The following is a 57,671-nucleotide window of genomic DNA, read 5'->3' as shown; positions in this document are numbered from 1 at the left end:
ATGCCATATAGAAAAATTGATGAGGAATACAAGGATGGTTATGAATTTCTTACCATTGACGACACAAGAGTAATTAGAGGCTCTTTAGAAAAAGGAAGAAGACCGTACATTAGATTTATGGGTGTAGATTATAGAAACGATGCTCTGTCAGAAGGATTCGATCTTATTGGAACAAAACTTACCCTAATTGTAAATATTGAAGATCTGCGATATATAAAAGCATATTTACACAATGGTGCAGAGTTAGGGCTATTAAAAGCCGCAGGAAAATGGTCTGTTAGAAAACATAGTATTAAGATTCGTAAAGTAATTAATAAATTAGTTAGTACTGGACAACTGAAAATTTCACTGGAAGAAGACCCAATTGATGCGTATCATATCTATTTAAAAGAAAAGGCAAAGAATAATAAAAGTGCTCGAAATCAACTGGCAGCGATAGATAAGGTTTTAAATAGAGACAGGGAACATGTTGAAAAAAACTACTCCCAGGATGATACTGACTTCAATAACAATGGTAATAACATCCATAACATTCATTCTAAAAGTTCTAATAAAGCAAAGAAAATTTATAAAAGTAGCTATAAAAAAAGAGAAAGGTTCTTTTTCAATTCTTAACAAAGGAGTGTAAACGAATGCAAAATTCTTCTGAAAAAAAACTTCACACGGTAAGACCGAATATACCTGTGGGTGGACACCCAATAGAACAAGGTGATTATCTTATTGATACTATTGCAATTAATGAAATTGCTGACTCAATCCTTAAATGGATTAGTTTTCGAAATCCTGGTGCCATTATATATGGTGCACCTAGGTTGGGAAAATCATATGCTATTAAATATCTCAAAAGAGTTTTTGATATTAAATATGAAAATCAATGGATTACTTTTGTTGTGAGAACTCGAAAGATGAAAACACCAAATGAAAGTCGTTTTTTTGAATTCTTGCTCAAAGATGTGGGGCACGAGCTGTTCGATAAGGGGAAGGCGGATGCAAAAAGAGAAAGACTTGTTAATTTTTTTCTAGAAAAAGGTGATGGTTCAGTTAGAAACCAAGTAGTATTATTTGTTGATGATGCCCAACGATTATCGTCAATAGAATTTGAGTGGTTAATGGATATTTTTAACGAATTGGATAGTTACGGAATTACCCTAACGACCATTTTAGTAGGTCAAAAAGAACTTAGTCATAAAAGAAATATTTATCTGACTACAGATAAGCAAATTGTAGGTAGATTTATGATTCAAGAGAACAAGTTTTATGGATTGCGGGAAAAAGAGGAATTAGCCTATTTATTAGCCTCTTATGATCAGATTTCAGAATACCCAGTTAACAGTGGTTGGTCGTATACACGCTACTTCTTTCCGATTGGATATGAACAAGGATATCGCTTAGAAAATGAAACGGATGAAATATGGCAATCCTTCCAAATGGTAAGGTCAGAAGCTGGCATTAAAAGATCTGCAGAAATACCAATGCATTATATGATTGCCATTATTAATTACGTGTTAAAGAAATATGGAGCAAATGAAGAGAATGTGGAATGGCCGACTACTAGCATGTGGAGAGAGGCTATGATTGAGTCTGGCTATGTAAATGCAGAGGTGATTCAATCATCAAGCGAATAAAGATGTTATTCCAAAATAGACAAACTCAATATTACACTTATACTTGGAACAAAGAATGGATAACAGAATATGAGTCGCCATGGAGCATATTAAAAAAGTTTCAATACGCCAATTGTTTAAGCACTAACAATATATATGATATCTTGGGGAGAAAAAACGGAAAAATTTATCGTGATCTATATACATTGTCAGGGTTTGACGACCATTTATTAGAAAAGGCGTTACAGTTTCCTTTAAAAAAAGAAAACAATGCATTTCTAATTGATATTCTAGAACCATTGATGGATAGTAAAGAATTAGAACAGGGATATTTACGTCTTTATTTTATGCGTGATTTTTTTACTTTTTGTCCTGTATGTATATCTAATACATATCATTCTTTGTTACATCAATTCATATTCATTCATAAATGTCCATTTCATCCTGTACCACTCAAAGATACATGTCCAAATTGTAATCAAAAAATACCTTATGAATTGGATGATCAATACTTTAAATCCCCATTTACTTGTATTTGTGGATTTAAATTTGCTCAATTGGATCGCCGTATTACTACATTCAAGACCCCTGTTATAAAAGATAGTAATGTACATAGGTGGCTCAATTTATGTATGAACTCGACTAATCACCGCTTAGATCATCTATTCTTTTTAGAAGCACTAAGAAAAGACCCTAGATACATGGATCAAGACTTCACTTACGAATTAGCTGATTTATTTTCAGTTATTAATAAAAAAGGGAACATAATATCAACAAAGAGTAATATCGAGCAAATCAAATCCAAAGGTCAAATAACGAAAAATCTTACGAAGAAGGGATTGAAGTGCCAACTTTTAAATAACCAAGAATTAAGTGTTGTGAACCTTAAGGATGAATCGGTCAAGATTTGTAATCAATTATTCAACTCGATTGCAAGACAATTGAGAAAAACAGTCCTTAGAAAACATATTGGGTGCATTAAACATTTTACCAGGTACCACGATGATATAACTAAGAAGGAGCTTTGTCCGTTTGCTGTTGCCTATGTTGTTTGGCGAATGAGACTGCAACATTATAGAGGAATGGGTGAAGTAGATAATTTTGCTAAGCCACCCTTATCAAAGCTTCATATTACTAGCTACGGTTATCCTGTAAACCATGGTTATGAACTAATTAGTGACTTTCTTAATCAGTTAAAGCTTGCAGAAAAATATGGAACGCATGCAATATATCATTGGAAAATGAATCGATTTGTTGGAGAACATATTTTAAGCGACTTTAAAAGGTGCTTGGTTGCAGCCGAAGGCTTTATTGATGGAAAGGATTTTAATTGGAACTACATCGACAGTTTTAAACATTTAACAAGAGCTATCATTGAACCACCTACAGGACCTAATAAAAAATATTATTTGTACGTAAATAGTATAAATACTATTGAGGAATTCACTAAGCGATTAAATTGCCCAAACGATAGAGTCAAAAAAAGAATGGGACCAAAGGAGAAATATAAATATATAACTGAGCTTGAAAAGATTTTTAATAATTCATAATAAACATTGTAAAACATTGTATAAGCAAAACGCATAACATTTTAGTTAGGCGTTTTGCTTATTTTGTAGTCTATTTTAACGAACGGGGGAGATACTAGTAAAAATTATACAAAGGCTGGGTGAAAATTGATAAATAATACGAAGGAAGTGACGTGGAACAGGGAGTGGATAAATGAGTTTGAATCACCATGGGGTATCTTCGAAAAATTTAAATATGCTAATGCTGCTAGTGTAAAAGATATATTTTGCCTCTTTGGTACGAAAGAAGTAAGACAATTACAAAGCAGCCCCGGTAAACTTCATAGAAATTTGACTACTTTAGATGGAATTGAAGAACAATTAATTAGTAAATCCTTAGCATATCCTGTTAAAAAAACACATTACCAAAACATTGCAAGTTTATTTGGCGTTTTATCACATGATAAATCAGATATAAACAAATACTTTTATAATCATCTTGTCTTCTGTAAACATTGTATTTCTATCGGGTACCATAGCTTGTTTCATCAATTTTTGTTAATATCGAAATGTCCCTATCATAACACTCCTTTGATTAAAGAGTGTCCTACCTGCGGCAGAGAAATCCCTTATATTTTATCAGATGAATATACCGATCCTCCATTCACATGTAAATGTGGATACTCTCTTATTGAGAAGCATACAAGGAAGATGAATTTTTCGATTTGGAAAGAAGCAAAGAAACTTAGCGTAAAAGATTCTTCAATTAAAAAATGGCTTTCCTTAGATAAAAGTGCTGATAATCTTTGCAAAATCTATTTCTTTCAAAGTCAAAATTTAAAAACTGATCATATAATTAAACATTTAATATGGGTCTTAAATTCAGGACCAATAGACAGAAAAAATGGTCATCATATGGTACATGTCAATTCCTATAGAAAGGGGGCAAGTCAAGCTCAACGAGTGGAATTTTATACCTTTTCATTTAAAATCTATAAATCCATTGCTCGTCACCTAAAGAAAACATTATTAAAAAATCATATCACTTGTATAGCCCGACTAAAGAGAAAAGCTCCAGATAAAGAAATGTGTCCATATGCTTATGCATTTGTTAACTGGAGAAAGAATCTTGAAGGGTTAAACCACTACTCAGATTCTGAAAACGGTTTAAAATATAAAAGACACAGTGAACCCATGCTGGAATTTACATTAAAACAAAATAATATAACTTTGAAAGATTTGATTGAGGATATTAAAGTTACTTTCCCAAAAACAGCCAGAAATCATCAATTAATATGGGTAATAAATAAAATAATCCCTATTTTAATTCTTAACCATTTTTATAATTGGTTGGCTATATCAAAAGAATTTGCTAGCAATAATCTAATTACTCACTATACACCATTTGGATATGAATGTATGCCATATTTTGTTATGGAATTTAGCAAAAAAGAAGGGGAGGGGATAAAATTAAGCTATAAGGATCCTATATATATAAATTTAGGTCAAAAGCTTGCTAATTTAATCTGTCCATTTTCCTCCATGACTTAAAATTCCTTGAGATGAACTTAACTATCACGAAGTTTTAAAGGTTGAAACGATAAGTTATATATCTTTGTTTCAGTGATTTTCACTTCTATTGGGTAACAGCCCAATTTTCTGGGGTATTGGGTGAAAATTTAGGTTTAATTATCGTTCTTAGCTTTATAGACATAATGACAAAGTTAATTGGTGCATCACTTGAGGCAAAATTTTTTGGATTATAATTGGAATAGATCATTGGGAATTGGGGCTGCAATGGATCGTGGGGAGAAGTGACATTGATAATTGTAACATTAGGTCTTGAAACTCATTTGCTACCTCAAGATATATTTGCTGTCAATATCGTTATATGTCTGGTTATAACTATTGTTACTCCACCAATGATGAAGTGGTTTTTAATTAGTAATGAACTACCAATCAGAATCTGTCGAAGATATGTAGAACACACTAAAGATATATTTAGTCCATATTCGAAACGATGTTAAGGAGTGAAATTTATGATTCAAATGATTCGGTCATATGCAGGGTAAGTTTATATATGACTTTTCCTGATTCCGTTATTTCATCTTTGCTGGAATTGAGTATTTTGGATTCAAATTCCTTTTTATTACTTGCATTATTATCATAACTTTTTGACAGTAAAGTATTGTAATTTACCTTTATTAATCCACATGGTATGACTATAGTTACTATAATCTTCATAGTACACTGAAACCCATTCAACTGTGTCAACTGATAATTCGGTAAGAAAATGTTCTAATTCGCTATCACTTAATTGAACAAATCCATGTGTGTCTATGAAAAATAAATTTACATCGTTCAATGCTCACACGTCCTTTATTCAAATATATTTTGATAATTATATATAAATCTAATCGAGTAGAAGAAGGTAGCTAACCTCCGGTTAGTTTCTTAAATTCTTTCCACAGTATTATTCATAACCTTCTTCGAACCCTGCTATCTTAATTTTTGCCGCTGACTTCATTCAGATTCTAGGTCATCCTAATCACCCTTGTCTTAGGGTAATCACTAAATCACTACTAGTGCCTTCACAATTCGGAACTTGAACCCTAATGAATGTACACATGCCTGACATACATATAATATTTACTATAGAATGGTAAATCTGTAAAAATATTATTCGTGAAATCATATAAATATCGCTATTGAAAATTTAAACTAATAATTCTAATGATATAGCAACAACCCACTGAATGTTGGGATTGTATATACATATTATTTGGTTTTGATCTTTTTACATTAAAAAAATTAAATTGGGGGGTAAACCGAATTAATAGTAGTTTAATAGAAGATTACTTTCAATAATCCTATACTTAAAAATATAAGCGCATCCAAAAATCAAGATTTCTTGGAGCAATTGTAGCATATGATGAAAATTAAAAATTGTTACTTTTAAAAGGAGAGTAAATAAAATCGCTTATACTTTTCAACATATGGATAATATGGATGTAAGGCAGCCTTTTTTATTAGCTAAATATTTAATTACTCCAATCTAAAGTGCTTTTCCAGACCTGAAGTAGTTAACATCACAGTGATACTTCAAAAATAGGCACGATATAGGAGATATCGGTCTTATTTATGTTGAATTTTGGGCAGCATATTTTTTCACGTTTAAAGCTCTTGCCAATTGATCTTAGGTATTTACTTAGTTAAAAATTTGTTGATGGTGGACGTAAACAAACACTAAAAAAAGTGAAATTGATAAAGAAGAATATTTAAGGAGCCCGGATATTTAATCCACCCGCAATTGCTGGGTGAATTTTCTTTGTTTACATGACTATATATGGTTAAACCTATCCACCAGGGTAAATGGGATATAATATACCGTCCAATTCAAACAATGTTCTTGTAGTTTCCTCAGATACGACCAAAACTAACACATCTGACCGTTCGAAGAGTCTAATAGCCGCTCGACCCATTCAATTAAATCGAAACTATTGATAGAAAATGCGGCTTTTATATAATTTCAATACAATAGACTTCAATTATCATATTAAATAGAAGCAATAGAATGATATTTGGGTTTGCTTGGATTGACTTACAAGACCAAACCTAAAATCCCAAAATTGACCTACTTATAAAATTGAAAGGAACGCAATTTATATGAAAGATTATTTATTTCAGTTCCTTATATTACAGATAAAGCAAACCAAAGTTATAACCGTAAAATAAGAAGTTACTGCCTTCTCTAATGGCAAAGAGAGAGCGAAGCACATCTTCAAAAAAATTGATAAATGGATAATAGAAGGTAGAGGAAAGAGAGAAAGGGTTAATTACATACCTTGGTTAACAATTCAAGATGTACCTTCTGAGGGTGTCGCTCCAGGACATAAAGGATGGAAAACAAATAGAATCCATCATGTTTTTCTATTGTTTTTCCCAAAGGACGCAAAGGATACTGCTCTCTAATATCTGTAACAACGTCTGACCATTCCAATTCATAAAGATAATGTAATTCAAGTTTTGACATCTTCAGCGCTTGAATGTGATAATTGGCTTGGTTTTAAAGAGGTACGTGCCTGTTAAACCCAAAAAAGTTACTATAGAACTGCCTTTCGATGCAAATGGTAAGGATCGTGATTGCAATGACATTTCCTCACAGAAGAAGCTCAAGCTTTTTTTGAAGCTGCTGGAGTACCAGAAAAAGACCTTCACAGACTTGACCGTGAAGGTGACGGTCAAGTCTGTGAAGGAACCTAAATTTGATCTGTTAATCGAGTAGTTAAATCAATTATTTCGTTAAATATTGCCTCTCTAGTTTTTTTAGATAAATCTGGATTTTGAAATAGGGAGATCAGGCCATGGATTTCCTTAATCAACATTTCATCAGATCCTTCAGGAAATTCATCGTTATTCGGAAAATGTACTATATTATTACACATCTGCTTTCCTCCATGCTGAGAATTAATCTTCTGCGGAAATCTGGACGGACTGCTATATCATTCCACCTATTCCTTTTCTGTAAATCATCATTTTTTGATGCCGTACAAGCCAGCATGTTCGATTTGGTTCTCTGTTATCACATTAATTTTTGCTATTCCTAACAAAACCGCTTATTAAATTTGGTACCCTACCATCATCTACATGTACCAAAACTATTCTCTGGTACAATAGATTTTGTCATAGAAATCAAATCTCCTTTGGTTTTAGTTTCAGGAAACCGAAGAGGTGGGTCCCAAGAAAGTATTAATAGTGAATTCATTATATCTTGGTTATAAGTTCGGTAAAGATCGACCAGTTATAAATTAGGGATACGTCTCTTCCTTCAAACCAAGTCTTATTGTTCGATCCCCAGCCTTTTGGCACTTTGTTCAACCATCAATGGGATCACCTTTCGAATATCTACAAATTCGTATCTAAACGAATTTGCTTTTGAATTCGATAGTTTCCAAGTATAAGGAAACATGGCATAGGGAGACAATTTTGCATCGTCATGACCGGATTGACCTACATGAAACCGGGGAGAAACACCTAATAATTTTCCAATTTCACGACTAAGTTCCTGGATACTAAGGTATCCGCTATTTCCAGCATTAATCGGACCTTGATAATCAGACTTCACACCCATCATTCTGAGGAAGTCCGCAATATCCCATGCTGTCACATAGGTAATAGGGTGTTCTGTCTCAAAAACCCCAATGGATTTTCCATTTGCCACATGTCTAACATAGAAATCAAATCGGCCTGTAAAGTCATCGTTCCCCGATACCACCATCGCTGCACGAACAGCTACCACTGGAAATACAGCATGCTGAAAAAAATAAGCCTCCGCCTGGCGTTTTCCTTCATCATAGGCATAATCGTCAGCATCCAGATTAACTTTGTAGTTTTCCGGGATAAAATCGCTTTCCACTATTTCAGTTTCTTTATGACCGTACACTGCCATACTCGACGTAAAGACATATCGTTTTATACGGTTGCCGAATGTTTCAACTGCGATTTTGGCTTCTCTTGGATTAAAACAAATTTGATCATAGACTACGTCAAAGTACTGGTTTTCAAAGGCACGATTCATTGAACCCTGATCCGTACGATCAATTATAATTCTTTTTACCTTTTCCCCGAAGTCATCTGAAGTTTGACCACGAGTAGCAATGGTTACATCATGTCCATCTTGAAGTAATAACTCAACTAAGCGTCGACCAAAAAACCTTGTACCGCCCATAACAAGAATTTCCATAAAAGCCCTTCTTTCATTTTTCAAATTTGGATAAAATGAATACTGCCTTTTTATAAGTCGTTGATGGGACATATTCATGCCCTTTTTAAGCAAATCCTAAATGTTAAGCTTTAAGGTTCTTTTTGATATGTTGAACAATTTTTCGTAGCTCTGTTGTCGTTGGTCTGCCAAATGGGCTTGTTTGCTTTTGTTGATAAAGCAAACTGCCCTCCGCATTTGTTAGGAAGTATGCAGGTTCGCCGTGAGAACCGTGGTCCTCATAGGGATCATTTTCATTATGGTAAAAGACATCATAAGCTTTTAATACGTTTAAATCCTGATCAGACAGAACTGGGAATGTAAAATTATGTTTTTCAACCATTTGGTTCAAATTATCAAGGTTGTCTGTAGAAACTACTGTAAAATACACTTCTTTATTTTCAAAGTAACTTTTGTTTTTTTCTAGTTCTTTAAGATCTTCGACACATACAGGGCACCAAGAACCTCTAAAATAGATGACTAGATGCCAGCCTTTATTATCATTACGAAAAGACTCGAAATCATATTGGTAACCGGACGTAGAGGGGAGTTCAAAGTTAGGAACTTTATCTCCTAGATTAAATCTATTCACAAATAGACCTCCTAAAGTAATATTTGAAATTAAGTTATTTTTAGTATAAAGATATTAATTAAACTACTATGGGCGAATCCCTATAATGCATTTTTTCAAAGCTTCTTCAATTGATAAATGATTTCCTCCGGTTCCATTCGATCCTAAGCAAAGGTATATATATGCCCTGCGGACAGATCCAGCGATCTGTTTTGTTGAACTCTTTGATAGCAAACCCTAGATTATTTTTAAAGGTATCCTAAAGATAAGTGGCAGTTCAAACAGAATTTTGTAGTTTCCGACAACACTACCATTCGAATCGCACAGTACCCGAAAGGTTATTTCCTCCCTCTCCTACTGGAACACAGAATTATCAGGACTTTGAGGAGTGGTAGCAATCAATTGAGCACCAAGCCTCTGAAACAGTGGTAAAAATTGTTGATAAGTCCGGTGCTTTCAATTGCAGAATGGACAACCAACTGCCTCGGTAGAAGGTCAAGACAACCGGACCATTCTCAAGCTCTTTATACAGAGACACTTTTAAACAAAGCGGCTTCGTCAATGTAAAATTCGGAGCTTCTTCCCCTACCTTAATATGTCCCAAAATTTGCATTTGTACATCCTTAGGTACGTTGGTAGCAAACGTTTCCCATTCTTAAATCAATTACCCTTTTCATAACATCGTTTCACCCCTTTATGTTTTTTGGAGTGTTAACTCCATTTTAATAGACCGATCATAACAATGTTTTTTTGGAGTGTCAACTCCAATTTATGAAGAAGATAATCTATCGTGGCTAAGTGTAAACTCCCGGTTCACCAAGTTCATGCGCTACTCGCATCACGAAGATACCTCTGCACAAATTCTACCTTCCTGAATTTCGGATATCTGTAGTCTTGTACTCCACGATTTACAATGTGGCTCACAAGAACTTTTTTATCTACTGAAGAAGGGGATAAAAGTATAGACAAAGGAAATGACGTTGAACTTGTAAAGTGGAATATCATTTCCAGTTATTAAAAATATAAAAAAACCAAAAATAAAGTGAAAATAAAAAACTGACCCAAAACAGTCATTATTTAACGAGCTTTTGGGTCAGCCTCTATATTTATGGGTGTATATTTTCTTCTTTACTACTCTTGAAATCCCTAATAAAAAAAGGATTTCAATTAATTGTATCACCTTCGACATATAGGATTTTATTTTGGCTAGCGAAATCCAATAATACCTAATCTTCGTTCCTCATAATCAGAGTTTGCCACTTACTTTCTATAGATCCAGCGTCATTTGGATTCTCTCGCATTACGTTTACTTATACTTCTGTCCTCGCAGTTCGGGACTTTCACCATTGAGACTCATCCAAAATTACCTCACACAAATTAATTTAAAAAGAAGTCCGTGCGTCGATTACATGATCCCCTGTTAGGAATTTTCATCTTAAAATCACTTAAAGAACCGATTAATAATTTCTCGGCTATTCCCTTTTTAAGAGTATCCCATTCATTGTTTTCAATACCATTCAATAAATTTTTTTTTGGATGTAAAACCTATTTTTTTGTTATACTTATAATATGGAAAAACTAAATGAACTTAGGATACCAAAACATCGGCTGACGAAAAAGGGTGAAGAGACTCGCTCTCGAATCGTTTCTGCTGCAGCCAAATTGATGTTTGAGAAAGGTGTTTCAGGTACAAGCGTAGGGGATGTGCAAAAAGAGGCTCAAGTTAGCTCGTCCCAGCTATACCATTATTTCAAGGAGAAACGAGAGCTGGTTAAAGCCGTAATTATTTATCAGACTGAGAAAGTGCTAAGCACCCAAGAGTCTTCGGTAATCCAACTTGACAGTATAGAAGCCCTAAAAACTTGGCGCGATGCAATTGTTCAACTTCAAAATGAGAGGCAATGCCGGGGTGGGTGTCCAATCGGCTCGCTTGCCAGTGAGTTGTCAGACATAGAGCCAGATGCGCGTTCCGAGCTCGAAGTCGGTTTTATGCAGTGGGAGAATTTTATTCGAATAGGGCTACGCACGATGCAGGAGCGTGGCGAACTGAGCACCAATGCCAATCCAGACGAACTCGCTCTTGCGTTGCTGACCACACTTCAAGGAGGACTTCTTCTTACGCAGGTTCGCAAAGAAACACTACCCCTTGAAGTAGGATTGGACAGTATGCTAGCACATATCAGCTCATTCATCATTTGATATGGCAGAATGATAAAACTTTTTTCATTTGCGCAAGATAGCATTCTAATTTATTAGAAGGGCAAAGCAGAAAATATCATGGAAAAAGCACTCTAATTCGCAACTGTTCTGCCCCGTAAATGTTGACACCAAACAACTTCTACGGGGTATTTTTTATGGACAAATTAAAACTGAAGAAAAGTTAAAGATTGTTTTAAGGTATTTAAAATGGAACGAAAGTGATTTTGATCCTTCTACTGTTGACCCACATTGTTTCCCTATTCGAACCTGAAATAAGATGTTGAAAGTAGCCTCGAAAATTGTTCAACGGATATTGGAAAATATGGTGATCTTCAGAGAGGATTTAAACTTCGCGCAGCACTAGCAAATTACTTATTTAATGCGGGAGGCGTTCACTATACTCCTGAACAAATCATAATTGGTAGTGGAATTGCAGATCTTAATCATATCTATAAATCTCATCCATCTCTGATCTAATCGACTCTTCTTTCTCCCTGATAGAATGGATTTTTTGTTGTATTCCTACTTGTGTTTCATTTGATCTAACTCAGTTTAGTAACGTTTGGGGTAATTTTTTTTATCACCAAATGTCTCTTTAAGGGCAGACACATAGACTGGCAATTGTTCAACGATACTCATTATCTCCCAGCAGAAGGACGGTCGTTTTGATGGTTTCCCACATAAGAATAACGAATAGTGTGCTGGTCATCTATTTAGGTAGGAAACTGGTATAGCTATGCGAAATGAATCCCATTTAATAAAAAAACCTCGTATTGTTTAATTACTTTCCGTGTTTCATCAGATAAGATAGGAATTTTAATATCGTTGGCTTCCGTGTACTGTTTAATTCCCTCTATTTTTTGTCCAGCAATTCCAATAGGCTGTATTCCTTTACTTAAAAATTCATCATAATTGTCTTTGAGCATTTCTAATTGCTTTCTATAGATCGGACACCAAGTACCACGTAAAAAAATCAGATATAGAGGATTTCCTATAAACCGCTAATGGTGTTTCCCGTTTTTTGTATGTGTATCGGTCGCCTGACGGATTGATATATCGCGTTGTTTTACAAGCGATGAGGATTTGATGTCGTTTTTTTACGTATTCTTTGTAAAAAAGTGAAAAAGGGAAGAAAAGGGGGGATTTATGAGATCCCGTGGGAAGGGATGTTTTAGTTTGTGCCATAGGGCTTAGCGGTTGGTCATAAAGCAGCAGATTTCAAGTTAGAATCAAGTCAAGGTGGATTAGTATCCTTAAAAGGATTCGTTTACGCCGTAATGAAAAATAAATAGGTAAGGGAGGAAACAACAAGCAATTACCAAATGAATTAAAATCAAAATTTAAAGAATTGAAAGTGCTTAAACATTTAAAAAATAAAGGAATAACAAAGAATATCGTCTTTTCTTGTGCTTATCTGTTTCAATTAATGTACGACTTTTATCCAATTCTATTTTCTGCATCAATGTACTTTACCCTCCTTAAATCATTACTAGAAATAGGCGGTGACAACAAAGAAGAAGAACATTTCATGAATTATTATAAATTTATTTAAAAAATCTATAGACATTTTGATTGATAATGATTATCATTATTAGCATAATATTATGCACGCGTTTTCATCAATACACCTTGGAGGTTTGAATAATGAAGAAAAAGTGGTATTCATTTTTATTAATAGTGGTATTTATAATGGTTGGGCTTGTTGGCTGTGGTACGGTCGGTGGCGATGATGAATCAGTCAACAAAGAGAAGGGGTCTGCAAGTGGGGATACAGTTACTATTGCCCACGAAATGGGCGAAACGAAAGTACCCGCAAATCCTAAGAAAATTGTTGCGTTAGAGTTTTCCTATGTTGATGCTTTAGCAGCGTTAGGTATTTCACCAATTGGAATAGCTGATGATGATGACGAAAGTCGAATTATCGCGCCAATTCAAGATAAAATCGGTGAATATACGTCTGTTGGTACAAGAAAACAACCTAGTATGGAGATTATAAGTTCCCTTCAACCGGACTTAATTATTGCGGATTTGCAGCGTCATAAGGACGTATATGAGCAACTTTCTGACATTGCACCTACAATTGTTTTGAATTCGTTAGCAGCTGATTATGAACAAATTCTTGACGATTTCCAAAAAATTTCAATTGCCGTTGGAGAAGAAGAGAAAGGTCAAGAAGTATTAGAGGCACATAAGAAACGTATTGAGGAAATCAAGTCAGAGGTTCCAGCGGATGAAGTTCGGGTTGTTCTCCCTGGTGTTGTAACGCCAGATGGGTTCTTTGCACATAACATGGATTCCTATACAGGCTCATTGCTTGAATCAATTGGTTTAAAAAACGCGATACAAGATGGCAGTGACCGCTATAATAAAATTAATCTAGAGCAAGTTGTCGAGTTTAATCCAGATGTTTTATTTTTAATGCAGGCAGGCGAAAAGACTGTTATTGACGAGTGGGCACAAAACCCACTATGGGAAAACGTAAGTGCTGTGAAAAATGACAGTGTCTATACGGTTGACCGTGATACATGGTCCAGATTTCGTGGATTAATTTCGTCAGAGGCAATTTTAGAGGAAGCTGTACAACAATTATACGGTAAGTAAAAATAGGGCGAGACTTTATCTCGCTCTTTCTCCCTTTTTTTGAAATTATGCACTAGTTTAAATAAAATTAGTAGAATGGGTTACCTGTATTCAGGCAAGAGGGGAATTTAAGCATGGAGACAAAAAGTACAACGATGAGAAAAAAAGTAATCCTATTTATTGTAACAATGCTTTTACTATTCTTAAGCATTTTGGCCAGTCTGCGCGTTGGGGCTGCGTCAATTGACTTTGGGACTATTTTTCAATCATTTTTTTCTGACCAAACTATCAAAGATTACTTAATCATCCAAGATTTACGGTTGCCGCGTACATTGATCGCTATCATCATTGGTGCTAGTCTTGCTATTGCTGGAGCGATTATGCAGGCAATTACATTAAATCCGCTTGCCTCTCCACAAATCTTTGGTGTTAACGCTGGGGCTTCATTAGTGGTTGTAGTGGGGACCATCATTCTACCAAGCATTTCACCGAGCGCATTAGTATACTTTGCGTTTTTAGGTGCTGTTTTAGGTGGATCGACCGTTTATTATATGGCGTCTGCTGGTGGTGGGACATCGCCGATAAAACTAGCACTCGCTGGGATTACAGTGCATTTATTTTTATCTGCCATTATCGAGGGTCTAATACTGTTTCATGAGGACTCAACAGAAAGTGTATTATTTTGGCTTGCCGGCGCGGTTGACGGTGCAAGCTGGGGTGATGTACAGGTTATATGGCCGTGGGCAACGGCTGGAATTGTGATTGCAGTAATATCAGCACGTCAGCTAACAATTCTTGGACTTGGTGATGACATGGCAAAGGGACTCGGACAGAATGTTGTCGTAATCCGCTTGTTACTTAGCTTACTTGTCGTGTTACTTGCTGGTGCATCGGTAGCAGTTGCTGGTCCAATTGGATTTGTTGGATTAATCATTCCACATATCGCCCGAAAATTAGTTGGGATTGACTATCGAGTAATCATCCCGTTTTCTGGATTACTTGGTTCTTTACTTTTAGTTAGCGCTGATGTGCTATCAAGGTTTATTGCATTTCCGTCTGAATCACCAGTCGGGATTGTGACCGCATTGATTGGTGCTCCCTATTTCTTATATTTAGCACGAAAAGGGGGTAAAAGGTCATGAGACGTCTATCTCCGAAAATTAAATTGGTACTTCTTATTATACTCACTCTAGTTATCGCAATAGTAGCAGTTGGTGTTGGATCGGTATTCATTAACCCTATTGATGTTATTCAGTCAATGTTTGGAGAAGTTGATGGTGGAGCTGGGTTTATTATTATGAATTACCGCTTGCCGCGAATTGTTATGGCAATCCTCGTTGGTGCTGGCCTAGGTGTTTCTGGTGCTATTATACAAGGGATTATTCGTAATCCGTTAGCTTCACCCGACGTAATTGGGATTACGAAGGGGGCTGGGCTTGCGGCAGCGATTGTCGTCTTGCTTTTCCCACAAGCACCCGTTATCATGTTGCCAATTGCTGCATTAGCAGGGGCAGCAATTATTACTGTTATTTTGTATCTTTTTGCATATAAAAAAGGCGTTAATCCATCGACATTAGCATTAGTCGGCATTGCCTTAGGGGCAATCTGTCAAGCCGGAATTCAATTTTTAATGGTTAAATTTCCGATAGAGGTCAACGCTGCACTCGTTTGGCTTACTGGTAGTATTTGGGGCAAGAGCTGGAACGATGTTTTATTATTGGCCCCGTGGATTCTCCTATTAGTTCCAGTGAGCATTTTGCTAGCAAAAAGATTGGACATTCTTAATTTAGGTGATGACGTTGCCGAAGGACTTGGTGAACCGACTGAGCGTACTCGCGGTATTTTGTTAGCAATCGCGGTCGCACTTGCTGGAGCATCTGTTGCAGTTGTCGGATCTTTAGGGTTCCTTGGTTTGATCGCTCCACATATTGCAAGGCAGCTTGTTGGAAATAGACATCAATTGTTATTACCAACCGCTGCTGTAATGGGAATGCTGCTACTATTGCTTGCTGATGGATTAGGTCGGGGATTAGCACCACCTGCAGAAATACCGGCTGGGATATTTACAGCTGTTCTTGGTGCACCGTATTTCTTATTTTTACTTCGGAAGTTGAAAGCGAAATAATTGCACAAAATGCTTGGAGTCATTTCCAAGCCTTTATTTATCTTATCCGTCCTTTTCGTTATCCAGCTCAAACAGGTGACTGAGCATGCGTTCTTTGTTTTCAAAAAATTGTTTCATAACCGTGTAATGGCCAGTCTCTTCCAGTGTTATTAGGAGGAGGTACTTCGTGTGCTTTCATTATGAGTCCAATCTCAATAATAACTTTAATGGTTATCTCTAAACCAGATTTATCTTCTCTAATGACATGTAAAGAATAATATCGTTTTTTTGGAATGTATACTCCGAAATTCGAACGTAATAATAGTTTATATTCTAGGCAATCTCAATTTATTTGAATTTAATTACATGTGACAGTCATACATTTACAAGGTCATTAAATAAAATTTCCATTTCAACAAACCCATTTATATAGTACCAATGTCAAAAGTTTTTAAGTTATAATATGGATATGAATAATCCATTAAATATAACTAAAAAACCAAAACTTACAAAAAAGGGGCAAGAAACCCGCTCTCGAATTATTGTAGCTGCCGCAGAATTGATGTATGAACAGGGCGTAGCTAGAACTACAATTGAAGACGTTCAACATAAAGCAAAAATAAGTTCATCACAGATGTATCATTATTTTAAAGAAAAAAAAGAATTGATACTGGAGGTTATTTCATACCAAACTTCAAAAATAATTGAAAACCATAGACGGTACCTTAGTGATCTTGACTCATTCGAAGCTCTATATGCGTGGAGGGATTTTATTGTAGATATTCAAATAAAACGAAATTGCGAAGGAGGATGTCCTTTAGGATCACTTGCAAGTGAATTAGTTGAAACAAATGCAGAAGTACATCAGGAAATTATGTCTAGTTTTTTTGAGTGGGAAGACAGTATACGTAAAGGTTTACGTTACATGCTTAATCGAGGTGAATTAAATTCAAATGCTGATCCTGATAAACTAGCACTTGCACTACTTGCGGCACTTCAAGGAGGCCTTTTGCTAACTCAAGTACGGCGAGATCCAAAACCAATTATCATTGCATTAGATACAATGATTGAACACATAAACTCATTCAAAAAAATATAAAAGTATTCGCATCAAGTTTATAAGGGTTGGTCACTATTAAATTTACTTTATTAATTACTTTATGCATTTCCATAATTGATTTATTCAAATTCTGAATAGCTGAAGGGACTTATTCAAGAATCTAATACATTCATTTGTTAGAAAGCTTTCGATGATTCATTTCGAATATTTTTAAACAGAAGTTGAACAAACGTAACATCTGTATGGAAATACCTTATCAACCTATCCGACACTTACTTTTGTCAAAACTTTGATGCGATAATTACTTTATTTAAAGAACCTTTAAAGGAATAAGAATACGTTCCAACCTAGAATGATTATTTTAGTTAAAAGAAGAAGAGCATCACAGAAAAAATATATTAGGCCCTTCAATTGGGGGTTTGTCCCCATTTAAAATGTTTTATACTGAGCTTAAGGAGGTTCACATGGATTATAAACTTGATCATATTGGAATTGCAGTACGTCGTTTAGATGTAAGTATATTATTTTATGAAAACGTATTGAAAGGTACACTTTTAGATCGATACAGAAGCGAGGCAAAAGGGGTAGAAAGTGAAATCGCAATTATGGAAGTAGGCGGAAATCGAATTGAATTGCTTGCTCCAACAAACAATACCACCTCCCCGATTGCACGATTTATTAATCAGAAAGGAAAAGGTGTCCATCATATTGCATACAATGTCAATGATCTCGATGAAGCGTTAAAAGAACTAGAAAATAAAGGTGTTCGAACATTGGAGGATACTTTAAGGATAAACAATCACGGAAGAAGATTAATATACTTAAATCCAGCTGACACGAATGGTACGATTATTGAGTATTGTGATTATCCGGATCAAAACTAATGTTACTTGAAAATACCATCAAATTAAAAAAGAGCCTGTTATTTGTAGGTTAGTTGCTATTTATATAAATAGGCAATGGTTTTGTGGACTAAATAACAGTTAAAAATTGTATGGAATAATAGTTATATTGAGAGGGAAAATTAAGATCGAAGAAATTAATAACCTTCATCTGAGCTTTCCTCCAGTTTTAGGATGTCAGATAAACATAATGGTGGAAAACTTAAATAACATATTACAAAAAAATATCATACTAATTATGTTGAAAATCTATAATTTGTAGGAGGTAATTAAAAATGAATAATACTGAAAAGGCTACATTTGCTGGTGGATGTTTTTGGTGCATGGTTTCACCTTTCGAAGAGTTACCGGGCATAATAGATGTTATATCGGGATATACGGGAGGTCATAAAGAGAATCCAACATACGAAGAAGTATGTTCAAATCAAACCGGACATTATGAGGCAGTACAGATAACATACGATCCAGAAAAGTTTCCATATCAAAAATTATTGCAATTGTACTGGCAACAAATAGATCCAACTGATCCGGATGGACAGTTTAACGACAGAGGAAGCTCTTATAAAACAGCCATATTCTATCACACTGAAAGTCAAAAAGCACTGGCGGAAATGTCCAAAAAGGAATTAGAAAACAGTAATAAATTTAAGAAACCAATCGTTACTGAAATAAAACCTGCTACAGAATTTTATCCAGCTGAAGAGAAACATCAAAAATATCATAAGAAAAACCCCTTTCATTATAACCTTTACAAAGAGGGGTCTGGCAGAAATTCATTTATTAAAGAAAATTGGAGGGACGGATATGGAGAAGTGATCAATAAACTAACCCCTCTTCAATATAACGTTACTCAAAAAAATGCCACAGAGCCCGCTTTTAATAATGAATTTTGGGATAATAAGGAGGATGGAATTTATGTAGATACAATTTCTGGTGAACCATTGTATAGTTCTTTAGATAAGTATGACTCAGGTTGTGGTTGGCCAAGTTTTACCAGACCCATTAAGAAAAGTGAAATTAAAGAAAAAGTTGACACATCTTACGGAATGAGACGTACAGAGGTTAGAAGTACTAAATCAGACTCTCATTTAGGACATGTTTTCGAAGATGGTCCCAAAGAACATGGTGGATTAAGGTATTGTATAAATTCCGCTGCTTTAAAGTTTATTCCAAAAGATAAATTAGAGGAAGAGGGCTATGGGGAATACACACATCTATTCACTTGAAAATTCTAGAAGGATATCTTGGTCAAGCTAACATCACTTGTGAAAATATAGTTGATTGTAAAACATTCTAAGCACCCTCTTATTTGGTATACCCTTAGGAGGGTGTTTAATATTATGAGGAAATTTAAACTTCAAAGTGTTGGCCATTATCAATTGTAAAAACTTGGCCTGTGAAAGATTTTTGAGTCAATTGAAAAAGAACAGCCTTTGCAATTTCATCTGGTGTCGAAATTCTCCTAAGTAGTAAGTTGCCCCACAAGTTGATACATCTTTTCTTAATCACCAGACCACTACATTGTATCAACTACACTTTAACAATACAAATGACAGTAGTTTAATTGCGAAACTTTTAATACGTGATCTAGTCACAATAGAAGATACTTCTATACTGCCACAACCCGTTTCTTATCAGGGTATCCTTTGAATAGGATCTCCAGAGTATTTTCGATCTGGTCGTATTGTTATTAACTGTACAATCTGATTTTCTGTCGTCAATTGCTTTTGTGGCGAGAATTAATCATTATTAAAAGAATAAAATATACCAGTATAGTACAGAATAACTCAGAGCAAATAACGATAAAACTTAAGGTGAAAAATATGGTTCTCTTTTTTAATAAACATAATAAAAAGAAATTAACAAATAAATCTAAGCCAATTAAGGTAGTTTTTGAGCAAGCTAAAAAATCCAGTGATTTTCACCAATATTCTCCTTTTGATGATTCTGACCGTCTATTAATTAGTTATTATAAGTCTATGGTCGATGTTGAAAAGGTAAATCGGCTTCTTCTGCCGTCAATTCAAAAGCACATAGGGAAAACCACCAATCTTGATGATATAAAAAATTATATACCTTTTGATGACTTACATATCGTAAAAGATGGCTCTGATGTACAAAATAAGCTTATGCAGGGCTATGCAATGATTCAACTAAACGAATTATATACACAATTTCTTGCAGTAAACATTGAAAACAATGGTCTTGGTATCCGAAAAAACAATGACACGGAAAATGAATTTACTGTTGTCGGTCCAAAGGTCGGCTTTATTGAAAACATGGATGTCAACATTCATTTATTAAGAAACAAAATTTCCATTTCTGATTTAGTTATTGAAGAGGTTATTATTGGATCTATGTCAAAAACAAAGGTGGCCATCGCATATTTGGACGGAATAACTAACCCTCAAAACATTCAAACCGTTCGACAAAGATTAAAGGATATAGATCTTGATGTTGTGTTTGATAACTCACATATTGACCAAATCCTTTCCGATAATTCAAATACGATCTTTCCGACTTTCCTATCGACTGAACGAATTGATAAAGCGGTATTTTCTCTAGTGCAAGGACAGATTGCCGTCTTATCTAATGGATCACCTTACGTAATTACTGGACCAGCCACATTGATGAATTTTTTCATTACTCCTGAAGATTATTATTTTCCCTGGATAATTGGGTCTTTCTTTCGGGTTATTCGTTACTTTAGTGTTATTTTTTCGATTTTCGCCACTCCATTGTATGTAGCCATACTAACGTTTCATTATGAAGTTATACCAGAAGTTTTACTTGGGCCACTTATTAACTCTCGAGCCAATGTCCCGTTTCCACCAGTATTGGAAGTTATTTTTATGGAACTGACGATTGAATTATTACGAGAAGCCGGTGCACGTTTACCAACAAAAGTTGGACAAACTTTAGGTATTGTAGGTGGGATAGTTATCGGACAGGCAACCGTAGAGGCTGCTCTTACCAGTAATATATTGCTTATCATTGTTGCTTTATCGGCGTTGGCGTCCTTTACAACGCCTAACTATACAATGTCAAATGCCATTCGAGTACTACGCTTTCCCTTTATAGTAACTGCAGCACTTTGGGGAGGATTAGGGATTGCAATAGGAATGGTTTTTCTTTTTGGACATCTGTTAAGGTTAAAATCTTTTGGTACACCGTATTTAGTGCCGCTATTTCCATTTAGAAGAAAGAACTTTCGAGACAGTTTTATTCGGTCATCATTCGATTATACAACGGCTCGAAGTAAATTTTTAAGACCACTCAAGATAAGAAGGTATACACCAAAGAGAGACAGGGAGGATATTAATAATGAATAATCAACGAAATATTATCAAGATTGGTTTCATGTTTACTATTACATTTCTTATATTGTCCGGTTGTAAGCGCATAAATATCATCGATCAATTACAAATTGTGACGATTCTTGGGTTTAGCAAAGAGGATGACAAGTATATTGGAACAGCTCTATATACTGACTATACGGAACAAAAGCAAGGGAAAGTTCACACATTGCAAGGGGAGGCCTCAACCGTAGAGTTAGTTCTCGACGATATAAACAGCCAATCGGAAAAACCTATACATATCGGGAAATTAATGCTACTCATCGTTAGTGAAGATATAGCTAAAGAGGATATGTCCGACATTGTCAAAACGATTTGTAGAGACCCTTTGGTCGGAACTAATCTAATTGTAGCTGTTTCAGAAATTCCACCAAAAGAAATACTTAACAAAATAAAAGAAGAAGGAAAGGGCTATCTTCCGGCACTAATTGAACAAAATTTCATTTCGAAAAATATACCTATTTCGAACCTTCATATTTTCTTATTTAATTATTATGGAAAAGGAAGAGACATCGCTGTTCCTTATCTGAAGCTAAATCAAAAAGGGAAGGTTGAGATAAACGAATATGCGGTGTTTAAAAGAGAAAAGTTGGGTCTCATTTTAAATGAAAAAGAGATGGTTCTTTATAATATTTTACAAGATAAATCCATAGGTGGTCAAGTGGCAGTTAACGTACGTAAAGATCAATTTGAAGATTTAGCTGTACTTACCATTCTTTCCGGGAAAATTATTGAATCCGTATCAAACCCTAATACGTTGCCAAGGATATCGTACAACATAACCTTAAATGGAATGGTTAGAGATTATCCAAAATGGTTGGATATGAGGAAGAAGGAAAATAATTTATTATTAGATAGGCAGTTAGAAAAAAGGTTAAAGGAAGATTTGAAACACCTTTTGTTAAAGTTCCAGGAACACAATGTTGATCCTTTGGGGGTTGGAGATTTCATAAGAGCTCATAGTGAAGAATGGAATGAAGAACAATTTTACGAAACAATCTACCCAACTATTACATTCAATGTCGATATTAATGTCGTACTGTCTAAATCAGGAATTAAACAGTAAAAATATAGGAGATTTGCAATGGATAAACAGGTAAAAGAAAGTTTAACGGTTTCCCCTTTTTTTATTTTTTTTCTGATCCATGGATCCCAAACCGGTGTGGGGATGTTGAGCTTTCAAAATGAAATAATAAAAAATGCAGAACAAGATGCATGGATTTCAGTTTTGTTGGTTGGATTCAGTTTTCATCTAATTATATGGATGATCTACTTTCTATTAAAACGTTCAACCAAAGGAGATATTTTTTCCTTACATCAACAATTATTTGGGAATTGGTTCGGAAGTATCTTAAATATCTTTCTTTATGTTTATATGATTTTAATTACCTCATCTGTCATTCGTTCCTACGTAGAAACTTTACACGTTTGGGCTTTCCCTTATATTGAGATTTGGGAGCTATCATTAATTGTTTTATTAGCAACGACATATATAGTCTTCGGGGGATTCCGAGTTGTCACAGGGATATGCTTTTGGGGTGTAGTTATACCCAGTCTTTTATTATTTACCCTTTATTACCTGTTTCCATATGCTCAATGGGATAATTTAAAACCATATTTGAACCACAGTTGGAACGACTATTTCAATTCAAGCAAAAATATAATCTATATGTATCTGGGCGTGGGTTTTTTATTGATTTATTTCCCTTTCATTAAAGATAACGTAAATTCTAAAAAATGGGCGCATATTTCTCAATTCTATACTACATTTATATATTTTATCCTTACTGTCACTTCACTTGTTTTTTTTAGTCTGGGACAGTTAGAACATATCACATGGCCGACTCTTAATTTTTCAAAAATCATCTATCTTCCCTTTATTGAAAGATTTGAATTCGTCTATATTTTTACATGGCTATTCGTGATTTTGCCTCCCTGCTGTGTCGCCCTGTGGAGTGGAACACGGATTTTAAGAAAAACAATAAATCTTAAAGCAAAATATTCATTATGGATTTCCAGTAGTATTATTTATTTAGTAGTTATTAATTTTAAAAGTCAAATAGAAGTTGAAACGTTGAATAGAGTTGTATCTCTAGCCGGCTCCATATTTTTATTTTGTTATATTCCAGTCTTATTTATATGGCTTAACATTTATAATATTTTATTTAAGAGGAAAAGATATAAACATTGAGTTTATTTTGGATAACAAGTCAACTATTTAAATTGATGGGGTTTTAGATCCAAAAGGCTTAATGGGAGATGCAACCGTAAAGCAATACTTCCAAACCCATACTATTGAAGCACTTGTTGATACTGACAAGTCTGACGAAAGGATTCAAGAAACCCAGTATTCAACATTTTAAAGGAAACAAATTTTATTAAAGCTCAATCTACTTGAAGAAGAAAATAATCTTACTGTTTGACATAGAACCCAAGAAGCTTATTCCTATTCAGTAACGTATCACACGAGAAAGCGGAACCATCCTTTCAAAATGAATTCTGGGGTCATAAAGATGAAGGGATTTATGTTGAGATTCTCTCTGGCAAACCATTATTTAGCTCTCTTGATAAATTTGATTCTGGCTGTGGATGGCCGAGCTTCACGAAGCCAATCAAGCATCAAGAGGTACTTGAAAAACTAGATATGTCCCATGGAATGAGACGGATAGAAGTAAGAAGCACGTCGGCAGATGAAAAGTAAGTGAATTTATGGAGGCAAACTTTATGACATTACATGAACAAATAGAATCGAAAATAAGTCAATTTGTAAAGAATCGCCCTAAGGAAATACAAGACGTATTTAGGAGGCTGCAGGGGATTTAGAGAAACTTACTCCTACTGATTATCTTCAGGGCAAACAGATCCAATTATCACACTATCAAGTGCGGCAGGTAAACCTGTAACCCTATATAATGAACTTAAAAAGGGTCCTGTTATATAAACCTTTTCCCCTGGGGAAATTTATTATAGAAAATATTAAACAGGCAGATATTGATGGTGGCTAATGAAATACAAGTGATTTAACATTTCTTAGGAAAAATCCTGTTTTATAATTGACAATCCAAAAAATATCCGTTAATATTTGTTTTATAAAATGGAGTAACTACTCCAAAAACAAATAAAGAAAAGGACAATTGTTAATTTATCAGCGATGGCTATCGATTACGGAGTGTAAACCATGAGCCATACGGTTCGAGTAAAGTTGCCATCAACCTGCATACGAAAGCGAGGTTATCCGAATATGTACCTAAGTGGTGTCGATTTAATTCCATCAGCCTAGGGCACACCTACTGAAGCAACGGATCCAGTGGGCGAGGCACGTGACCAACTGGCCACCCAATCTCCGACAGTCCGTCCTGCCTCGGCGAATGAGATTAATGATTATCAAAAATTTAAAAGAATGCTTGCGTTTAAAAACTAACGATGATTTAAACTAGAAATCGCTTATTATATTTCTTAGTGGATACACATTTTTTTAGGTAAAGAGCAATATAATTCAATCGGATTAGGTTTAAGTTTTTACGACATTATGTAGCATAAAATGGGCGTACGCATGGAATTTCAAACTTTACGAGTTAAAGCGGTTGTGAATGGTTTATTATTCCATCCTTCAAATTTTGATGCTACTATCCCTTTATTTCAATTCATTAATAAACTGGTATAAAATGTAAACGTTTTTGAGTAAGTAAGACTAATTTTAGGAGGGAAATGATGATATTAACTAAAATGAAGAATTTTTCATTTAAGGATTTACAAGGGAAGACTGTGTCAATCAACGATTTTAAAGGAAAAAACATATTAATTTTTATGTGGGCTTCCTGGTGACGGTGCAGGGATCAACTGCCAGGTTGGCAGGATTTTTATAATAGATATAAGCATCAAAACTTTGAAATTCTATCTGTTTCCGTTGATATTCAAGGTGTAGAAGTTGTAAAACCATATGCAGCAGATAAGGCATTCACCTCAGTAATTGATGCGGACAATTCATTAGCGAATTATTTTGGATTTAAAATAGTACCGAATGGAATTTTCGTCGATAAAAACGGTACAATTCGTTTAATTAAACAAGGATTCCATGTTTCAAATCCAATGCATTTGGACGCAGTTGAAAAACTAATACACGGAACAATAGAAAAAGTTATTTTAGATGATGAATACTATAATCCCTCCAATAATGTTAATAACATAGAAAAGCAACTTTCTGAAACGAAGTTTAAGTTAGGGATGGAATATGCGAATAACGGAAAAAAAGAAGAAGCATTAAAAGAACTAGACGAGGCTCTCTTTCTTGATACAGATAATTTTCTTATTCGAAAACAACGATGGTATATACGACATCCAGAAAAATTTTCACCCATTATTGATATTGAATGGCAACAGGAACAATTAAAAAAAGAAAAGGCACAAGAAGCCCTTTTAAAAGATGGATTAGCTTGTGGTCCCGAAGGTTGTGTACTTCCAGGTACAACTATTAAAAATGAAAATAAATAGTTACCAAAAACATTGATATTCTCCAAAAAAATATTGTTAAGATTGATTTATTAAAATGGAATGAACAATACAAACATCATGAGGTGAAACGAAGTTAATAAAAGGGGAATTCATTTAGGAGAAGGAAATGTTTCTCACCAACGTACCTTGGATGTACCAATGTACTTTTGGACATCTTAAGGAACAATAGCAGATCGATATAGAATTTGGTTTTAAGAAGGGCAATAAGCTCCGAATTTTACATTGTCGAATCCACTTGGTAAATGTGTTTCCTGTATGGAGAGTTTGAGAATCTCCGAGTAAGCGCAGAAAAACCGTCAAAAATACTCGATGGAATCAAATCATTCTTGGACGATGGTCGACATGGAGAGGTATTAATTTATTGTTGCAATGAATCTGTAGTAATTTTTCATTCTTAAATTAATACAAAACGGGAATAAGTATTTCGAATCTAGGTATCGTACAAGTAACTATTCAAATCAATAATTTATGAACTGATTTGAATAAACTTTTTAAGGAGGAAATAAAATTGGCACAACGAATTGATTATTACAATGTAGCCCCAGACCCACTTGACATCATTGGAAAAATGGATAAGCATACGCAAACTACAGATATAGACCGTAAACTTCGTGAACTCATTAGACTTCGTGCTTCTCAAATTAATGGCTGTGCACTTTGTTTGTATATGCACAATACAGCTGCCCTGAAAATGGGTGAAACAGAACAAAGAGTATATTGTATTAGTGCTTGGGAAGAGTGTGAATTCTATACAGAGGCAGAAAAAGTAGCTTTAGAGTTGACCGAGCACGTAACGTTAATCCCTACAAAACGTGTTCCAGATCAGCTTTACCAACGAGTACGTAAACACTATGACGAAAAACAGTATGTTGACCTTGTTCTAATAATTACTCAAATTAACACTTGGAATAGGATTGCTATTGCAATGGGGCATACACCAACTGAAAAATAATTACTATCAGCGAACCTCTTTTAGTATTTGTTTCGGATGCATTTAATATTATTTTTATTTTCAGCAATCGGTCGCTTTAATGGAAGTAACGGGAAATCCATTGGTCCGAAGGGAAAAATGGAGAAAGACTTTTTAGCCGTTCGATAAATACCAAACTTAACTATCGCTAATGGCGGAGGAGGAAACAATCATGTTTAAGTTATTCGAAGCTTTCGGTCAAAAAATTGAGACCATCGGAACAAAGTTTTTGTTTATTGCACTGGCCATCGTTTATATTTGGATTGGCGCGATGAAATTCACGGTCTACGAAGCAAATGGGATTGCCCCACTTGTAAGCAACAGCCCAGTACTTGGATGGCTTTATAACTATTTTTCAATTCATACGTTTTCTTCTCTATTGGGCATATTAGAATTATTAGTCGGCCTACTCATTCTCAGCCGCTTTGTGTCTGCAAAGCTGTCAGCTGTTGGAGCGTTTCTTTCCTGCATTCTATTTCTGACGACACTGAGTTTCATGGTCTCAACACCGGGTGTTTTTGAGCCGAGCCTCGGTTTCCCCGCCCTTTCTGTGGCGCCGGGTCAATTTCTGTTGAAGGATCTAGTCTTTCTGGGCGCTTCAGTGTTTGCCTTGGGCGAGTCACTGAAGGCGGCTAGACGTTGAACGTTTCATGAAACACGGGAGATGCGCTAACCGGATGTAGGAAAATAAACAGATCATTTGATGGTTCCGAATGTTTATGTTTTGTTTCAATTTATTAAAGGTACATCGTGTATTCTAAAAAAAAATCAATTTATATGACGAATATGAAGCTATAATATATAAATTAAGGATAATATAAATCAGGCATCTTGTAATCGATGTGCCATGATTTATATTTTTTTTGAGGTGATGAGATTGGAAACCGTAACATTTGGAATGGGTTGCTTTTGGGGGCCAGAGGCGCGTTTTGGATACCATTCAGGGATTCTTAGAACGAGAGTCGGGTACACAGGTGGAAAAGAAGGTCAACCGACCTCAAAAAACACACTGGACTACACGGAGGTTTTACAAGTCCAGTTTAACACAGAGTTTTTAAGCTTAGAGCAAATCGTAAATCAATTTTTTAAGCAACATAATACAACAAGAGCACCTCGTTCCATGAAGTATCGATCTTTATTGTTGTTTGAAAACGAAGAGCAGAAGAGTGAAATGCTTCAAAAATTAGAAGAGATTAAACATATCAATGGGAACAGCTATACCTCTGTGGAGCCCCTACATTCATTTTACGAAGCAGGCCTTCATGATCAAAAGTATTACCTTCAGAGGTGGAAACCGGTCTATGAGAAGTGGCAGGATCTACATGTTGAAAAGGAGTCACTAGTTGAATCAACCTTAGCTGATAGGCTAAATGGTCTTTCAAAGGGTTGTGGTTCACTAGAAGAACTGATGCAAGAGTATCCGGATTCAGCCTACGATTCACTTTGTTCGGTTATCCGGGAAGTGAGTGAGAATTTGAAAGAGCACTCAGAGGATATGTGTGGGTTAGATTAATAGAAAAGAATGAAAAGAAGCCCTGTTATTAGGGCTGCTTTAACTTATAGGTTTCTTAAAGCACTTAAAACGTCATAAGGCTCCAAACGAGACATGAAGTTAGGACTGACATACCTAAAGCGAATTTCACCTGTTTCTTCAATCATAAACGTAGACGGTACTGGTATGATCCAGTTTGCTTTACCATTGAAGGATTCTAAATCTAAGCATATATTTAAATAGGCATCTTTCCACAAGAGCTTGAACAAATGCGCGCAGGTGGCATCATAAAACGATGGAGAGCTGGCTTCCTTGCATAGAAATCTATGCTCACAGAGGCTCCTTGTCTAGCCTTCTAATTATAATAAATTATTCAGTTAGGAAATTAACTTTTTTGTGTCCAAGATATTGACCTAGATTCACTTGGATGTTAGATCGTTTTTGTGGCGTGTATATAATTTAACCTTTCCATCGAATTTTGATGGGGATAGTCTTATTCAATCAAGTTTTAATTCACATAAAAGGTCTGAATCTGGAAAAGATTTCATTCGATTTATGAAGCAGTATAGGAGAAACGTACATATAAATCACCCCAACTATAATTTTGGGGTATTTCAGTATGAGAGTAATTAATAGGTTTCGGAATTAGAGGGACAACTTATATTACGACAGATAAATCAGGACATGTCTGCCTCGTAGGTATGAGGAATGTTATCTATATGAGGTACCTTTCAAGTGCCACACTCAAAAAATATTACGGTTTTAATGGTTCTAGGGGCTCAATCAAAACTTTTCCGTCCATGATAACAGTTTGCGGTTCTTTTTCCAGAGCAAGTGTCATACCGATTATTTTGGGAGTTAACGGTTGATTCTCTTTTTTAGGAAGTACATTTAATGATCCTGAGGGCTCAAGGATCGCAAATTCAACATCTGCAGTACGAAAAATATTCTTATCTCGTAATTTTTCAAGTAAATCGTCTGTCGAGTAACGTTCTATTTTTAAATTGTCCTCCATAATTTTACCGTCTTGAATAAGTATCGAACTTTTCCTTGTGTGATATTACGAGATGTTTTGCTTTTTAAAGATAGTAGTTCGAATGCAAATGGAATAACAAACCAGACTCCCGCTGCTATTAATCCGTGAAACACACTACCATCTAATTCTGTTGCAACAAATGCAACAATACTACCAATAACAAAACATGTAATGTATTCGAAAACATTCATTTCTGATAATTGTTTTTTTTCAAGCCATTTTGTTAAGAAAAAAAGCACAATTAATGAGCCTATGGAACGTAACAATATATTTAACCATTCTGGCATCGTCTTCACATATCCTTTCAAACATCAGTTCACTCAACTTTTATACTGCGGTTCTTCCTGGCCAAGTCGAATTACTTGTTTTTGTAAATCATCCTTTACTTCTGAAATAATTTCCTATACATCGATAAATGCATCTCTTGCTTGGTCATTTTGTGTTTTACTTGCTAAAATACCAAATGTTGCAACAGAACTTTTTAAAGAAAAAAACATGCTTCAACCTGCGATCCAACAGTCATTTCTACACTTCTTTTCGAGGGGGGAATCAATTATCCTTTTGGCTTAAATATAAGGGCTCCAAGCATACCGAAAATAATTGCTGCGGAAATACTTGAACTGGTTACCTCGAACATACCGGTTATGACACCAACAAGACCGTGTTTTTCAACCTCGGCCATTGCTCCATGAACAAGAGAGTTGCCAAAACTGGTTATCGGGACGGTAGCTCCGGCTCCGGCAAAATCGATTAGAGGTTCATATAGTCCTAATCCGTCCAAAATCACTCCAACCACAACTAGAATACTTAACGTGTGACCTGGAGTCAGTTTGAATACATCAAACATGATTTATCCAATAACACAGATAATCCCTCCGACAACGAATGCCCAAAAAAATATCATGATAGATCACTTCCTGATTCGATAGAAACTGCATGTGCAATACAAGGTATTGGATCTTTTTGTTGCACACTTAAAGTTGAATGTAGTGCACCTGTTGCTACTACAAGAATGCGGTTAATCTCACCTTGCTTCATTAAATTTTAAAAATGCCCATAGGTGACAACAGCTGAGCATGTTGAACCACTTGCACCGGCAAGAACAGGCTGCCCTTCGCGATAAATTTTTAGACCACAATCAACTTACTGTTGTTCAGAAATCTGTAAACCCTCTTTATTCATTAGGTCTAATGAAACATCTCTTCCGATATGACCAAGATCTCCAGTAATAATGGGGTCTTAATAGGAGGCATCTACGTCTCTCTCTTTTAAATGGGCCGCAATTGTATCAGCAAACAGCTGGAGCCATCACCCCACCGATGATAAATGGATCTGACATTCCCATATCTACAACCTTACCTATTGTTGCTGAAATTATATTAGGACCATTGTCTTCTCTTGTGATTAGAGCTAGGCCAGCACCAGTTACGGTCCATTGGGCTGTTGGTGGCTTTTGACCACCGTATTCTGTGGGTTGACGAAATTGCTTTTCGACTGCATATTATGGCTAGCACTTCCGCTTAGTATATAATTAGCACCTTCGCCATTAATAAGAAATGCTGATAATGCTAAACTCTCCATCGATGTCGCACAAGCACTAAAAAATCCAAATTAGGGAAGACCCATTGTTTTGGCATAAAAAAATCGGACTATTTTTAACTGCGAACTGACAAGCTTCCTCCATCATTGTTTGTTGTGGTTGTGCTTTTTCAAACGATGCTTGCTTTAACCAGATATCGTCATGAAAGTAGATCAAAGTCATTAGGAATATTCCCATTAGCTTCAAAAGGACCACCTACAGTGGCAGTTGAAAGGATAGTTGGTTTATTTTTAAAAATCCAGGTTCAATGTCCAGTTAGCATTACAATCCACCCCATTGAATTAAAATTGTTTTTATTAAGGCAACGATAAATGCAGAGAAGACACCAAATACGATTACAGATCCAGCTAATTTGAAAATGTTTCCTCCAACTCCAAGGACAAATCCTTCTGTTCGATGTTCAATTGCAGCGGAGATTACAGCATTACGAAATCCTGTAACTGATACCGCGGAACCACCGCCAGCAAATTGTCGAATTCGATTATAAATTCCGAATCCAGTTAAAAGCATTGTAATAAAAATAAGTGTAGCTGAAGTAGGATTTCCGGCAGTTTGTTCCGTAAAATCAAAAAAATAAATGTAAGTAGTTGATATTAGTTGGCCGAGAAATCAAATAAATCCACCTACAAGAAATGTTTTATACAATTTTTTAGTATTGGCCGTTTGACTTCTCTTTGTTGCTGGAAAGCTTGATACTCTTGAGATGATGGTGGTAAATTCTTCTTTTTCTTATCTGCCATTTTCAAATCCACTCTTTTCGTTATGTTTGTTCCTTCATTAAGTTAATAATGTGTTTCGATTTCTTTTTTATTTTTTATGTTTGGGTATTTTTTCTTTAGTTCTTTTGCATATTTTTTACGTATATCCGTTAGTTGAAATCGTTTATTATGATGAACTTTAATAGCTACAACTAAATCTTTATCCGAAATGACGCGTTGATAGACGTTATTTCATCATGTTTACTAAGAGTTTTTTGCCTTATTTACCTTTTGTTGGTCGACAAATTTATTATTAGCAATTTTGGTGTATTCAACGTCTTGAACGTCATTTTTGGCTACGTTAGATTCACTTTCAGGACTACAACCAAATAAAAAAACATCAGTCCAAAATATATAATAAGTCGTTTAACGTAAATGTTGATCACCTTCTGTATGGATATGTAGGAGCGAGGTTGTAACTCATCCAACCTCGCAAAATCCTTTATTGTTGTTTGTATTGTGGTTCTTCTTGTTCTATTTGCGTAACTCTCGGTTCTACATTTTGTAATATTGCTTGTGTTTGCGTTGCAGCATCTTGGTATAGTTGTTTTGCTTGTTTATTTTGTGTTTGAAGGGCAAATTGTTCGAAGCTTGCTTGAGCGCTTTTTAGTCCAGCAATAGTTTGTTTAACTTGTGAAGCAACCGTCATGAATTTTCCTCCTTTTTTAACCTATCTTTCATTAGTTATAATTGTATTTTGTTTATATAAATATACTCTTTGTTTTTTCCCTATATATGTTTAAATTGTATATAATAAGAAAAATGTCTGACAAATAATTTTAAACATTTAACTGACTTGTTTCGTCACATATAGTAAGGGGTTTTTGGAGATGCAATAAATATGAAGAAAATAAAAATAGGGGTCGACGCTGCTAAAATACCTAACTAACAGGGGGGACGTATGTTTTGATTGTGGAGCAAGGTTTTGTATTAATGGAAGGGAAATGGTAATTGATCACGTAGAAAGCTTAACTTTTGAATAGAACAAAACAGCACTTTTTTTGTATAAGTGCTGTTCTGTTCTCAGCTTGTAGTGAAACTAAGTGTTTTTTCTCTACAAGCTTTTTTATATCATCTTGGTTTCAACATTTTTTTAATAGTAAAGAAAATAAGCTCTCACACACGTAGCCAAGCTTAGCTAGAACAAAATCACGAATTCTTTTAATGTAATTTATCAAGAAAATACATACGATGAGAAAAAACACAAAAGCTTATTTCAACAATTTTATCATCAACTTGCAAGTTATCACCTGAACCGAGATCAGAATATGAGGAAATATACATGGTCAGACCAAATGATTCGAAAATAAAGCACCCCATTTAGAATGGACGTTATATAATTAGGGTATTCGGAAAATAGTGTGGAAAGAGGGCTAAAAAGAACCCTCCTCCATTGCCTTAGTCAGTGTGGAAAAATCAGCACCATAGATTTATTCATACATCCATTCATAGCCAGTTTGTGACCAATCTGGGAATTGATCAGGTAACATTTTTCCGAAAGTAACTTCAACTTCTTTGAATTTCTTTTTCTTTTTAACTTTACGATAGCCTTGTGTGAATAAAATCTTTGCTCTGAGAGCTTCAAAAGAGTATCCACGGCCAATATGATTCATTGTCTTAATTAAGCGATTTAGGGACTCTGTATAGGCGTTTGTAATGGGTGAATTGAAATAATTGAATATCTCTTCTTCCCAGTTGTTCATTGCCTTAATCAGATCCTCAAAATAGGTAATTAATTTTTTAGGAACATTTGAAAGCCAGTTTTGATACAGTTTATAGGCTTCCTTCAGTGATTCAGCTTCATAAATGTCAAAGAACTGCTCCTTAAGTTCGTATGCTTGACTAAGTAACGGGAATTTATCAGTCCATACTTGCAACCTAATTTGATCATCGAAATCGTTTAGATCCTTTCGTCTAGTAAGAAGCGCATAGCGATCTCTCATAAGTTGTCTGCGTTCTTTGGCTGACACATTTTGACGGTTAGCTTTTCGGATTTTTTCTAACGCTTCATTGGCTAATTTAACAACATGAAACTTGTCGATTACGATTTTGACATGTGGTATCACTGTATTAACAGCACTTTTATAAGGATTCCACATATCCATTGCTACAAGTTCAATTTTATCAATATCTTGGAGTTTTGAAAGGTAACTGATAACAGTATCTTTATTACGTTTTCGTAAAATATCAATTACAGACTTGTTTTCAACGTCTGTAATGACACAACGATAGTTCTTAAGCAAATGGACTTCATCAATACCAAGCCATTTGGGAATTCTAAGGTCTGTTTGGGATTCAAGCTCTCCCACATAGTCATTAAAGATATTTCGGACGGTCTTTTCATCAACCCCGATTTCTTCTGCAATACTGGTAAAGGTCTTTTCAAGACTTGCTTGTTGAATCCAATCTATAAGCCTGTTAGTAACAGAACGACTGACATCCATATCAGGAAGATCTTCAAAGAAGGTTTCTTTGCATTCCAGACATCTGTACCGTTGTCGTTTAGTAATTAAGCCTACACGTTTTCCGTGCATAGGCAGATCAAAGAATAGTTGATCTTTCTTACCATGCTTGTAAAGATTAGGAAATGTGCCGCATTTAGGACAATGTGAAGGTGGTGGAGTATTTTGTTGACTTAAAATAAAGTCTGATAATTTATAAAAAAGATTGATAATTTAAAACAAAGTTTGATAAAACCCATGAGTAAAATATAGGGTTTTTCTTTTAAACTTTAAACTCCAGCTGTATTGTTCAATTAAAGGGCCAGATTGTGGAGTAAACTCTTATATTACGTAGTAGATTGATAATGTGCAACAATGATATTTTGGTATTTATTGATTTAACAGCAATGATGATCGAAGAGTAAAATTTTTTATTTATTCAACAAACGGTCCATTTAATTGAAAAAGAAAATGGGTTAATGGATAATAAGCGTAAAGAATAAACATTGGTTACAGGAACCTGAAATTACCCTTTAATTCGAAGTAGCTGGAGGTAAATTATTATGGAACAATTTAAACTAACAAAAAGCTTTTCATCATCATTCGGACAAATTAGCTACGACATCAAGGGAGAAGGTCCACCTATTATCCTTGTCCATGGAACCCCATGGTCATCGTTTAACTGGCGACATATCATTCCCGCACTAAGTCAATGGTTTACTGTGTACTTTTATGATCTTTTGGGTTACGGACAGTCTGAAAAGCCGGATGGGGATGTTTCACTTGGAGTCCAGAACAAGATTTTCTCAGAACTTCTCAATTATTGGGAACTGAAAAACCCTATTGTGATCGGACATGATTTCGGGGGGACCACCGTTTTAAGAACACATCTTTTGGACAAACGGGAATTTGAAAAAATAATAGTTATTGATCCTGTCGCTGTTGCGCCGTGGGGTTCTTCTTTTTTCTCACATGTGAACAAATATGAAACAGCCTTTCAGGGAATTCCCGAGTACATTCATAAGGCAATGGTTTCAACCTATGTCCAGGGAGCAAAATATAAGTCAATGGACGAGGAGACATTAGAGGGAATCATTAACCCTTGGCTGGGTTCAAAGGGGCGAAGTGCATTTTATCGTCAAATTGCACAGGCAGACCAAAGATATACAGACGAAATCGAACCATTTTACAACGAAATCAAAGAACCTGTCCTCATAATTTGGGGGGAACAAGACAGTTGGATTCCAATTGAAAAAGGAAATAAATTGCATGATAAAATTAAAACATCAGAATTTGTTTCGGTTCCCAATGCGGGGCATTTAGTACAGGAAGATCAACCTGCCGAACTTGTGTCATATATACTAAAGTTCCTCGTTACTTAAGAGTAAACTGTTCTAATTTGTTTCTCTGCAATCGGGCGTTTTACTGAATAAGAAGAAAAGAGTTGCTGCACATTACAAGGATACTATTCAATAGAAAAAGGATATTCAACAATACCAGCTAATAGGAGTCAACATTTTTGTCTAAAAAAGTACCTGAAAACATGTTACCATAAAATTAGACATACCAAATAGACTTCCATTTAACTGGAAGTTTTTGGAATAAGGGTATTTCTAGCGTTGTTATTGATCTACAAAGGCTTCTTTATGTTTCAACATGGCATGGATCCAGTGAATAAGCTTGTTTGCACAAGCAATGATAGCTACCTTGTGCGGTTTGCCTTCCTCTCTTTTGCGAGCATAAAAGGTTCTTAACTTTGTGTTGCGATTTTTAGTTATACCGCATTGCACAGCTGTATAAAGGGCTTGACGTAATCTTGATGAACCTCTTTTCGTGATGCGATTGATGGTGGCTTTAAACTTGCCTGTCTCAAAAACGCTAGGGTCAATACCTGCATAAGCAACAAGCTTTTTCGGATGTTTGAACTGATCAATGTTTCCGGTCTCGGAGATGATTGTGGCTGCAATCTTTTCTCCAATTCCGGGAATTGATCGAATCAATTCATATTCTTCAAAAGTTCTAGCCAAGGCATCTATCTCCTTTTCCAACTTGTATAGGTGCCTTTGGTATTGAAGAAGCATTTGAATATACATTTTCAAACTGACGAGATGGCTATGATATACATGGTTTTCAAAAGGATTCCTTTCAGCCGCATCTTTTAACTGACGCGCCTTATCTAAAAACCATGCGTAAGAACGTTTAGGTCCTTCTTTATGCATCTCCTTGGTCAAATCATCCTGATTTGCGTTTTTGACATCGTAAGATGTTGGATAATGCAGTAACGTTGTTAACGAGATTTTGGAATAAAGGTCAGAAAAAACACCATGATATTCGGGAAAAATCTGATCCAATATCGTTTGAAACTGAAGCTTTATCTCAACATAGGTACCCGTTAGAGCGCTATGCTGCCTCGTTAAATGGCGTAAATTTAGCGTCTGCATCGTTTTCTTCTGGAATACTTCAAGATCTTCTTTGTAGTATAGTTCGCACAAATGAAAAGCATCAATGGCATCGGTTTTTACTTTGCGAAGGCTTGTCTTTTTCGCTTCATAAGAAACAACCGGATTAATCAAATAGTAAGTTATATCGTGGTCTTCAAGAAATCGAAGTACAGGTTCATGGTAATGTCCGGTTGATTCAAAGATGACAGCCGGAGGCAGTCCTGAAACCTGTTCCACTTCTTGATAAAACCGATAAAACAGATGCAGCCCCTGTAGGTGATGTGCAAACTTAAAGCTTTGCTTATAAGACTCCTTCCGTTGTAAAAAAGCTTGGACCTGGCTTTCTCCTTTTGCGATATCCAGGCCAATGACAGGATCCATTTTTTATCACAACTCCTTTAGTAAATTCGCCGGTACCCCTAACTAATCTTGTAGTTTCATAGCTTCGCTTGTTATGCAGAATCCATGTCCCAACCAGCCTCAAACATGTTTCTACAAGTAGGGGGTGAACAGTATTACGGACGGGATCAAGTCCCACGGGCGCGAACGTTCTACCCCGGCTACTTCAAGCATAAAACCTATAAAAAATAGGTCAACCAGAAATGACTGGCTGACCTCATAATACGATCGGGCGCGATTGTGGAGCAACACAGGTAGAAAATGATCAAACTTTTTTATAAAAACTAAACTTAAATCTGCTAAAGAAGAATCCTTTTTGATCAATCTTTTTTCAAAATGGATTCTTCTTATTTATCGTAAATTAAGGGTTTGTGAGGTATTTTTGCTCAAACTTTATTTCAAAGCTACATATTTGACTTTATTAAGAATCTGTAATCATATTCACTCTCTTTCATATCAAGAATCTCAAAGTTTGACAGGTTAATCATATTGGGTAACATTTATTCTATCCTTTTCTCAAGTTGGGCATTGGGATTATCGTGTGGAAAAGTTAGTATCACAAATTTCTTCAAACACCACATTAATATTAATATCCAATTATATAAATACTTTTTTTCTTATCATGGTTTCTGCAATGCATAAACTGATCACCCAGCATAACCATACAGCAATTGTGTAGGAAGTACCATATGAAAATTGCAAGGCATTGTGTGAAATGGCCACAATGATGTAGATGATCATATTGGCAAAGGCAAGAAAGAAGCTTCTTGACATCCATGAACTATGCTTTATCACGTTTTTTCTTCTAATATTGATATAGCCTAGAATTGTTGTACCAAACCATAGTGTATTTAAAACGAGAAATCCAATGGTGCTCAACCATCCTCCTGTTGCAAAAAAAGAAACATAAACACCAGGGATAAAATTTAACAAAATAGACAGCGAATAGACTCGACCATTCCAACGATGAAATTGGATAGATTTAATTCGTAATTTCTTAATCACACCCAAGGGTCCAGTGATAAGGGAGATAATAGCAAAAATTATATGTAACCTGATCATAAGTATCCACAACGATTCGTTAGTTAGAACTTCATCTTTTTTAGCAAGAAAATCCTGAAAAGTGGGATCAACCATGAAGTTTTTTGAAAATGTATGCATGACCCACATGAACGACACGATTAAAAAAATGATCCAAATGTTCTTTTTCATTTATCGTTATCCTTTCCTCTTATATTTAGGCAAATAAACCACGATTTGTCATAACAAAAACAACAGTAAAAATAAGCACAAATGTAAACCAACCGAGTGTATTAAGTTTGGCCTTATTTCGTTGTAACGCATTGTCAGGATCCTCTGCAAGAATGACTCGTTTCAAGTTATTTTGTATCATACCTATCAAAGCACCAATAAGCATAAGCAGGATTAATGATAGCACCACCCATAACAAAGAAGGATAAGTGGCATATCCCATTACCATCCACCCTCCTGTAATGATTAACAAAATTAATGCATAATGGCCAAAGCGGGTAAAGCCTACCAATGTTTTAACAGATATTTTTAATTCATTACCTGAACGTGACAAAAGAGATTTAAACGCAACTGGAAAAGCTAGAAAACTACCGAGCAATAAAGCACCTATTACATGAACAAATACAATAAATGAATACATAACTACAACTCCATTCTTAAGAAATACGATGTCCAATTAATTTTGATGAGGGAAGCATACCAGCCTTTGCTTCACCATACATATTGTTTCCATCTACAGAAACGATAAATTTTAAAGAAAGTCTTATAGGCTTCTTCACTTTCATAGACCACTTTAATTGATTCCCTTCCTGTACAATATTGTTCAAAGTGACAATATCTTCTCCTTGCTTTGCAATTCCCGCTATACGACCATCTTCAGAAGATAAATTTAATAAAACGGAAAGATCGCCAATAGGAGTGGAAATTGTAGTCTCCCATTTTCCTTGGAAATTAAAGCTCTTATCAGTTTGATTTGAGGAACGGGAACTTGTTGCTTCCATTGGATTTTCATGTTTGCTTTCTTTAGGTGCATTTCCTTCAGCTTTCCAAACTGTGCCCCTGCGCTCGTACTCAAATAGTTTTTCCACAGCATGTGCTATACGAGGACCTAACTCTCGCTCAACTAAATAAAGCGCAACATCAAGTCCCGAAGTAACGCCACCACCAGTGATAAGATCTCCATCGTCTACAACCCGGGCATGAACCGGAAACGTATTCGTAGCTTGCAAAAGCCCCATTCCCAAATGGTGTGTAACGGCATGACGGCCTTCTAGCAGACCATCCATGGCTAATAGGAGAGAACCGCCACAAACTGTGGAAAGCAAGATATCAGGTTTCCGAATTGCTTCTTTTAATACATTACTTAATTCTGTTTCCGTTGCTTGTTTTATTCTTACTGGTATTGAATCTGGTTCATTATCATCAACAGAACCAGATGCCCCTGGAACAAGAATGATTCCTTTAGAGGATAAATCAATTTTGCCGCTTGCTTGGAGCTGTAACTGATTTACTCCACTCATCACCATTCGTTCACCTTCAGCGGAAACTAGTTTAACTATTATGTCCTCATTTGAGTACATTCCAGCTGCATTAAACACTTCATAAGGAGCAATTACATCCAATAAATCAAATCCATCAAACAACACAATTTGAACATTCATACACACATTGCCTCCATTTTTTAAAATTTTAATCAAGTTTTCTGGCAATTAATTTGACCCCGTGCTACAAGAAGCGTTCTTTTATTTAGTAAGAAGCCCTTTCAACCTTTGATACTCAGCTTCATTAAGTTCTCCCTTGGCTAACCGATTTTTAAGAATCATGGTTATGTCCCTGTCTTTCTGACTGGAATCTTTATAGCGACAGCGAATTTCAAAGATTCGAACCGCCATAAAGCAGAAAAGTGTAAGGCAAAACAAAGCACCGAATGGAAAGAATGAGAAACTGTGAGTTTCGAAACCCATTTGTGTAACCCCCTTCGAGTAATAAAAGTAAGGCGAAACACTTTATTTATAGTGAATATTCGCCGATCGTTTCACAATTAAACAATAACCTTTAAGTGTCTCAAATGATGGTACAAAAAGGTCACAAAACAATCACAATCCATCACAAAAAAGTGATGTGAAGTCATCATTGTTGAAACAGTGATATACTGAAAGTAGATTTCGATGGAAGGTTCGTTTCTTTTACTAGCGCGAAGGGTAGGTAGGATTTTGTGAAGGAAAAACAGACGATTCTGGTTGTGGATGATGACAAAAGCATTGTCGAACTATTAAGAGACTTCTTGGAGAATGACGGTTTCTATGTAAAAACTGCTTATGACGCCGATCAAGCACTGTTCGCACTTAAGCAGGTCACAATTGATTGCATCATTCTTGACATCATGATGCCGAGACAAAATGGGTTCGAGTTCTGTCGGCAGGTACGCGAGGAAAGTAACATTCCTATCCTCTTCTTGAGCGCCCTCAGTGATGATGTAGATAAAATTCGCGGGCTGGCACTTGGAGGGGATGATTATATAGTTAAAACCGCATCTCCGGGTGAGATTATTGCCCGAGTGAAGGCTGTATTGCGACGATCCGGTTCCCAAAAGGGATTTAGCAGGAGGATCCTGGATTACGGTGGCCTCACTTTGGATTTATCCACACGAGAAGTATTTGTAGAGGGAAGATACATCTCACTTACACCAAAAGAATATGAGTTATTGCAACTGTTTGCCGAGCATCCGCAAATTGTTTTTACATATGATCAATTACTTGAAAAATTTTGGGATGGAATTGGCGATAAACATACTGTCCGCGTCCATATTAGCCGCCTACGTGAGAAAATTGAGTACGATCCAAACGAACCAAAATATATATTCAATGTCTGGGGTATAGGCTACCGTTTTAAAGGAGAATAAAATGAGATCAATTCGCATTCGTACATTTTCTATACTTAGTTTGCTTTTAATCTTGATGTTGCCATGGGTATTTTACGTAACGGCCCACTTACTAACAACAAAATCACTCAGTTTCGATACGAATGAAGCTCAGAAAGAAGATTTAAAAAAAATGAGCCACTTCATTGAAACAAATACAGAAAACTGGTCTGACCCCAAATGGCAAGATGATTTAAGAGGAAAGTTACAAGCATTGGACATGGGTGTAGAAATTTTAACCGATTCAAATCAAGAGGTTTTTCAATTTTTCCCTGAGGAAGATCGCTCATTTACGCGAGTAGAACAGTTTTCAATTATGCAAGATGGACTTCTATTTGGAAGAGTAATGATTTTCCAGCCGAATTCAAGAGTGGTTGAGATGATTGCGGCATTTGCAGGATTATTGTTAGCTTTTTTTATCATCGGTTATGTCATGAGAAGGTTTATTCTCAAACCGCTTGAGAAAATGAGCCTGGCAGTCCGACAAGTCGCAGAAGGGGATTTGGACGTCCAATTACCTGAGTCCCCGATCAAAGAAATTACGGAAGTTCATGGCGGAATTCAAATAATGACAGATAGTCTCCAAGAATCCATGCAAAAACAAGTGGAATTGGAGGGAGAACGCCGATTTATCATTGCTGCAGTCGCCCACGATTTACGGACACCATTATTCGCCTTACGAGGTTATTTGGATGGTCTGGAAAAAGGAATTGCTGATTCACCGGATAAACAAGCAAAGTATCTAGCGGTTTGTAAGGAAAAGTCAGCACAATTGGCCCGTCTTGTAGAGGATCTTTTTACATTTACAAAGACGGAATATTTGGAGATGGAACTCAAAAAAAACACGGTTAATCTTCCGATTTTATTAAAGAAGTCGATTGATAGCCTGAATCCACTAGCTAAGCAAAACAACATCTCTTTTATCGCAAACTATTTTGGGGACGATTGTATGATCATGGGCGATTCGTATTTATTAGAGCGTGCCATAAATAACTTATTGGATAATGCTGTCAGACATACACCACACTCTGGTAAAATTTTTATACAATGCTATAAGGACGGTAACAGAGTGGTCTTTACTGTTCAAGATACAGGGAAAGGTTTCTCTTCAGAAGAGATTCATCGTGTTTTTGATCCACTATATCGTGGTGAAGCATCACGAAATCGTTCAACCGGAGGGGTCGGGTTAGGGTTGACTATTGCAAGAAGGGTCGTTAGACAACACGGGGGTGACCTTGTCGTAGATAACCATTCAGAAGGTGGTGCACTGATAAAAGGTTGTATACCAGCTCACTGTTCTAATGCTTGATAACCCTTATCTTAAAATAAAGTTAACTAAAATAAACCTTAACAAGCCAGTTTCAGTTTAAGTTAGAGCCTAATCTTGAAAAAAGATTAATCAAATAGGCCGTCAAAACTGTTACCAAATTATTTATTAATAGAATCATCCTTTGGGCTGTTATGTTCTTCTACACGATAATCCGAATTAATGCTATGTGAACATTTATTAGGTAAAATGAGTTTTCCACACTAAAATCCGAATACCCTATAATTAAAGCATATTGGGGATAAAAATATTAGTAAAACATTGAATATCTTTGGAGGTGGTTCCTTATAAGAGGTATTAAATACTAAATTAAAAAAAGGTGTAATATATGGAACTTTTAGACAGAATATTTAAAAAATCAAAAGAGATGGAAATTATGTCAAGCGTAAAGTTAGTAGTAGTTTTTTATAGCATGGGAGGAACAAACTATCAATTAGCAAAATGGGCTAAAGAAGGAGCAACAGGTTCATCAAAGATTGAAATATTTGGGTGATCTTAAATCGTTTTCGACGATTCTAGCTAATTGTGGAGTGATGAGAAACTGGATCAGAAAGCTTTAAACCAAGAAACCAGCGATACGCTAAGTTCGTTTGAATTCCCTTCTCCAGCTGACGTTCAGAGCAAATTCCAAAGAAATAGCCAATAAACATCTTCTTAAATAAGACAATAGGATCTAAGGAAGGGCGACCATTCTCTTCACACTAATACGGCTTTACCTTATCTATAATAAAATAAAAATCAATGTATTTATCAATTTTACAAAGTAAATGATTCTAGAGTACCAAGTCTTCAAGACAAACAAGCTCTACTTCATTTTGAGTATTATTCCTTGTATGAAACAACCTAACCACCGATGGATGAAGCTTTACTTCTGGATACAGATAACTTTCTAATTAGAAAAGAAAGATGGTATATTTACTACCCAAAAGCTTTATCCAACGATTGATATCGGGTGGCAACAAAAGCAACTATAAAAAGAAAAAGCAGAAGAAGGAAAGTTAAAAGATGGTGTAGATTGTGGATCTGAAGGTTGTGTAATACTTGGAACAACACAAGCTGTAAAGGATTAACTCTCATATAGTGAAGGAAATATTTTTAATAATCATTCTAGCATAGGGAATATCTATTCTATCGTGGGATTCCATTATGAGTAGTTAAGATAGTAAAAAGATCAGGAAATGAATAAATTCGAGTGATACGAACTTTATTGTTTTAAAGTGTATCAAAATAATGATGTTGTTCAAAACTAAAAGAGTAACATAACTGAAGTGAAGGAGGTTTAAAACATGGTAAAAACGATAACAACGGAAGAGTACCAAGAGCTTGCTGCTTCGATGAACAAACCTATTGTTCTTGAATTTGGAGCTGATTCGTGACAAGGATGCAGAATGTTGAGGCCGGTGGTCTCTAGCGTTTCTGAACAGTTAGATTCTGTTGATTTCTATAACGTAGATGTTAATGATTCAAAAGATCTAGCTGAGCAGTTTGGAGTTCAAAGTATTCCATCTTTAGTGTTAATAAAAGACGGCGAAGAAGTTAATCGTTCTGTAGGGTTTATTCCAGAAAACCAGGTGAAAGAATTTGCCCAGTCATAGATTATTGTTTAAAGAGAGCCATGAGTCTTGACTCATGGCTCTCTTATAGTTTCCTCAATAGAAAGGACAATATTTATATTAGGCTAAACGAATATCCATTTTTTCTAATAGTATGGATTAATTCAGGTAATGCAGCAACCGTTTGTTTTAATTCGTGCAACAGGATGAATGCCCCGTTTTCTAAATTGTTTACTATATTTGATGCGATTTACTCGAAGTTATTTGCTAGTTCCAATCGATAGAAGCGACTATCCATAGTATCGTTCTTAATTCTAATTTTAGAGGATGAAAACATAAGGAAATGTTTTTTTGGCAATATCGCTTGCATTATTCAGGCAGACCTTGGAAAAGAGTAATGGATCAGTAGCATAAGAATGGAACTCATACAACAAAACATAAAAGTCTTACAAAAGGCCTCCCTACGAAGAACAATACCTTGACTTGAAAAACAGTTCTAAGAAAAATGGATGACATTATTGGAAATAAAGTATCCTATTTCCGTCCTCCATATGGTCAATACAATAAAGATACACTTAAGTCAGCAGAACTATCATCAAATGTTAACATAACGGATTTTTGATGATGAGGAAGCTTTATAGGATATCCTTATCTTTAGAGCCATACACGACCCTTGATTGATCAACAACTCATGGACTTTTGATCATTTGAAAGCTCCTTTCCCTTATCGAATGTATTATAATACTTTCGTTTTAACAGAAGTTGAATGGTAGGTTTGATGAAATTCCTGTTCAGTAAATGCTTCAGGTAGACCATCAAAGATAACCTCCCCATCCTTTAAAGCAATAATCCTTGTAGCGAAAAGCTTCGCCAATTCAACATTGTGGACATTTATAATCGTTAAAAGGTTATGACGGTTGTGCATTTTTTGGAGTAAGGTGAAGATCCGATTAGACGTACCCGGGTCGAGGCTTGAAACAGGCTCATCCCCTAAGAATACTTTTGGGTTTTGTAACATTGCACGGGCAATGCCAACTCGCTGTTTTTGCCCACCACTTAGCTGCTCCACACGCCGGTTGATTTGATCCGTTAGTTCCACATCAGCAATGATTTGTTTCGCACGTTTTATCTCTTCTCTAGAAAACCAGCCAACTAAATTTTTAAACGTTGACCGGTACCCAAACGTTCCTGTTAACACATTTTGAAAAACCGTTAAACGGGGAATAAGATTGAAATGTTGAAAGATCATGCCTATTTCACGTCGAACAGTCATTAACTGTTTATCAGCCAATGTCGATAGGGAGGTATTATTCCAAAGTACTTCTCCACGTGTGGTTTTTTGTAGACCATTAATACAACGAATAAATGTAGATTTTCCAGATCCACTTTTCCCGAGAATACAAACAAAATCGCCTTCGATTAAGGAAACATTAACGTTTGATAATGCATCACGTTCGCCACCTGGATAGCGTACAGATATATTATTCACTTTTAACATAGTTGTGTGCCTCCTAGATAACATTATTTCGCACTTTACTACCTACAATATCCACAATGATGACAATAACCATAACAATCAATACATCAAGTGCCACAGAAGAATACTGAAACGTTTTAAAGTCATTAAAAAGTCGCTGGCCAATTCCTCCACCACCGATGAAACCTAAAATAAGTGACGTTCTAATTGCAACTTCAAACCGGTAGAAATAATGGGAAAGTACATTTGGCCAAATTTGTGGTAGAATTCCAAACAAATTTGCAAAACCACTTTTGGCACCTACAGCCTTCATTGCCTCTTGTGGTCCAGGGTCTGTTGCCTCAATTAATTCAGATATTAGTTTTCCTAGTACACCAACATTGTGGAACATGATGGCAAGGGTCGCTGGAAATGGTCCAAGACCAATTGCAGTGAGCAAAATTAAACCGAAAACAATTTCTGGAATTGAGCGAATGAAACTAAGTGCAACCCGTGAAAAGTAATATAGGTAGCTTGACGGAGCGGTATTTCGAGCTGCAATAAAACTAATTGGTAATGCAATCAGTAAACCAAGAAAACTACCTAGAAACGCCATAGCGAGCGTTTCTAGACTGTCTTGTAACATGTGTGGTAACTTGGAATAATCCATTGGAAACCATTGAGATAAAAAATCAATCATGTTTTGGAAATCTTTGAATTTGGATAAATCAAACTCTGTTAACTTGGCACTGAAAAAAAGGAAAAATACTAACAAGCTAATCGAAATGATATTCTTTCGTTTGAACCACATGTAAATCAGCTCTATTCTTCAATAATTCCTTGCTTAACAGCTGCCTGTTTTATGCTTTCATAGTCTTTATTGCTAGCCTTGGTAAAACCAGTTGCACCAAAGGCGTCAAGAATCTCCTGATCATCGATAGCTAAAAAGGCTTCTTCTAATGCTTTAATTATTTTATCATCCGTATTTTTGTGGACAGCCCACGGGTATTGGAATAGTTTATCTGACTCCCAAATAGTTTTGATTAGTTCACTATCTATTTTTCCGGATTCTACCAGTTGGTTGTATATGGCACTATCAATGGCACCAGCATCAACCTGTTTATTTTGTACGGCTAGTGCAGTAGCGTCATGAGAGCCTGTAAAGCGGACAGAATTAAGTTTGTTTTCCTCTTCAGATTGATATACACCGCGGTCCTGTAGCTCAATTCTAGGTATTAAGGAACCAGAAGTAGAATTAATATCACCGAAAGCAAAGTCTATTTCTTCTGATTTTTCCAATAAATCATCTAGAGAATTCCATGGATTATCTTTGTGTGTGATGATATAAGAGTAATAATAAGGTTGCCCATCAATTAGCTGTGTAATAATGGCCTTTGCACCACTTTTATTATGAGCAATAACGTAAGTTAATGGACCATAATAGGCCATATCAATTTTGTCATAATTCATTGCTTCAACAACACCGTTGTAATCAGGATAGACTTCCACCTTAACTTCGCGATCTAATTCTTTTGACAATGTTTTCTGTAGTTTATTCATTGCATTTTCCATCGCACCTTCTGTTTGAACAGGTATTACACCAATAGTAAATGGCTCTTGCTCCGTCTCCACTCCGCTTTGTTCCCCATTTTTTCCTCCGCAAGCAGAAAGTAATAGGACAACGCTAAGGAATAAAACATAGATAAAGCCTTTTTTCATTGCCTTCACCTCATCATGTGTTATTAACTTTTAGTAGTTTAAAAGGACTCATATGGAGTCCCTTTATACTTTCGTAAAGTAGGCGATTCTATTAATAAGGAATATCTCATGAACATAATTTAGCGTACGAAAAATATTTTTATCGATAATAATCTCTATCTTTAGTAAGATAGTTCATCGTCTAACTTTTTACAATACAGTAATTCGACCAGGATTTTCTTTTGTTACTTCTCCGATAATCACAGAAGGTACTTGTTTGTTTTGTAATGTCTGTTGAAGAGAAACAGACTCTAATGCAGGTACAGAAATTAACAGGCCACCTGATGTCACAGCATCACAAAGGATAAGTTGTTCTATTTCACTGATATTGTTACTATAATCGATGCAGTCAGCCAACCATTTATGATTTTTCCTTGTGCCACCTGGGATGACATTTTGATTGGCTAGGTCTCTTGTCTTCGATAAAAGAGGAACATCTTTACTGTAAATGGTTATACCCGTTTGGCTTCCATCCGCAATTTCACGTGCATGACCTAGTAACCCAAATCCTGTAACATCTGTACAAGCGCTAACTGCATAACCTTCCATTGCTTCGGCTGCATTTTTATTTAATGTCGCCATAACTGTCATTACTTCTTTTAGTTCTTTTTCTTCTAACAAGTCCTTTTTTATTGCGGTAGTTAAAATTCCAACTCCAATGGGCTTTGTTAAAATTAATTTATCACCAGGTTTCGCTCCGACGTTTGCACGAATGCGCTCAGGGTGGATAGTTCCTGTTACAGAAAGTCCAAACTTTGGTTCCTGATCATCAATTGAGTGCCCGCCGACGAGCGTTGCTCCTGATTCTTTTACTTTGTCAGCAGCTCCCGCTAAAATGTCTGCCAAAATGCTTTTATCAAGTTTGCTAATAGGGAATCCAACAATATTCATAACAGTGATTGGTTTTCCTCCCATAGCATAAACATCGCTTAATGCATTAGCTGCTGCGATTTGTCCAAACATATAAGGATCGTCTACAATTGGGGTAAAGAAATCTAATGTTTGTACTAGTGCTGTATCGTCATTGATTTTATAGACACCAGCATCATCAGACGTGTCTAGGCCTACAAGTAAATTTGGATCGGGTACAGACTTTGGTATGTGACGCAGAACCTGCGCCAGGTCTTCAGGACCAATTTTGCATCCTCAGCCACCTTTGGTAGATAAAGAAGTTAGTTTAACGATTTCTTCTCTTGACAAATCCTCACTCCTCCACAGTTTTCGTAATATAGGTAATGTATATTACTTCCAAGTGTTTTGATAAATCTGTATCAATTGCTTAGCTTCTTTTTCACTAGAATGATTTTCAGCAATATACTGTTTTGCATTTTCACCTATTGTTTGCCTTAATTCGATATTATTAAGTATTTGTTCAGCATAATCAAGAAATTGGTTTGAGGTTGTATAGATAAAACCAGTTTCTCTGTGTGAGACGATGCTTCGATTCCCCTGGTTATTCGAAACTAAAACAGGGAGGCAGGACGACATTGCTTCTAAAATCGAAGCAGGTTGGCCTTCGGAATGTGATGTATTTAAGACACAATCCGCTTGAGTATAAATAACGCCCATTTTTTTATGTGGGACTTTCCCTAGGTAGCAAACCCATTTTTTATTGGCTTGAAGAAGTTCTTTTACAACTTCTCCTTCAGCCTCTTCAAGAATTGGTCCCACAAGCCATAGACGAACCTTCGAGTTTTTTTCATATAGACTTCTTAAAGACTCTATTGCAAATGGAATGTTTTTCACTTTGCGAATTCCCGCTGCTAGAACAAACAAAAATGTGTCATCCTCTTTTGGTTGTTGTAAGCTCTTATCCGGAATCTCGGTTGTTCCTTGTGGAATGATTGCTGTTTTATGTTTCACCTCAGGAAGTTCTTTTAATAAAATATGTTTAGCTTCTTGATTAAATACGTGAATAGCTTTGGCATTACGTAAACAAAAGATTACATCCTCGCGTGTTTTTTCATCAAATAAATGATGATTTAAATCGGTACCAGTAAGGGTAATAATATAAGAAGCTGGCTTCGTGTCAAGCTTTTCTAAAAATTTATAAAAATGATAGGCATGAAAGCCATGAACAACTTCAGCCTTTGGCAAGGTTTTCACTAGATTTTCCTCTGTTATTGAAATAATGTCAGTCTGAACATCAGATTTCTTTAATCCATCAGCTATTCGCTGTACGGTAACGGTATTTCCGCGAGGCTGGTGAAAATTTGGTGTAACTAATAGAACTTTCACTTTTGTTCCATCCTTTAAGGTCATTTTTATAAGCAACGTACATGTGCATTTTAGGTTATCCAATAAACAAATTCAATGAGGATCTACCTTATTAATAACATTCTACCTTTTTGTGATATAGCTATTTTCGAAATAGAAAAAATACGCTCAAAGGGAGTTTCCCAAAGACCGTAGTAATATAAAATATTGGCGGGACTGTGTGGGAATCGAACCCACCGGAGACGGCACGCGCCTCCCTCAGGGTTTTGAAGACCCAGGAGGACACCAGTCACCCATCCAACCCCATTTTACTATTTATTATACCTATTTTTATTATAAATATAACTTATAACTAAAGACTCTGATTCGCAAGGAAAAAGTCTTATGGAAGCTTCCTTTTAGTGGAAAACAATTATCCAGCCTGAAAGACTGATGAGGGAGAATTAAAGTGATAGTATAAATATAAAGTGAAACGTTAATCAGTGAGGGCTTCCATCTTCCGCTGATTACTAGTTGAACTAATCGAGCGTTTACGGGTAGTTATCCTCCACTGCACTTCTTCAATTCCACTAAGTCGTGAGGGATGGGGGTATTCCCCGGTAATGCGGGATAAAGGCAGGTTAGATTATGGAATCGAGATATTATACGATCGGAATGGCGGGTCATATTGACCATGGGAAAACGACGTTAACAAAGGCATTAACAAATATAGATACAGATCGTTTGAAAGAAGAGAAGGAAAGAAAAATTTCTATTGAACTCGGCTATGCTCCTTTACAAACAAAGGATGGAACACATGTATCAATTGTCGATGTACCTGGGCATGAAAGGTTTATTCGACAAATGATTGCTGGAGTTGCTGGAATTGATCTTGTTGTCCTTGTTATTGCCGCTGATGAAGGTGTCATGCCACAAACGAAGGAACATTTGGAGATATTGGAGTTTCTTGGTGTAAAGCGGTGTATTGTTGCTGTTACAAAAATAGATCGTGTCGATGAAGAGCTTTTAGAACTTGTTGGTATGGACATTAGTGAAGCACTAGCGGAAACATCATTTAAAGATGCACCAATGGTTTATGTTGATAGTGTTACTAGTGTCGGGGTAGAACAATTGAAAGAAAAGATTTTTACGGAGCTTAAGTCAGTTGAATTTCGTGATCGTCACGGGTCATTCCGGTTGCCTATCGATCAAGTATTTACTGTTCAGGGGCAAGGAACAGTTGTACGTGGAACAATTTATGAAGGGGTAGTAACGACTGGTAGTCAATTAATTGTTCTCCCTTCCGGACAAAAAGTGAAAGCGCGTAATATCCAAGTTCATCATAATAATGTTAAAGAGGCATCAGCTGGGCAGCGAACAGCAATTAATCTTGGCGGGATTAACCGCAGTGAATTGAAACGGGGAGATGTGCTAGTTGCAACTGATCATTTTCTTGTGTCAGATACCATCGATGTCTTGGTTCGATTCGTTAGAGATTTGCAAGCAGCTATTAAGCAAAGATCTCCGGTCAAGTTACACGTCGGTACTTCCGAAGTCACGGGAAAAATTATATTCTTTGATCGTAATGTAATCCAAGAGGCAACAGATGAAGTTCTTTGTCAAATTCGTTTGGATAATAGCATCGTTGTTCGACGTGGAGATCGATTCATACTAAGGCGACCCACTCCAGCAGAGACAATAGGAGGGGGCTGGATAATAGATCCAAATAGTCAAAAATATCCATTTGGTCAACAAACGATTTCGATGTTGGAAAAAAAGAAAAAGGGTACTCCAGAAGATCTCATTAAACATGCTTTAGAGAACTTCAAGGCCCTTGATATTAAACAGCTGATTCAAGAAACATCGCTGGATCAGGTGGAAGTGGAAGGAATTTTAACTAGTAGGGTCGAAGATGAAATCATTGTCATACTCCCTAATAAGCGTTTCACACTTTCATCCTTGCTGATAAAGGTAGAGGAACAGCTGGTAGAAAATTTAAAGGAATATCACGACGCGAATCCGATGCGACTTGGAAGAGATAAGGCAGAGTTGGTGCAAATTTTAACCAATGAGTTTCCAAAGGAACTAATTGACTTCCATCTTAATATGATGTTAGACAAGAACATGATAAAAAAGGAGGGTCAGTTTATTTCTCTAACAGTGTTCAAATCTCATCTTCCAGATAATTGGAAGAAGCGGATGAAACAGGTAATTCGTAATATAGAAAACGACCAGCTTGCCGTAGGTAAATGGGAGGAATATGTAAAGGACAAGCCATTCTCTAAGGCTGATGCAGATGAATTAAAAAACTATCTGATTCAGACTGGGCAAGCTTATCGGTTAACTGATGACTTCCTTATTCATAAACGCTCCCTTGATAAAGCAATAGAACAACTTAAATCGAATACGGAAACAACCTTTACGTTAAAAGATGCAAAAGAAGTATTGGGTGTTTCAAGGAAGTACCTAATTCCTATTTTAGAATTACTTGATCAGCTACGCCTTACTAGACGAAAAGAATCAGAGCGTGAATGGGTTTAGCTAATAGGAAAAAGTGTCACTTTTTCTTTACTAGTTTTTTAATAAGGAAAATGGAAAAGGACGACTAGGGTATGAAATATAAGGTAACGATTAAATTTCGTATGCAGTGAAATTATGCGCCGAAAGCTGCAAGTTTTGCGGAACAGTTATCTAGTCATTACCAGCACGAGATTAGCTCTCTAGATTTAATTCCGGGTTCTAGAGGAGCGTTTGGTATTACGGTTAATGAACAGAAAATATATTCTAAACTTGAAACAGGTGAATACCCAGAAGTGAACAACATAATTGATGAAATAGCAAGACTGAAAGGGTAACATAGCTCTTACATGAAAAAATGATTTAGGTCTTACTCCAAGTCGTTTTTTTGTCTGTTCGAGAATGGATTATTTGGTTTTACAGCCCTTTTCTGCTTATAATGAAAGGGATTTTCCGATAAAGACCTGCAGTAAGATGTCAAGTGGAAAATAAATAAATATTTAGTTATCAAGGTGCAAATTGCTGCTTAAAAAAGACATTAGAAAACTAGACCAGTAAATAAATTACAATTACTGGAAATATAATTAAAGGATGTAGAAGCTATTTATGTTTCATGTATCAACGCTCCTTTTGGCGTGTAGATTTGGTTTTTGCGTAGTAGCGCATCAACCAAACGCACTAATTTTCTTGCGGTTAGGGCGAGTGTTCTCTTATGTTGATGTTTAGGCACTTCCTTGTACTTTTTCGTGTAATAGGCGCCGTATTCGGGAACTCGCCTTCTTGTCGAGTTGGCGGCTTCAACAAGATAATATCTCAAATATTGATTCCCGTTTCGCGTCATGGAAGTGTCCTCTACTGTAAATCGTCCTGACTGTTTCTTACGCCAGTACAACCCGGCATATTTGGCAACTTTGGTTTCGTCCTCAAAACGCTCAATTTGGCCAATCTCAGCAATGATGCCAGCTGTGAACACCGGACCCAAACCAGGAACGGTCTGAAGCGTCTGCTGCAATCCGGCCATAATGCGTGTAATGGATTTATCGATTTCCTTGATCTGCCATTGAAACGTTTGAATGACCGTGATGGACGTAACGAGTATGGTATCAATTGAGTCTTCCACCACCTTATCCAGACGATAGGAAGAACGAACGGCTTTTTGAATGGATTTGGCCACCTGTTCCGAGTCATCAAAGCGATTTTTACCCTTGGAGCGAAGATAGGCAGCTAATTCATCTAAGGCCATTCGTGCCAGTTCTTCCAGGCTGTATTGTTCCAGAAATAAATCCATCATGGCTTTACCAAAAACGGACGATCCCACTCTTCCGTATACGTATTGCATTTAAAACTAAGGTGCTGTAGAAATCGTTGTTTTTTGGACGCTCTGAGATATCCCTAGTGTGAACGCTGATCAGCAGCCTCCATATGAGTACTATCCTTGTATCGAAAGCCGCCCCGGGAAGATCGACAGGTACACTGGGAAACAGTCTTTATAATGTGGTAAGCCACAAGGAGTGTAAGAATTGTCCCAAATGATCCTAAGACCATTATCTGGTAATATCTCAGAGCGTCCAATTTATTGACATTCTGAAAACGGGTTTTTTCTAGTAATTTATAGGCTGAATTAAAGAGCCTAAATATAATATACGAGGAGTGTGCTTATGAAGCATTTACTACGCGAATTGCCACCAGTCCATGAACTGCAAAAAAGCGATCGATTTATCAACAATGTTAAGCGTTTCAATATACCCGAAACCCAAATAACGGAGGTAATACAAAGTGAATTACAGTTATTACGTGGTCAGTTGTTAAGTGAGAATGTACCTGAAGAGGCTACTACCAAACAGGCAATCATTGAATACATTTGGAGTAATGTGGAGAAAAAACTACATACATTTGAACAAGATCGATTATTTCGAGTTATTAATGGAACAGGTACAGTTTTACATACAAATTTAGGGCGGTCTAGGTTAAGTGAAGAAGCTATTCGACATGTTGCCGGCATAGCTGGCAATTATTCTAACCTAGAATATCAATTCACCGATGGGAAACGGGGTTCTAGACATGATATTCTTGAGGATTTGTTAACGAAGGTTACAGGAGCAGGAGCAGCTATGGTTGTCAATAACAATGCAGCGGCGGTCCTTCTTGTGTTACGTGCATTAGCTAAGGAAAAAGAAGTGATTGTGTCAAGAGGTCAACTTGTTGAAATAGGTGGTTCATTTCGTGTTTCATCTATCATGGAAGAAAGTGGAGCGCTAATAGTTGAAGTAGGAACAACAAATAAAACGCATTTATATGATTATGAACATGCGATAGGTGACAACACAGGAATGATTCTGAAGGTACACACCAGTAATTTTAAAACGATTGGTTTTACAGAATCGGTTTCCACAAAAGAATTAGTGGAATTAGCTAAGCAAAAAAATGTTGTCTTTTATGAAGATTTAGGAAGTGGTTCATTATACGATTTTCGGCAACTGGGCATCGGGGAGGAGCCTCTAGTTAAAGAAGTGTTGGCATCCGGCGTCGATTTAGTAAGTTTTAGTGGAGATAAATTATTAGGTGGTCCGCAGGCTGGGATTATTGCAGGAAAAAAGGAACTCATTCAACAGCTTAAAAGGCATCAACTAGCTAGGGTGCTTCGTGTAGATAAAATGACATTCGCAGGCTTGGAAAAAACATTACGTGCCTATTTATCTGAAAAAAGCGCAAGGGAGTTGCCAACCGTTCGAGATATTGTGAAATCGAGTGATTATATACGAAACCAAGCAACTTCATTCATTCAAGCAGTAGAACGCCCTGCTTACGAATTAGATCTGCTGGAGGATATTTCACAAATTGGTGGCGGTACAATGCCAGGGGTGGAGCTCCCAACTTATGTTGTTGCCATTACACATAAAAAATTGTCTGCCCATTTGTTAGCGGAGAAACTAAGGAAAGGTAATCCGGCGGTAATAGCTCGTATTAAAGACGAAAGAGTTTTACTCGACTTTAGGACGATAAGTAATACAGAAATGCCTGAACTAATCGGAGTTTTTATTAGCATAACCTAGTGTGTTTGTATTCAAAACGTTAATTGGTGTTGTATGTTGTCAGGTTTGTATTAGAGACTATTGACCAGAGGGGAAATCTTTAAGTAAATACTTTGTCAATAGAGAAACGGTTGTGGTCAAATTATATGATAGGAGGTGATAATAGGATGACTGTAAAAGTTAAAGGATATTCTGATTATGTTTGTCCCCTCTTGTTTTATTACAGAAAAGTCTCAGAAGAAGCAATAAATGGAAAAGATGTATGATGGAATAGCACATTGTGCTACATTGAAACAAGCAAGATACCTACAATGAAGAGTGGTTGAAAGATTTCAACGGACTGGAGTTGAACTTGAGTAAAACGAAAATTGGCATACTGTAATAATGATAGACAATGGAACTATCCGAATATTTCTTTCGATTTTCCAGAATACACAATTCGACCACACTCAAAGAACAAATATTGAAAATTATTACAAAGCTCCTTCCCATCTATTGCTGACATGGCAAAGAAAGCTATCAGAAAAGAAGTGAGAAGTAAGTAAGCACAAATCAAAGCTGATAAAATTTTGAAGGATATTTCCAGTATGTTTAATAAAAAATCAAAGTATGAATTAATTATTATGGACAATTCTATAAATCATTAATGTATAGTGTATTGCGATACATCAATAGTTACTTTGTAAAATGGGTTCGCCGAAAATACAAGAAGCGAAAACATCGAAGAAAAGCAGAACATTGGTTAAGGGCTATTGCACAGCAAGAACACAAGTTGTTTGCGCATGGTAAATATGGAATGCCACAATTGATGGGAGAAGTATGATTGAAGATCAACAATCTGGCGAAATAGTTTTTCTTTCTAATGATGCTAAAGAACTCGAAAGGGCACTAAGTTCCTTTTAAGAGAATGATTTTAATGATTTAAAAGATAAATTTAAAAATTCTTTTGGTAATTCAAAAGAGAAAATGTCTACTTCATGGGCAGAATATTTGGATGGATTTATACAAGGTGTAGAAAAATTTTACTCGGATAAGCAAAAGTATTTCGATAAAATGACTGATGTTAGAAAAGCATTAAAAACTCATAGTTATGAACCAATACCGAATTTAATAAATGAAGCAAAAGAATTTAGTGAGGGCTGATATTCAGTCCTCTTTTTATTTGTTCGCCAGGCATGGCGACTATCTAGGTGGTGAGAGTCCACTGTGGGGGTACACATCAACTAACCACTAGAGAAGCGCAAGGTACTTATCGCGAGGTAAGGGCTGAAGGAAGCGTGTATCAAAATCTTGGCTCGACGAACAGGAATCTGATACCAAGGCTCTGTATGTGGATAAGACTCCAAAACAAGTTAAAGTCCTAAAGATGTGCGTAATCTTACAGAGTAAATCAGGCGAGTAAAAGAGGAAAGATAGTTGTCTTACCCTGGGAGGTCTCACGGATAGCTAAGGAGTCCCCTAAAAAGAAAGCTAGTCGAAAAAGGTTAATCGTGAGAAGTCAGCCGAAGCCGTAGTAATGATGAAAATCATGAAGGGCTGAACAGTTTATAGTGTTTCTACGCCAGGACTGCACGAAGGATAAACTTCTGAATGTGTTAATGATAAAAGTATGAGCGTACCTCAGAGGATAGTCAAAATAGAAGTGTTCTTCGTTACGTGAAAGGAAAGGAAGAAACGAGTGTGAAACTTTTAGAAGAGATTTTAAGCAATCAAAACATGAACGATGCCTACAAACGGGTGTACCGTAATAAAGGTGCAAGCGGGGTGGGTGGAGTGTCTGTGGAAGAACTGAAGGCTTACTTGAGGGAACATAAGGATGAACTGCGAACCCAAATTCGAAAAAGGAAATACCAACCAGCACCAGCACTTCGAATAGAGATTCCGAAAGAGAATGGGAAAATGCGTAAGTTAGGTATCCCAACAGTTGTCGATAGAGTGGTACAACAAGCAATTAGCCAAAAACTCAGTCCCATATTTGAAAAACAATTCAGCGAATACAGCTACGGGTTCCGACCAAGAAGAAGTTGCGGGATGGCAATAATTCAAGCGTTGGAATATATAAATGATGGGTATGAATGGTTAGTGGATATCGACCTAGAGCGATTCTTCGATACAGTCCATCATGATAAGCTGATGAGAATCATCTCCCACACGGTAAAAGATGGAGATGTGATTTCCCTTATACGGAAATACCTCGTAAGTGGTGTGATGGTTAACGGAAAATACGAAGATACACCGATAGGAACACCGCAAGGAGGCAATCTTAGTCCACTTCTAAGTAACATTATGTTGAATGAGTTAGACAAAGAACTGGAAGCAAGAGGACTGCGTTTCGTTAGATACGCAGATGATAGTCTTATCTTCGTCAGAAGTGAGAAAGCAGCAAGTAGGGTACTTACTTCTATCTCAAAATTTATCGAAAAGAAATTGGGATTAAAAGTTAATGTGGAAAAGAGCAGAATCTCACGCCCTAATAAAACAAAATTTCTAGGATTTGGTTTCTATTATGATCCTAATAATGTAAAGCATCACTTTATTCCCTCCAAAAAAGGCTTACTTTATTCACATTTCTCCGGTGTGATCGCT

At 36.1% G+C, this 57,671-nt stretch carries 48 protein-coding genes, 1 tRNA gene and 10 pseudogenes (1 of these 59 running past the window's edge); 34 read left to right on the top strand and 25 right to left on the bottom strand.

Going from position 1 to position 57,671, the window contains the following annotated elements; translation table 11 throughout:
* From IEV74_RS11750 to IEV74_RS20015, 5 genes and pseudogenes are all read left to right on the top strand, one after another.
* A protein-coding gene (locus tag IEV74_RS11750; protein WP_188455566.1) for a hypothetical protein crosses the window boundary here: on the top strand, nt 1-615 show its end. 1,383 nt of this gene lie to the left of the window's left edge; the window shows 615 of its 1,998 coding nt (coding positions 1,384-1,998); the start codon falls outside the window, past its left edge; the stop codon is at nt 613-615.
* A 17-nt stretch (nt 616-632) separates the two neighbouring features.
* Nucleotides 633-1,625, top strand: coding sequence for an ATP-binding protein (locus tag IEV74_RS11745; RefSeq protein ID WP_188455565.1), 993 nt, complete (start codon nt 633-635; stop codon nt 1,623-1,625).
* Between the two features lie 2 nt (nt 1,626-1,627).
* The gene (locus tag IEV74_RS11740; RefSeq protein ID WP_188455564.1) at nt 1,628-3,154 is read left to right on the top strand and encodes a hypothetical protein; all 1,527 of its coding nucleotides are present in this window, start codon (nt 1,628-1,630) and stop codon (nt 3,152-3,154) included.
* A gap of 147 nt (nt 3,155-3,301) precedes the next feature.
* On the top strand, nt 3,302-4,663 hold the full coding sequence (locus IEV74_RS11735; protein WP_188455563.1) for a hypothetical protein: 1,362 nt from the start codon (nt 3,302-3,304) through the stop codon (nt 4,661-4,663).
* Between the two features lie 37 nt (nt 4,664-4,700).
* Nucleotides 4,701-5,139 (top strand): annotated as a pseudogene (locus IEV74_RS20015) (cation:proton antiporter); the annotation flags it as partial.
* A 2,232-nt stretch (nt 5,140-7,371) separates the two neighbouring features.
* Here IEV74_RS20015 and IEV74_RS11730 read toward each other — a convergent pair.
* The 3 genes from IEV74_RS11730 to IEV74_RS11720 form a co-directional block, all read right to left on the bottom strand.
* Entirely contained in the window at nt 7,372-7,557 is a 186-nt protein-coding gene (locus IEV74_RS11730) for a hypothetical protein (RefSeq protein WP_188455562.1), read from the bottom strand.
* Between the two features lie 395 nt (nt 7,558-7,952).
* Complete coding sequence (locus IEV74_RS11725) at nt 7,953-8,855, bottom strand: NAD-dependent epimerase/dehydratase family protein (RefSeq protein ID WP_188455561.1); 903 nt, start codon at nt 8,853-8,855, stop codon at nt 7,953-7,955.
* Between the two features lie 103 nt (nt 8,856-8,958).
* The gene (locus IEV74_RS11720) at nt 8,959-9,465 is read right to left on the bottom strand and encodes a peroxiredoxin family protein (protein WP_188455560.1); all 507 of its coding nucleotides are present in this window, start codon (nt 9,463-9,465) and stop codon (nt 8,959-8,961) included.
* 1,548 nt (nt 9,466-11,013) lie between these two features.
* Here IEV74_RS11720 and IEV74_RS11710 point away from each other — a divergent pair.
* The gene (locus IEV74_RS11710; RefSeq protein ID WP_188455558.1) at nt 11,014-11,643 is read left to right on the top strand and encodes a TetR/AcrR family transcriptional regulator; all 630 of its coding nucleotides are present in this window, start codon (nt 11,014-11,016) and stop codon (nt 11,641-11,643) included.
* Between the two features lie 734 nt (nt 11,644-12,377).
* Here IEV74_RS11710 and IEV74_RS11705 read toward each other — a convergent pair.
* Complete coding sequence (locus IEV74_RS11705) at nt 12,378-12,638, bottom strand: redoxin domain-containing protein (RefSeq protein ID WP_188455636.1); 261 nt, start codon at nt 12,636-12,638, stop codon at nt 12,378-12,380.
* Between the two features lie 649 nt (nt 12,639-13,287).
* On the opposite strand from IEV74_RS11705, the gene IEV74_RS11700 reads away from it, so the two are divergent.
* The 6 genes from IEV74_RS11700 to msrA all read left to right on the top strand — a co-directional run bounded on the left by IEV74_RS11700 (nt 13,288) and on the right by msrA (nt 19,515).
* The gene (locus IEV74_RS11700; RefSeq protein ID WP_188455557.1) at nt 13,288-14,244 is read left to right on the top strand and encodes an ABC transporter substrate-binding protein; all 957 of its coding nucleotides are present in this window, start codon (nt 13,288-13,290) and stop codon (nt 14,242-14,244) included.
* 113 nt (nt 14,245-14,357) lie between these two features.
* A complete protein-coding gene (locus tag IEV74_RS11695; RefSeq protein ID WP_308418994.1) occupies nt 14,358-15,365 on the top strand; it encodes a FecCD family ABC transporter permease in 1,008 nt (335 codons plus the stop codon).
* Nucleotides 15,362-16,348, top strand: coding sequence for a FecCD family ABC transporter permease (locus IEV74_RS11690; RefSeq protein ID WP_188455556.1), 987 nt, complete (start codon nt 15,362-15,364; stop codon nt 16,346-16,348). Before IEV74_RS11695 ends, IEV74_RS11690 begins: the two co-directional genes overlap by 4 nt.
* Before the next feature lie 448 nt (nt 16,349-16,796).
* Nucleotides 16,797-17,426 (top strand): TetR/AcrR family transcriptional regulator, encoded by a 630-nt coding sequence (locus tag IEV74_RS11685; protein WP_188455634.1) that lies wholly within the window; start codon nt 16,797-16,799, stop codon nt 17,424-17,426.
* A gap of 425 nt (nt 17,427-17,851) precedes the next feature.
* A complete protein-coding gene (locus IEV74_RS11680; RefSeq protein ID WP_188455555.1) occupies nt 17,852-18,271 on the top strand; it encodes a VOC family protein in 420 nt (139 codons plus the stop codon).
* Nucleotides 18,272-18,564: 293 nt separating this feature from the next.
* A complete protein-coding gene (msrA, locus tag IEV74_RS11675) occupies nt 18,565-19,515 on the top strand; it encodes a peptide-methionine (S)-S-oxide reductase MsrA (RefSeq protein ID WP_188455554.1) in 951 nt (316 codons plus the stop codon).
* 124 nt (nt 19,516-19,639) lie between these two features.
* Here the strand turns inward: msrA and IEV74_RS19735 are convergent.
* Nucleotides 19,640-19,790: pseudogene (locus IEV74_RS19735) on the bottom strand (3-ketoacyl-ACP reductase); the annotation flags it as partial.
* A 322-nt stretch (nt 19,791-20,112) separates the two neighbouring features.
* Between IEV74_RS19735 and IEV74_RS11670 the strand changes: the two are divergent.
* The 10 genes and pseudogenes from IEV74_RS11670 (at nt 20,113) to IEV74_RS11630 (ending at nt 28,640) form a co-directional block, all read left to right on the top strand.
* Complete coding sequence (locus IEV74_RS11670; RefSeq protein WP_188455633.1) at nt 20,113-21,621, top strand: spore germination protein; 1,509 nt, start codon at nt 20,113-20,115, stop codon at nt 21,619-21,621.
* On the top strand, nt 21,614-22,711 hold the full coding sequence (locus IEV74_RS11665; RefSeq protein WP_188455553.1) for a Ger(x)C family spore germination protein: 1,098 nt from the start codon (nt 21,614-21,616) through the stop codon (nt 22,709-22,711). The genes IEV74_RS11670 and IEV74_RS11665 overlap by 8 nt, the downstream gene beginning before the upstream one ends.
* An 18-nt stretch (nt 22,712-22,729) precedes the next feature.
* On the top strand, nt 22,730-23,836 hold the full coding sequence (locus IEV74_RS11660; RefSeq protein ID WP_188455552.1) for a GerAB/ArcD/ProY family transporter: 1,107 nt from the start codon (nt 22,730-22,732) through the stop codon (nt 23,834-23,836).
* Between the two features lie 282 nt (nt 23,837-24,118).
* A pseudogene (locus IEV74_RS11655) lies at nt 24,119-24,337 on the top strand (peptide-methionine (R)-S-oxide reductase); the annotation flags it as partial.
* A 1,019-nt stretch (nt 24,338-25,356) separates the two neighbouring features.
* Nucleotides 25,357-25,470, top strand: a complete 114-nt coding sequence (locus tag IEV74_RS20010; protein WP_099158258.1) for a TlpA family protein disulfide reductase — start codon at nt 25,357-25,359, stop codon at nt 25,468-25,470.
* 15 nt (nt 25,471-25,485) lie between these two features.
* A pseudogene (locus tag IEV74_RS19935) lies at nt 25,486-25,692 on the top strand (thioredoxin domain-containing protein); the annotation flags it as partial.
* A 48-nt stretch (nt 25,693-25,740) separates the two neighbouring features.
* Nucleotides 25,741-26,136 carry a hypothetical protein gene (locus IEV74_RS19725; RefSeq protein WP_229683161.1) on the top strand — a complete coding sequence of 132 codons (396 nt, stop codon included), beginning with the start codon at nt 25,741-25,743 and terminating at the stop codon, nt 26,134-26,136.
* A gap of 529 nt (nt 26,137-26,665) precedes the next feature.
* Entirely contained in the window at nt 26,666-27,109 is a 444-nt protein-coding gene (locus IEV74_RS11640) for a carboxymuconolactone decarboxylase family protein (protein WP_188455551.1), read from the top strand.
* A gap of 190 nt (nt 27,110-27,299) precedes the next feature.
* Complete coding sequence (locus tag IEV74_RS11635; protein WP_229683152.1) at nt 27,300-27,770, top strand: YkgB family protein; 471 nt, start codon at nt 27,300-27,302, stop codon at nt 27,768-27,770.
* Nucleotides 27,771-28,004: 234 nt separating this feature from the next.
* Entirely contained in the window at nt 28,005-28,640 is a 636-nt protein-coding gene (locus tag IEV74_RS11630) for a peptide-methionine (S)-S-oxide reductase (protein WP_188455549.1), read from the top strand.
* A gap of 733 nt (nt 28,641-29,373) precedes the next feature.
* On the opposite strand, the gene IEV74_RS19720 is transcribed toward IEV74_RS11630, so the two are convergent.
* The 6 genes and pseudogenes from IEV74_RS19720 to IEV74_RS11605 all read right to left on the bottom strand — a co-directional run bounded on the left by IEV74_RS19720 (nt 29,374) and on the right by IEV74_RS11605 (nt 32,662).
* Nucleotides 29,374-29,634 (bottom strand): DUF421 domain-containing protein, encoded by a 261-nt coding sequence (locus tag IEV74_RS19720; protein ID WP_229683151.1) that lies wholly within the window; start codon nt 29,632-29,634, stop codon nt 29,374-29,376.
* Nucleotides 29,619-29,942: a DUF421 domain-containing protein gene (locus tag IEV74_RS19715; RefSeq protein WP_229683150.1), complete on the bottom strand. Its 324-nt coding sequence runs from the start codon at nt 29,940-29,942 to the stop codon at nt 29,619-29,621. Before IEV74_RS19715 ends, IEV74_RS19720 begins: the two co-directional genes overlap by 16 nt.
* 266 nt (nt 29,943-30,208) lie before the next feature.
* Nucleotides 30,209-30,502 (bottom strand): stage V sporulation protein AE, encoded by a 294-nt coding sequence (gene spoVAE, locus IEV74_RS11620; RefSeq protein WP_229683149.1) that lies wholly within the window; start codon nt 30,500-30,502, stop codon nt 30,209-30,211.
* Nucleotides 30,503-30,555: 53 nt separating this feature from the next.
* Nucleotides 30,556-31,493 (bottom strand): annotated as a pseudogene (locus IEV74_RS11615) (beta-ketoacyl-[acyl-carrier-protein] synthase family protein).
* Nucleotides 31,494-31,516: 23 nt separating this feature from the next.
* Nucleotides 31,517-31,995 (bottom strand): annotated as a pseudogene (gene spoVAC, locus IEV74_RS11610) (stage V sporulation protein AC).
* A gap of 460 nt (nt 31,996-32,455) precedes the next feature.
* On the bottom strand, nt 32,456-32,662 hold the full coding sequence (locus IEV74_RS11605; protein WP_099158263.1) for a DUF1657 domain-containing protein: 207 nt from the start codon (nt 32,660-32,662) through the stop codon (nt 32,456-32,458).
* 499 nt (nt 32,663-33,161) lie between these two features.
* On the opposite strand from IEV74_RS11605, the gene IEV74_RS20080 reads away from it, so the two are divergent.
* Nucleotides 33,162-33,323, top strand: coding sequence for a hypothetical protein (locus IEV74_RS20080; protein ID WP_506016885.1), 162 nt, complete (start codon nt 33,162-33,164; stop codon nt 33,321-33,323).
* A gap of 120 nt (nt 33,324-33,443) precedes the next feature.
* Here the strand turns inward: IEV74_RS20080 and IEV74_RS11600 are convergent, their stop codons facing one another.
* Nucleotides 33,444-34,685 carry an ISL3 family transposase gene (locus tag IEV74_RS11600; RefSeq protein WP_373284341.1) on the bottom strand — a complete coding sequence of 414 codons (1,242 nt, stop codon included), beginning with the start codon at nt 34,683-34,685 and terminating at the stop codon, nt 33,444-33,446.
* A gap of 332 nt (nt 34,686-35,017) precedes the next feature.
* Here IEV74_RS11600 and IEV74_RS11595 point away from each other — a divergent pair, with 332 nt between their 5' ends.
* The gene (locus IEV74_RS11595) at nt 35,018-35,836 is read left to right on the top strand and encodes an alpha/beta fold hydrolase (protein ID WP_188455548.1); all 819 of its coding nucleotides are present in this window, start codon (nt 35,018-35,020) and stop codon (nt 35,834-35,836) included.
* A gap of 240 nt (nt 35,837-36,076) precedes the next feature.
* Here IEV74_RS11595 and IEV74_RS11590 read toward each other — a convergent pair whose 3' ends face one another.
* From IEV74_RS11590 to IEV74_RS11570, 5 genes are all read right to left on the bottom strand, one after another.
* Nucleotides 36,077-37,276, bottom strand: coding sequence for an IS110 family RNA-guided transposase (locus IEV74_RS11590; protein WP_188455547.1), 1,200 nt, complete (start codon nt 37,274-37,276; stop codon nt 36,077-36,079).
* A 615-nt stretch (nt 37,277-37,891) separates the two neighbouring features.
* The gene (locus IEV74_RS11585; protein ID WP_099158264.1) at nt 37,892-38,506 is read right to left on the bottom strand and encodes a DUF2306 domain-containing protein; all 615 of its coding nucleotides are present in this window, start codon (nt 38,504-38,506) and stop codon (nt 37,892-37,894) included.
* A 25-nt stretch (nt 38,507-38,531) separates the two neighbouring features.
* Nucleotides 38,532-39,002, bottom strand: a complete 471-nt coding sequence (locus tag IEV74_RS11580) for a DUF2269 family protein (protein ID WP_229683148.1) — start codon at nt 39,000-39,002, stop codon at nt 38,532-38,534.
* Nucleotides 38,983-39,987, bottom strand: a complete 1,005-nt coding sequence (locus IEV74_RS11575; RefSeq protein ID WP_188455546.1) for a DJ-1/PfpI family protein — start codon at nt 39,985-39,987, stop codon at nt 38,983-38,985. The genes IEV74_RS11580 and IEV74_RS11575 overlap by 20 nt, the downstream gene beginning before the upstream one ends.
* Nucleotides 39,988-40,068: 81 nt before the next feature.
* A complete protein-coding gene (locus IEV74_RS11570; RefSeq protein ID WP_188455545.1) occupies nt 40,069-40,290 on the bottom strand; it encodes an SHOCT domain-containing protein in 222 nt (73 codons plus the stop codon).
* A 251-nt stretch (nt 40,291-40,541) separates the two neighbouring features.
* On the opposite strand from IEV74_RS11570, the gene IEV74_RS11565 reads away from it, so the two are divergent.
* The 3 genes and pseudogenes from IEV74_RS11565 to IEV74_RS20005 all read left to right on the top strand — a co-directional run.
* Nucleotides 40,542-41,228 (top strand): response regulator transcription factor, encoded by a 687-nt coding sequence (locus IEV74_RS11565; protein WP_099158268.1) that lies wholly within the window; start codon nt 40,542-40,544, stop codon nt 41,226-41,228.
* 1 nt (nt 41,229) lies between these two features.
* Nucleotides 41,230-42,555 (top strand): sensor histidine kinase, encoded by a 1,326-nt coding sequence (locus IEV74_RS11560; RefSeq protein ID WP_188455544.1) that lies wholly within the window; start codon nt 41,230-41,232, stop codon nt 42,553-42,555.
* A 394-nt stretch (nt 42,556-42,949) separates the two neighbouring features.
* Nucleotides 42,950-43,033: pseudogene (locus IEV74_RS20005) on the top strand (NAD(P)H:quinone oxidoreductase, type IV); the annotation flags it as partial.
* 58 nt (nt 43,034-43,091) lie between these two features.
* On the opposite strand, the pseudogene IEV74_RS11550 reads toward IEV74_RS20005, so the two are convergent.
* Nucleotides 43,092-43,358: pseudogene (locus tag IEV74_RS11550) on the bottom strand (transposase); the annotation flags it as partial.
* A gap of 606 nt (nt 43,359-43,964) precedes the next feature.
* Between IEV74_RS11550 and IEV74_RS11545 the strand changes: the two are divergent.
* Together IEV74_RS11545 and IEV74_RS20000 are read left to right on the top strand one after the other, a co-directional pair.
* Nucleotides 43,965-44,168: a thioredoxin family protein gene (locus IEV74_RS11545; RefSeq protein ID WP_176555806.1), complete on the top strand. Its 204-nt coding sequence runs from the start codon at nt 43,965-43,967 to the stop codon at nt 44,166-44,168.
* 463 nt (nt 44,169-44,631) lie between these two features.
* Nucleotides 44,632-44,748, top strand: a complete 117-nt coding sequence (locus IEV74_RS20000) for a polysaccharide deacetylase family protein (RefSeq protein WP_373284332.1) — start codon at nt 44,632-44,634, stop codon at nt 44,746-44,748.
* Between the two features lie 114 nt (nt 44,749-44,862).
* Here IEV74_RS20000 and phnC read toward each other — a convergent pair whose 3' ends face one another.
* The 6 genes from phnC to IEV74_RS11515 all read right to left on the bottom strand — a co-directional run bounded on the left by phnC (nt 44,863) and on the right by IEV74_RS11515 (nt 49,862).
* Nucleotides 44,863-45,624 carry a phosphonate ABC transporter ATP-binding protein gene (gene phnC / locus IEV74_RS11540; RefSeq protein WP_099158271.1) on the bottom strand — a complete coding sequence of 254 codons (762 nt, stop codon included), beginning with the start codon at nt 45,622-45,624 and terminating at the stop codon, nt 44,863-44,865.
* Nucleotides 45,625-45,637: 13 nt separating this feature from the next.
* Complete coding sequence (gene phnE / locus IEV74_RS11535; protein ID WP_099158272.1) at nt 45,638-46,393, bottom strand: phosphonate ABC transporter, permease protein PhnE; 756 nt, start codon at nt 46,391-46,393, stop codon at nt 45,638-45,640.
* 11 nt (nt 46,394-46,404) lie between these two features.
* On the bottom strand, nt 46,405-47,301 hold the full coding sequence (gene phnD / locus IEV74_RS11530; RefSeq protein WP_188455543.1) for a phosphate/phosphite/phosphonate ABC transporter substrate-binding protein: 897 nt from the start codon (nt 47,299-47,301) through the stop codon (nt 46,405-46,407).
* 189 nt (nt 47,302-47,490) lie between these two features.
* The gene (gene selD / locus IEV74_RS11525; RefSeq protein WP_373284340.1) at nt 47,491-48,525 is read right to left on the bottom strand and encodes a selenide, water dikinase SelD; all 1,035 of its coding nucleotides are present in this window, start codon (nt 48,523-48,525) and stop codon (nt 47,491-47,493) included.
* A 57-nt stretch (nt 48,526-48,582) separates the two neighbouring features.
* Nucleotides 48,583-49,578, bottom strand: a complete 996-nt coding sequence (locus IEV74_RS11520; RefSeq protein WP_188455541.1) for a glycosyltransferase — start codon at nt 49,576-49,578, stop codon at nt 48,583-48,585.
* 187 nt (nt 49,579-49,765) lie between these two features.
* A tRNA-Sec gene (locus tag IEV74_RS11515) sits at nt 49,766-49,862 on the bottom strand.
* 322 nt (nt 49,863-50,184) lie between these two features.
* Between IEV74_RS11515 and selB the strand changes: the two genes are divergently transcribed.
* The gene (selB, locus tag IEV74_RS11510) at nt 50,185-52,077 is read left to right on the top strand and encodes a selenocysteine-specific translation elongation factor (protein WP_188455540.1); all 1,893 of its coding nucleotides are present in this window, start codon (nt 50,185-50,187) and stop codon (nt 52,075-52,077) included.
* A 122-nt stretch (nt 52,078-52,199) separates the two neighbouring features.
* Nucleotides 52,200-52,391: pseudogene (locus IEV74_RS19995) on the top strand (Rdx family protein); the annotation flags it as partial.
* A 266-nt stretch (nt 52,392-52,657) separates the two neighbouring features.
* On the opposite strand, the pseudogene IEV74_RS11500 reads toward IEV74_RS19995, so the two are convergent.
* Nucleotides 52,658-53,427 (bottom strand): annotated as a pseudogene (locus tag IEV74_RS11500) (transposase); the annotation flags it as partial.
* 284 nt (nt 53,428-53,711) lie between these two features.
* Here IEV74_RS11500 and selA point away from each other — a divergent pair.
* The 3 genes from selA to ltrA form a co-directional block, all read left to right on the top strand.
* The gene (gene selA / locus IEV74_RS11495; protein ID WP_188455539.1) at nt 53,712-55,106 is read left to right on the top strand and encodes an L-seryl-tRNA(Sec) selenium transferase; all 1,395 of its coding nucleotides are present in this window, start codon (nt 53,712-53,714) and stop codon (nt 55,104-55,106) included.
* Between the two features lie 945 nt (nt 55,107-56,051).
* The gene (locus tag IEV74_RS11490; RefSeq protein ID WP_188455538.1) at nt 56,052-56,228 is read left to right on the top strand and encodes a hypothetical protein; all 177 of its coding nucleotides are present in this window, start codon (nt 56,052-56,054) and stop codon (nt 56,226-56,228) included.
* Between the two features lie 537 nt (nt 56,229-56,765).
* Nucleotides 56,766-57,671, top strand: a 906-nt coding sequence (gene ltrA, locus IEV74_RS11485; RefSeq protein ID WP_188455537.1) for a group II intron reverse transcriptase/maturase, incomplete at its 3' end; no start/stop codon positions are given.

It is taken from the genome of Virgibacillus oceani, from assembly GCF_014638995.1.
Lineage (GTDB): Bacteria > Bacillota > Bacilli > Bacillales > Amphibacillaceae > Virgibacillus_E > Virgibacillus_E oceani.
This window is presented reverse-complemented; position numbering and strand designations above follow the sequence as displayed.

Excerpts from the sequence above, each read along its gene's own strand:
- IEV74_RS11745 (WP_188455565.1), top strand. The coding sequence starts at position 633 with ATGCAAAATTCTTCTGAAAAAAAACTTCACACGGTAAGACCGAATATA.
- IEV74_RS11740 (WP_188455564.1), top strand. The coding sequence starts at position 1,628 with ATGTTATTCCAAAATAGACAAACTCAATATTACACTTATACTTGGAAC.
- IEV74_RS11730 (WP_188455562.1), bottom strand. The coding sequence starts at position 7,557 with ATGTGTAATAATATAGTACATTTTCCGAATAACGATGAATTTCCTGAA.
- IEV74_RS11725 (WP_188455561.1), bottom strand. The coding sequence starts at position 8,855 with ATGGAAATTCTTGTTATGGGCGGTACAAGGTTTTTTGGTCGACGCTTA.
- IEV74_RS11710 (WP_188455558.1), top strand. The coding sequence starts at position 11,014 with ATGGAAAAACTAAATGAACTTAGGATACCAAAACATCGGCTGACGAAA.
- IEV74_RS11700 (WP_188455557.1), top strand. The coding sequence starts at position 13,288 with ATGAAGAAAAAGTGGTATTCATTTTTATTAATAGTGGTATTTATAATG.
- IEV74_RS11695 (WP_308418994.1), top strand. The coding sequence starts at position 14,358 with ATGGAGACAAAAAGTACAACGATGAGAAAAAAAGTAATCCTATTTATT.
- IEV74_RS11690 (WP_188455556.1), top strand. The coding sequence starts at position 15,362 with ATGAGACGTCTATCTCCGAAAATTAAATTGGTACTTCTTATTATACTC.
- IEV74_RS11685 (WP_188455634.1), top strand. The coding sequence starts at position 16,797 with ATGAATAATCCATTAAATATAACTAAAAAACCAAAACTTACAAAAAAG.
- IEV74_RS11680 (WP_188455555.1), top strand. The coding sequence starts at position 17,852 with ATGGATTATAAACTTGATCATATTGGAATTGCAGTACGTCGTTTAGAT.
- msrA (WP_188455554.1), top strand. The coding sequence starts at position 18,565 with ATGAATAATACTGAAAAGGCTACATTTGCTGGTGGATGTTTTTGGTGC.
- IEV74_RS11670 (WP_188455633.1), top strand. The coding sequence starts at position 20,113 with ATGGTTCTCTTTTTTAATAAACATAATAAAAAGAAATTAACAAATAAA.
- IEV74_RS11665 (WP_188455553.1), top strand. The coding sequence starts at position 21,614 with ATGAATAATCAACGAAATATTATCAAGATTGGTTTCATGTTTACTATT.
- IEV74_RS11660 (WP_188455552.1), top strand. The coding sequence starts at position 22,730 with ATGGATAAACAGGTAAAAGAAAGTTTAACGGTTTCCCCTTTTTTTATT.
- IEV74_RS20010 (WP_099158258.1), top strand. The coding sequence starts at position 25,357 with ATGATATTAACTAAAATGAAGAATTTTTCATTTAAGGATTTACAAGGG.
- IEV74_RS11635 (WP_229683152.1), top strand. The coding sequence starts at position 27,300 with ATGTTTAAGTTATTCGAAGCTTTCGGTCAAAAAATTGAGACCATCGGA.
- IEV74_RS19720 (WP_229683151.1), bottom strand. The coding sequence starts at position 29,634 with ATGGAGGACAATTTAAAAATAGAACGTTACTCGACAGACGATTTACTT.
- IEV74_RS19715 (WP_229683150.1), bottom strand. The coding sequence starts at position 29,942 with ATGCCAGAATGGTTAAATATATTGTTACGTTCCATAGGCTCATTAATT.
- spoVAE (WP_229683149.1), bottom strand. The coding sequence starts at position 30,502 with ATGTTTGATGTATTCAAACTGACTCCAGGTCACACGTTAAGTATTCTA.
- IEV74_RS11605 (WP_099158263.1), bottom strand. The coding sequence starts at position 32,662 with ATGACGGTTGCTTCACAAGTTAAACAAACTATTGCTGGACTAAAAAGC.
- IEV74_RS11595 (WP_188455548.1), top strand. The coding sequence starts at position 35,018 with ATGGAACAATTTAAACTAACAAAAAGCTTTTCATCATCATTCGGACAA.
- IEV74_RS11590 (WP_188455547.1), bottom strand. The coding sequence starts at position 37,276 with ATGGATCCTGTCATTGGCCTGGATATCGCAAAAGGAGAAAGCCAGGTC.
- IEV74_RS11585 (WP_099158264.1), bottom strand. The coding sequence starts at position 38,506 with ATGAAAAAGAACATTTGGATCATTTTTTTAATCGTGTCGTTCATGTGG.
- IEV74_RS11575 (WP_188455546.1), bottom strand. The coding sequence starts at position 39,987 with ATGAATGTTCAAATTGTGTTGTTTGATGGATTTGATTTATTGGATGTA.
- IEV74_RS11570 (WP_188455545.1), bottom strand. The coding sequence starts at position 40,290 with ATGGGTTTCGAAACTCACAGTTTCTCATTCTTTCCATTCGGTGCTTTG.
- IEV74_RS11560 (WP_188455544.1), top strand. The coding sequence starts at position 41,230 with ATGAGATCAATTCGCATTCGTACATTTTCTATACTTAGTTTGCTTTTA.
- IEV74_RS20000 (WP_373284332.1), top strand. The coding sequence starts at position 44,632 with ATGGATGACATTATTGGAAATAAAGTATCCTATTTCCGTCCTCCATAT.
- phnC (WP_099158271.1), bottom strand. The coding sequence starts at position 45,624 with ATGTTAAAAGTGAATAATATATCTGTACGCTATCCAGGTGGCGAACGT.
- phnE (WP_099158272.1), bottom strand. The coding sequence starts at position 46,393 with ATGTGGTTCAAACGAAAGAATATCATTTCGATTAGCTTGTTAGTATTT.
- phnD (WP_188455543.1), bottom strand. The coding sequence starts at position 47,301 with ATGAAAAAAGGCTTTATCTATGTTTTATTCCTTAGCGTTGTCCTATTA.
- selB (WP_188455540.1), top strand. The coding sequence starts at position 50,185 with ATGGAATCGAGATATTATACGATCGGAATGGCGGGTCATATTGACCAT.
- selA (WP_188455539.1), top strand. The coding sequence starts at position 53,712 with ATGAAGCATTTACTACGCGAATTGCCACCAGTCCATGAACTGCAAAAA.
- IEV74_RS11490 (WP_188455538.1), top strand. The coding sequence starts at position 56,052 with ATGTCTACTTCATGGGCAGAATATTTGGATGGATTTATACAAGGTGTA.